Here is a 57,671-nt window from a genome sequence, read left to right as displayed (position 1 = left end):
TGACTCTTCAAATGGTTCCACCGCCAATTAGTGAGATATCTGGCGCTGAAATTGCATCCCATCTAAGAATTGCCTCTGGAGTACAAAAAAGTACGATTGTACAGAAAGACATCTTACATACCGAACCCATTGAACGGACTGCAATTGAACCGCTTTGGGTTGTCGAAAAACGCGCAATACAAGCTGCTATTGATGCGTGTGATGGTAATGTTCCTCGTGCTGCAGGTTTGCTAGAAGTTAGCCCATCAACAATTTATAGAAAATTACAAGCCTGGCAAGATGCTGTAGGTAGTAATAGGGAGATCGATTAATTATGGCTATTAATATTAACCAAGAAACAATAAAGCGCCTAGCTGATGAAGTGGGTGACGAAACCGTTTCGATCTTGTTCAATGTATTTAGTGATGAACTAGAACAATATTTACGTCAATTATCCGATCAACCAACGATAACCCAAATTGGTGATATTAGTCATGCTGTAAAGAGCAGTGCTGCTAGTTTTGGTGCAGATGATCTCGCTCTAATGGCTCAAGAATGTGAATCGAGAGTAAAGCAAGAACAAGATCATTGGATAGTCGAACGTCTGCCTGAATTTAGGACGATGGTTGAAGAGACTGCGCATACATATAAGCAGTTAGCTGGTAATAATGATCTTATCAATAGCATGCTTTAATTTTTCTCTATCATGACGCCATTCATGATTATTAGATGCTAAGTCTTCGATTAGTTGCTCATATCGAGGTGCGAGCTCAGGTACCGGCTTATCAGTAATGACAGCATCAATATACTTGCCGTTCATTGCTCGCTCACACCAATGTAACATTGTCATTAGTGACATTTGCCCTGCAGGTCCATTTTCTTGATCTAAATTCGAGATGAAAACAATTTTGGCATTAGAATCTTTTAATGCACCTGCAATTTCTTTCAATAGCAGTGGTGGCATAATGCTGGTTAAAAAGCTGCCGGGACCTAGCAAAACAATATCGGCCTCATGAATAGCCGTTACTGTTTCTTTTGTCGCTGGTACTAATGGCTCAACATACAGACGTTGTGGTACGTCTGGCAGTTCATCGATACTGGTTTCACCACAAATGATTTCACCCGCTAGCGTCAAAGCAGATAAATCGGCAGGATGCTCAGACATGGGGATAATTTGTGTTTCAACTTTGAGCATATCGCGAATAAGGTTTATTGCTTCTAGAGGGCGCACTGATAGGTTATCGAGTGCGGTAAGCATTAAATTACCTAAGTTGTGACCATTTAACTCGCCATTACCCCTAAACCTGTATTCGAAGATCATTGAACCGACAGATGGCTCTGTAATCAATTGGTTGATACAATTTCTCATATCTCCCCATGCAATTCCGCCTTGGCAAGCACGAATTCGCCCAGTAGAGCCACCATTGTCTGTGGTTGTAACGATCCCAGTAACCTGAGAGCCGTAATCAGATAACGAAGAAAGTATACGACCTAAACCATGACCACCGCCAATAGCGACGATTTTTGTTTTTATTTTATTTTGCGTGTTTGTCATGTTCAATTTGCAAGCTTTCGTGATCTGTATTTACCCATGAGTGTATACAAGGCTGCAATATGAATACAAGACTTGGATTTTAATATGCTGTTTGTATCACGCTTAGTAAGCATTATTGTGCGAAGCTTAAGCGAGTATAAAACGCCTTCAATCATAAGGCGACAATACACAGCATATGGGAATGGCATTATTTGAAATGTCAACACGCCCTAATGTGATTCCAGCATCATACTCATGAGATAATCACACGTATCGAGACAGTTTGGTGTGTTGAGTAGTAGCTGCTTTTCACTTGCAGGTACAGGCAAAATCTCTAGCCAACGTTGGCATAACCAACTCAGATTATGAAATTCTTTGGTTCTGTGTAAATTATCTAATTCAGGGTATTTATCAAACATGATTCGTAACTTATCGGCCAACAATTGTTGGTTGTTACGTGCTTTTATTTCAGACCATTGTGGCAGTGTATGATACTCACCAAAGAAAACACCATTATCGTTTTGTTCTAACGACTTGATACGAAAGCTTTCGTGTCCATAAACCGTAACGATTAATGCGCCATCTTTTTTTGAAGTATCAAAATCTTCAACCGTTACACGTGTGCCAATATGAAAAAATTGGTGATTATGCTCACTCTGGTCAAACATACAAACGCCAAATCCATCTTCAGATGTTACTGCGACTTTGAATGCTTCAGTTTGCGGTCCTGGAGCTATCCTTATTGGCATTCTACCTGTTGGTAAAACATGACGTTTTTGAAAAAGTAGCGGTAGTAAATTCGTCATTGTCGGCTCCATTTACAAAGATTGATGTCTGATAAGGTAGACACTGCAAATGTGATGCCGATATTTCAATACCGCTATTCCTTTAGCTTTATACCTTGGTAGCAAGCAATATAGGGTACATTTTTTTGTATATTGCAAATAACGAGTTTATCCAAAGTGCAAAATGCAAAGCACTTTACTTTTGATTAGCAATAATACGTAGTGCATTGTCACTGGGTAGCAGTTCTAAATGCCCTTGGTCGTTAAAATACCAGCCTTTGATAATCCCTTTGCTTGCCATGTCGTTGAAGCCATCAATAACACTTTGCGCTTGTTGATAGGATGCTTTTACATCAAGACCATCTTCTCGCTGCAGATAGAGCGCTATATCGTCAATGGTTGCAGATTCAATAATATTGGACATAATACCCCCAGAATTAGTAAGAAATATAAAGAATATTCCCTTTAGTAGTATTGTCGCGATCAGCACCAAAAGGTAGAATATGGCAATATTTTTTCAGTAACTTGTCAATAAGGCATTTTATCTGATACTTTTATAATTAGATTAGCTGTTATGTTGATTGCTTTTTAATGAATCAGTTTGCATAGCTGCCATAACTCCGAGCTTTGGTCACTACGTTTTCTGCTTTTCTTAAATCCAGAATATATGTGTTCAGAGCCAGTGACATACTGTCACCAGGGTCAATTTAGAAATGAATCGGCCTCCCGTATTTGGAAAGGTGTTCCATGGCGCAACAATTAGGTAATGATCTTCAGTTTGAAGATCGCTTTCATCGCAAGTTTTATTACTTGCGACTATCAGTCACAGATGTCTGTAATTTTAAATGTACTTACTGCCTGCCTGATGGCTATAAGCCGACAGAAAAAAAGAAACCTTCTTTTCTTACATTAGATGAGATTGAGCGCGTAACAAGGGCTTTTGCTGAATGTGGAACGTCAAAAGTACGTATCACGGGTGGTGAACCTAGTTTACGTCGTGATTATACGGATATTATCCGTACTGTTGCGGCTCAGCCCGGCATAACTAAAGTGGCTACCACCACGAATGGTTATCGTATGGAGAAGAGTGTCAAAGAGTGGCGAGAGGCAGGTCTTACTCATATTAATGTGAGTGTGGATAGCCTAGATCCTAAGATGTTCTATCAAATCACCGGTGAAAATATGTTTCATAAGGTGATGTCTGGGATCGATGCGGCATTTGACGCAGGTTTTGAACAAGTCAAAATCAATACGGTATTGCTAAAAAACCAGAATTCACAAGAGCTACCTAAGTTTCTAGCATGGATTAAAACGCGTCCAATTCAGCTACGCTTTATTGAATTGATGCAGACTGGCGAAATGGATTTGTTATTCCAGAAGCATCATGTATCTGGTGTAAGCATTCGTAATCATCTTATTGCTAACGGTTGGCTCTTAAAGATCAATGGCAAAAATGATGGCCCAGCACAAGTCTTTTGTCATCCCGATTATATGGGTGAGATTGGACTCATCATGCCTTATGAAAAAGATTTCTGCCAAAGTTGTAACCGCTTACGTGTTTCAGCTCAAGGCAAACTTCACCTGTGCTTATTTGGTGATCATGGGGTAAAACTTCGTGATTTACTGTCGGCAGATGAGCAGCGAACAGAACTCATTAGTCGTATTCAAGGTGGATTAAAGGAAAAAGCAGTTAGCCATTTCCTTGATGCCGGCAATACTGGTATGACACCTAATCTTGCTTCTATCGGCGGTTGATTCTTCAGCTCACTCTGTAAGGTGTTAGTTGTATAACACCTTACAGTGCATTTGAATCACGAAGAATGAAGCCTTACTTATGAATACATTTAGGCATGCCGGATCATTTTTTCATGCCTCTTTATGGAAAAAATATTGATGAATCAACTAACACATATCAATGCTTCTGGTGAAGCAAACATGGTCGATGTGTCAGCTAAAGCTGAAACAGTACGTGAAGCACGTGCTGAAGCATTTGTACATATGGCACCAGAAACTTTGGAACTGATTGTATCGGGTCATAATCGCAAAGGTGATGTGTTTGCTACAGCGCGTATTGCCGGTATTCAAGCGGCTAAAAAGACGTGGGATCTAATACCGCTTTGCCATCCGCTTTTGTTGTCAAAAGTAGAAGTACAGCTTGAAGCAATGCCTGCAACTAATGAAAATGAAACCAATATGGTACGCATTGAATCTTGTTGTAAACTTGCAGGTAAAACGGGCGTTGAAATGGAAGCATTAACAGCTGCCTCAGTCGCTGCATTAACCATTTATGATATGTGTAAAGCTGTTCAGAAAGATATGGTTATTAGTCAAGTTCGTTTGCTAGAGAAAACGGGTGGGAAGTCAGGCCACTTTAAGGTAGAAGCATGATTAATGTACTTTTCTTTGCCCAAGTTAAAGAGTTAGTTGGTGTTGATCGTTTAGAGGTTAATGCTGAGTATGCAACGGCAGAGATGCTGCGTGCACATTTAACTGAACGTGGTGATAAATGGCAACTAGCGCTTGAGTCGGGTAAGTTATTGGTTGCGATTAACCAAACAATTTGTCATTTAGACTCTGAAATTAAAGATGGTGATGAAGTCGCTTTCTTCCCGCCAGTAACGGGAGGCTAACAATGATTTCGGTTCAGTTTGATGATTTTTCTGTTGCTGAAGAATATGCGCTTTTATCGGCAGGAACAGATGCTGGTGCAGTGGTAACCTTTATTGGTAAAGTGCGTGACTTTAATCAAGGTGATGATGTGACAGGGCTATCGCTCGAGCATTATCCTGGTATGACAGAGAAGTCATTAGAAGAAATCGTAGTACAAGCACGCGAGCGCTGGCCATTATTAAAAACACGTGTGATTCACCGTGTTGGAGACTTGGGGTTAGGCGATCAGATTGTATTTGTCGGTGTAACAAGTGCACACCGTGGTGCTGCATTTGAAGCGTGTGAATTCATCATGGATTTTCTTAAAACCCGAGCGCCTTTTTGGAAGAAAGAGCAAACGAGCAACGAAACTCGTTGGGTCGATGCTAGAGATACCGACACTTCTGCTGCAGATCGTTGGCATAAAAAATAACCTAATAAGGATTGTTAGGTAGGTCAAAAAAAGGAGCGAATAGCTCCTTTTTTAATGGCTGAAACAATGATGTGAAAGGTTTATCACATCACTCCCAATATTACCTCTATATCCTCTTATGAAGTGTACTGATTGGATATTCCTCTTTTTTATAATTTATATTTAGCTATCGCTAGGTTGTTTTTCATACCGCTAATGGTTATTTGCGTTGTCTGCGTTTAGATAAAGTCAATTTATGGCTTGGCTTTACTTGGTTTAATTACTCACCATTACTTCAAATTAATATTAAATTCGAATGCTTTCTGTGGTTAGTATATTTATTTGTTATTGTTAATATTATTTTCAAAGGAATGTAGAGTTGATTACTAATAAATATTTGAGTGCTTTTTGACCTCTTTTTTGGCTTTTTTGTTTTTTCTTAATGTTTTTTTATCTTTTTTTCTCTGTTGTTATTCCTTTTAATTATTATAATTTATAAAATACCCAATATGATTGGTGGAATTATTATTCTTGATAAATTCAATTTTATGGGGTTTTGGTGGGTTTTATTTAAAAATATTGATTAATTACTCATATATCGTGCTTTTTTGTTATGTTGTTTTCTTTGTTGATTGTTTCTGTAATGTTAATTTTGCGGGGTTTTACCGTGTTGCGGTGTTTTTTTGTTACTGCTAAGTTCTCTGCAGCTCAGGAAGAGTTAAATAATTATAAGTTATTACAGGAACGTAGAATGAAAAAGACATTATTAGCAGTAGCAATCCCAACATTTTTATTAGCTAATTCAGCTATGGCAGCTGAAATTATTAAGACAGAAGACGGTACCGTTGATTTTTATGGTCAGCTTCGTACGGAAGTTAAAAAGTTAGAAGATAAAGACGTTACATTAAATGCGGGCTCTTCTCGTACTGGTGTTGACGCTCGATATAAATTAACAGACACAACGGATGTGTATGGTAAAGTTGAATTTGGTCTGAATTATAAAGCGGATGGTTCAGATTATTCTATGAATAACCGTCTGCATTATATTGGTATTGATTCTGAATTTGGTAAAATTTCATTTGGCCGTCAATGGGTAGTATCAGATGAAGTTTACGGTGCTGATTACTCATATTTCTTTGGTGGTTCAGCGCTTCGTTACGCCACGCTTTCTGGTGCTCGTCATGATTCATTAATTAAATATAATTTTGATGGCGAAAACTTCTGGGTTGCGGCGAACTACGGTCTATCTGAAGATGACAGTAACCAAGAACTGGCTGAACTCTATGTAGGTACAAGTGTTGGTGGCTTTAACTTGCATGCTGGTGGTGGTCAAAACCGCGATAAGTCACACAAAATTGGCACAGAAACCGTAACTCCAGAAGTTTCTCTGCCAGCTTTTACTCAAGAGAAAGAAATTACTGCTGATATCGAAAATATCTATTTTGAAGGTACAGTAGAATATACCGTTGGGGCAGCACTCATTGGCTTTACTTATTACAACGCAGAGCTGTCAGATAAAAATTCTAACCTTTCGATTGATGAAAATGGCTACAGTTTAGCGGGAACATATAGCTGGGCTGATAATGCAACTGCGTATGCTGGCTATGAATATACAGAACAGTCGGCAGATGGTGTTGAAGATCAAGATGGTACATTGGTTTATGTTGGCTCTGATTACAACGTGAATAGCTGGTTCCGTGTTTATGCTGAGTACGGTTACGGCGACGGTACAACATTGGGTTATTCGAATAAAGGATCTGATTCATTTATTGGTACAACTGAAGTAGATAGTGAAAGTTCATTTGCACTAGGTGCACGTGTTTACTGGTAATAAATGAGTACACTGATATATCCCTGCTTTTTTTACCCGGCTCTTGTAGCCGGGTTTTTTATATCTATACCCAAGCTACCTCAATTCTCGTTGAAACGAGCATCTTGAGGTAGCTTGGGTATATCACATCCAACCATCTGATCTACATCATTTAATTAAACATCTCATCAGGTGAATATAGAGAGGCTATGATGATTTGTGAGTATTAAGGAGCTAGACACCCTAACAATAAGCTAGGGAGTGGCTTAGAGGTACGGGGCATAAGTATAGAATAACGGTAATGGTGTAGCTTAGCGGGAGTGAGACATCTTTTTGAACGTGGTTTGTTGTTCAAATTTAGCGAGCTGTAAGTAACAGTTCCTTTCTGCAGCATTTAATTCCATCATTAAAGCGTCTATATCAGCCTGCTGCTGTATTAATAATTGTTGGCGGTGTTTTATTGCATTTAACATCTCTTGTTGTTGTTTCTTATTACTCTTATTTGAATCGTAAAATTCAAAGAGTTCACTAATATCAATAAGGCTAAAACCTAAACGTTTTCCTCGTAAAGTTAGCTTTAAACGAGCGCGATCTTGCTTTGAATATACGCGAGCTTTACCTTTACGTGTAGGCGTGAGTAAACCGCGGTCTTCATAAAAACGAATGCTTCTTAGCGTAATATCAAATTCGTCAGCAAGCTGAGAAATCGAGAAAGTATCCTTACTTTCCATTTTCATTATCCTTACTCTCTATCTATCGGCGTATCATTTCACAACTAGGGTCTAATACCAATACTATTCTTCGTGAAATTGGTCGCTAGTTTTATACCATCCTACATAAGTATTTGATCATTTTTGCTGGTTAAAATAACTCATAACGTCGTTATGAATTTTGTAATTAGAGCCACTAGTTATCTGCAATCCACGCCTAGTTATAAGCGATTTTTCCTGCGCAACATTATGATCAACTACTTACCTAGAATAGTATTAGAGGGGTAAGAGTGAGAAATAAAAATTATTTTCGAGTAAAAAAATAGCCCCTATATAGGAGCTATTATTTTATTGATTTCATAGCATAATTTAGCTATTAATCACTTTTTTTATTGTACTGTGGACGGTGTGCCGGTGGCACGTAGCCATGTCGAACACGGGTAGGACTAGGACGAGCGAGACAAGCTGCTGGTTTTGCTGATGCCATACTAAACTCACAAATGCTAACAGAACGGAAACGGAAGTATCGGCAAGATCAAGCTTGATTACTGAAATCTAATTAATCATCCCGATATGAAGATAGTAGCGCTATTGCGGATCGATAGGTATAGGAAGTTCATTAAAAAACAGCGTTGTGAAATCTTAATCTATCAGTGTTTTTTTTATACGTTTTTGTTATTAAAATACGTGCTTCAGCCACGCGAAAAAGGCAGATATTACGCTTTTATAATTTCTATTTTCACTGCTATCAAAGACCAGCTCAGGCGCATACTTAAATTATGTGCCATATTTATTGAGTGTTCTGGTAAAAATATGAATTTTTATCTATCTGGTCTTATTTAACAGCGGAGAGTTATATGAAACACAGACGTGTAGGCAGCAAGAAGATTAAGCAGATGATGGATGATTTGGGCATTTCAGATAATGCAAAATCAGATGATGATCAACAGCTTTTATTAGAGCAAAGACAGCAATCTGTTAGTGACGATAAGCAAATTACCCAGTTTGATAGTGAAAACAAGTAAATTCCCTTATTTCACTTGTGACCACATTTTTAATAAGCGCCTTAAAAAGGGCGCTTTTTTATGCCTTAAGGTCATAGTTTTACTTTTATGTTATTGACTCTACTGTCAGATGTTGTCTTTGTGAGCATATTATGCTGATTATTTATTCATTTTGGTGTTTTTATTATTCAAATTGGCACTTTCATTAGCTTTATTGGCGGATTTTCCTCTACGGAGTGGTTTTTTTAATAGATATATCTAACCGTTTGTTTTTGTCTGGTCATTTGTTCTGCATAAAGTACCAATATTAAGAATTATCTAACTTTTTGTAATGGTTTTGTGGCAAATTGCTTCAATTCCTGTTAATGTTTTGACCAATTCTTCGGTTTGCTATGCATTGTTTAGGACTAACAGTGCATGGGTTGCAAATTATTATGCCAGCTGAAGAAAGCCATGGATGCTAAGAATTATGTATTGGAGTTATGCATGTATAAGAACAAAATCACTCAAGCACTATTAATCAGTGCGGGCCTAACGGTTGCAGCCACTTCTTTTTCTACAATTGCTGCTGAAGTACCTGAAGGCGTAAAACTATCTGCAACACAAGAGCTTGTTCGTGGTAACGGCACTGAAGTCGCCTCTCTTGATCCCCATAAAACTGAAGGTGTTCCAGAGTCGCATGTTATCCGTGACCTACTTGAAGGTTTGGTTAACCAAGATGCAGACGGTAATACTGTTCCAGGCGTCGCTGAAAGTTGGGAAACGACCGATAATAAAACATTTATCTTCCACCTACGCAAAGATGCTAAGTGGTCAAATGGCGATCCAGTAACAGCAGAAGATTTTGCATACAGCTTTAAGCGCGCAGCTGATCCAGCAACGGCATCACCTTACTCATGGTATATCGAAATGACGACCATGAAGAATGCTGCTGAAATCATCGCGGGTAAAGCTGATAAAGAAACATTAGGTGTAACCGCTGTTGATGCGAATACACTAAAAATTGAGCTTAACGAAGCGGTTCCTTATTTTGTGAAAATGATGGGCCACACAACAGTAAAGCCTGTTAACAAAAGAGTGGTTGAAAAGTTTGGTAACGATTGGACTAAACCAGAAAACTTCGTGGGTAACGGCGCATTTGTTCTTGATAAGTGGGTTGTTAACGAACGCATCGTATTAAAGCGTAATACTCAATACTGGGATGATAAGAAAACGGTTATTAACCAAGTCACTTATTTACCAATTGAAAACCAAGTTTCTGAAATGAATCGCTTCTTAGCAGGCGAGATCGACATTACTAACGAACTACCGAATGAACACTTCCGTCGCTTACAAAAAGAGCACGCTGAAGACGTTTCTATTACTGGTAACCTTTGTTCGTACTACTACGGCTTTAATAACGATAAAGCACCATTCAATGATGTTCGTGTTCGTAAAGCGCTTTCTTACGCAATCGATCGTGACATTATTACTAAAGCGTTATTAGGCCAAGGCCAAAAGCCTGGTTACTTCTTAACACCAGAAATCACAGCTAACTTTAACCCTGTTACGCCTGAGTACGGTAAATTAAGCCAGAAAGAGCGTAATGAAGAGGCGAAAGCACTTCTTGCTGAAGCTGGTTTTGATAGCAGCAACCCACTAGAATTTACTCTGCTTTATAACACATCAGAAAACCACAAGAAGCTAGCCGTTGCTATTGCCTCTATGTGGAAGAAGAGCCTAGGTGTAACAGCTAAGCTTGAAAACCAAGAGTGGAAAACATACTTGGATAACCGCCGTCAGGGTAACTTTGACGTAACACGTGCGGGCTGGTGTGGTGACTACAATGAAGCATCAAGCTTCTTGTCATTAATGCAAAGCAACAACAGTTCTAACGATCCAAAATATAACAGCAAAGCTTATGATGGCATTATGGCTAAAGCATTGAGTTCAACGTCTGATGTTGAACGTGAGAAGCTTTACGCTGAAGCTGAAAAGCAACTTGCTGAAGATATGCCGATCGCACCTATCTACCAATACGTTAAGGCGCGTCTTGTAAGCACTAAAGTTGGTGGTTACGCGTCAAACAACGCAGAAGACAAATTGTTCACTAAAGACATGTACATCATTGCTGACAAATAAACAGCAAGATATATAACGCTATAAACGCTGCACCTAAAGGTTTGGGTGTAGCGCTTTTTCTGTCACAGCTATAAAAATAAACGGTAGAGTTTATGATTAAATTCATCGCAAAACGGATTTTTGAAGCCATCCCTACGTTATTGGTACTTATTACCATTTCGTTTTTCCTGATGCGCTTTGCACCAGGCAACCCCTTTTCAAGCGAACGTCCATTACCGCCCGAAGTAATGGCAAACATTGAAGCCAAATATGGGCTAGATAAACCAGTTTCAGAGCAATACATCACCTACCTTGGAAATATTCTTCAAGGTGATTTCGGTCCTTCATTTAAATATAAAGATTTCACGGTAAATGAACTGGTTGTTAAAGCGTTACCAGTATCAGCAAAGATTGGTTTCTTTGCATTTATCTTTGCTTTGGTGATGGGGGTAACCGTCGGAACCATTGCAGCGTTGAAACACAATACTTGGATTGATTACACTATCATGTCGACAGCCATGGCCGGGGTTGTAATGCCCTCGTTTATATTGGCTCCCATTCTTATCTATATATTCTCAATCAATCTTGGTTGGTTGCCTGCGGGTGGCTGGCAAGACGGTTCAATGAAATTTGTGTTACTGCCTATGTTTGGTATGTCACTGCTATATGTTGCTACATTTGCGCGTATTACACGTGCAAGTATGATTGAAACACTGAATAGTAACTTTATTCGTACAGCACGTGCGAAGGGCTTAAGTTACCCGTATATCATTATTAAGCATGCGCTAAAACCTGCATTATTGCCTGTTGTTTCTTATATGGGACCTGCTTTCGTCGGTATTATCACGGGTTCTGTGGTTATTGAAACGATATTCGGTCTGCCAGGAATCGGCAAACTCTTTGTAAACGCAGCCTTCAACCGTGATTACTCGTTGGTTTTAGGTATTACAATTCTTATTGGTACGCTAACGATCATCTTCAATGCTGTTGTTGATATCTTACTTGCGTATATCGATCCGAAAATTCGTTACTAGAGGCCAGACAGATGATGCTAACTAAAAAAGAAAATGTAGAAGCTGTCGAAGCGTTTTCAGAAAAACTGGAAATTGAAGGTCGCAGTTTATGGCAAGATGCTCGAACACGTTTTAAACGAAATAAAGCGGCAATGGTGAGTTTAGCGATTTTAACGCTAATCGCGATAGCTGTGATTTTTGGTCCAATGCTGAGTCACTATGCTTATGATGATACTGACTGGTATTCATTACATGCCGCACCAAGCTATGGTGCTGAAGGTCACTTCTTTGGTACTGATAGCCTAGGTCGAGACTTGTTTACCCGTACGCTTATTGGTGGGCGTATCTCACTAATGGTTGGTGTGTTAGGTGCGCTAGTTGCGGTTGTTATTGGTACACTTTACGGTGCCACTTCTGGTTTCATCGGTGGCCGTACTGACCGTGTAATGATGCGTATTCTTGAGATTCTTTATTCGATCCCATTCATGTTCTTCGTGATCGTCTTGGTGACGTTTTTCGGTCGAAATATCATGCTGATCTTTGTTGCGATTGGTGCGATTTCTTGGCTTGATATGGCACGTATTGTACGAGGACAAACCTTGTCACTTCGTGGAAAAGAGTTTATTGAAGCTGCGCATGTATCAGGTGTAAGCCGTTGGAGAATAATTACACGCCACATCGTGCCGAACGTATTAGGTATTGTTGCTGTGTATTCAACACTGCTTGTGCCATCCATGATTCTGACTGAATCTTTCCTTAGCTTCCTAGGCTTAGGTGTTCAAGAACCAATGACGAGTTGGGGCGCACTACTTCAAGAAGGTTCACAAACAATGGAAGTTGCTTTGTGGCAGTTGATGTACCCTGCGGCATTCATGGTGGTAACCCTGTTCTGCTTTAACTATGTGGGTGACGGTTTACGTGACGCACTAGATCCAAAAGACAGATAAGAATCAGTGATACTTAACTCAGTGCTGTTAATGGTGACATTCTCACGCAATGGGCTTAGTTAGGTATACAAGTATAAGGAAGTAATGATGAGCTTATTAGATGTCAAAGATCTACGCGTAGAATTTACAACACAAGACGGTATTGTCACCGCGGTAAATGATCTTAATTTTTCTCTAAATCTAGGTGAAACTCTAGGTATTGTGGGTGAGTCGGGTTCAGGCAAAAGCCAAACCGTATTTGCCATTATGGGGCTACTAGCTAAAAACGGTATTATTAGCGGTAGTGCTAAATTTGAAGGTAATGAAATTCTCAATTTGCCAGAGAAAGAACTGAATAAAGTTCGAGCTGAGCAAATTGCGATGATTTTCCAAGATCCAATGACGTCACTTAACCCGTATATGAAAGTAAGCGATCAGCTTATGGAAGTATTAATGCTGCACAAAGGCATGGGTAAGAAAGAGGCGTTTGAAGAAAGTGTTCGCATGTTAGATGCGGTTAAAATTCCAGAAGCTCGTCAGCGTATTACTATGTACCCGCACGAATTTTCGGGTGGTATGCGTCAACGAGTTATGATTGCGATGGCGTTATTATGTCGCCCTAAGTTGTTGATTGCCGACGAACCAACCACCGCGTTAGACGTAACCGTTCAAGCACAGATCATGGAAATGCTGAATGATCTGAAAAAAGACTTTAACACGTCGATCATTATGATCACCCACGATCTTGGTGTCGTGGCTGGTAGCTGTGACAAAGTACTGGTGATGTATGCAGGTCGTACGATGGAATATGGCAAAATCAATGAGATTTTCTATAAGCCAGCGCACCCATATACCGAAGGTTTGCTACGTGCAATTCCACGTTTAGATACAGAAGGTGAAGAATTACCGACGATTCCTGGTAACCCACCAAACTTATTGCGTTTGCCTGTTGGTTGTCCTTATCAAGAGCGTTGTCACCGTGTATCGAGCCGTTGTAAGCAAGAAGCGCCAGATTTGAAAGCGTTTTCTGACGGTCGTTTACGTGCTTGTTTTTCTGACTTGGGGACGTGGTAATGAATGCACAAAAAAATCTATTGTTAGATATTAAAGATTTAAAAGTTCACTTTAACATCGCCGCTAAATCAGGATGGCCTTGGACTAAACCATTAAAGCTTAAAGCAGTCGATGGGGTTGATATCCGTTTGTATGAAGGTGAAACACTCGGTGTTGTTGGTGAATCAGGTTGTGGTAAATCAACATTTGCACGTGCCGTTATTGGTTTGGTTGAAGCTACAGATGGCAATGTTGTTTGGCTTGGTCAAGATTTAACAAAATTAAACCATTCAAATATGCGTGAAAAACGTAAAGAAATTCAAATGATTTTCCAAGACCCACTGGCTTCATTGAATCCTCGAATGACCGTTGGCGAAATCATTGCGGAACCATTAAAAGCGTTCTACCCAGATTTACATGATGATGACGTGAAAGAACAAGTTAAAGTAATGATGACCAAGGTGGGTTTATTGCCTAACGTGATCAACCGTTACCCTCATGAGTTTTCTGGCGGACAGTGTCAGCGTATTGGTATTGCGCGTGCATTGGTATTAAAGCCTAAAATGATTATCTGTGATGAACCCGTTTCTGCGCTTGATGTATCGATTCAAGCACAAGTTGTGAACTTACTAAAAGCGCTGCAAAAAGAAATGGGCTTAAGCTTAATCTTTATTGCGCATGATTTGTCGGTAGTGAAACATATTTCTGACCGTGTATTGGTGATGTATTTAGGCAATGCGGTTGAAATGGGTGAAAGTGATGCACTATTTGCTAATCCAAAGCATCCATATACCAAAGCATTAATGTCTGCTGTACCTATTCCTGATCCTGAATTGGAAAAGAATAAAGTAATTCAATTGCTAGAAGGCGAGCTCCCTTCTCCTATCAATCCGCCATCAGGTTGTGTATTCCGTACGCGTTGCCCAATTGCCTCTGATGAGTGTGCGAAAACAAAGCCAGACTTACAAGGCGGTGATGTTCATGCCGTATCTTGTTTAAAAGCTTACTAGTTCAAGCCTGTGACAGGCTTTAGGCGCGGTGTCAAAACCGCGCTTTTTTTATGTCAAAAAAATGTCATATGTCATTAATATATAAATGGTTAATTAATATTTATGCATATTGATAATTAAATAAATAACAGTTACATTTTGGTATCAAATACAAACAAGGATTGTTTATATGCGTTCACTTTCTGTGCAATGGAAGATCACGCTGATGGCAGGAGTAGGGATACTACTTACAGTATTCGTATTAACTGGGCTGTCATTTTATTTCTCAAGTCAAAACCAGCAACTTGTTAGTGAGCAAACGTTCACATCCTTGCGTAATCAATCTGAAGCGCTCGTAAAAATACAATCGGAACGTCAGGCTATATATGTTCAACAGTATATGGATGAAGCCACTTATAGGGCTGAAATGTTGGCGCAAAGCGTTTTGTTTTTAAAGTTCAATGCTGAAGAGAATTATACAAATAGTGCAGAACTTCGAGGTTCAATTAATGAATTATTGCGTCGTTCGGTCAATAATTTCCCTAATATCTATAGTGCATTTGTGGTATTTGAACCTAATGCGCTAGACGGTGAAGACAATAATTATCATGATGCTAGTTATGTAGGTGCCAATAGTACGGGGCGTTTTGCACCCTACTGGTCAAAGTCATTAAACCAGCAAGCCGTTCAACGTGTATTTACTGAAGAGCAAATTGTTAATACTAGTTTGAATACAGCAGGGCGTGCAGATAATGATATTTTTTCATGCAGTGCACTTTCTCAAAATACCTGTGTGATGAACCCTACTTTTTCAAGTGAAGAATCGGGACGTCATCTTATTAGTTCAATAACCACGCCTTTGATTGTTGATGGTAAATCTATCGGTATTATGGGAATCGATATTAAATTGAATACCCTTCAGCCCGTTATTAACGAAGTCGATAACAATCTATTTAATGGTATCGGTAAAGTTAGTCTATTAAGTAACGACGGTACGGTTGTAGCGTGGGACCAAGATGAAAGTCGATTAGGGGATAGGTATACACCGCAAGATGGATTGCCCGAAACGTTACCCACTTGGTTAAGCAATGGTAATGATTTTATTGGCTGGAGTAATAACCAACAATGGTTATTAGCTTATACACCCGTCATGCTGGGTAATACCACATGGGGCATTATAGTCCAACTTCCTGCAGAGCAAGTATTAGAAGAAGCAATAGCATTAGATAGCGCGATTCAAGCCCAGCGTTCAGCATCATCAAAGATTCAAATTATCGCGAGTGTTCTGATCGGCGGTTTTGGTATTTTAGTGGTGTTATTTGCGGCATCACGATTAGTTGCACCGATTAAACAAGTTGTCGAAAGCCTAAAAGAAATAGCATCTGGTGAAGGTGATTTAACGCAACGTATCGCTGTTACTCAACAAGACGAAGTTGGGGAGTTGGCAACTTGGTTTAATCGATTCCTTGATAAGCTGCAAAATACCATTGGTCAGGTTGTTGTGACGGTTGAAGAGGTGAGTAAAACAGCAGGTGAAGCCGCTTATGTTGCCAGCAAGACTCGTGATGGAAGTGAATCACAATTTAAAGAAGTTGATATGGTTGCAACGGCATCAGAAGAAATGACCCAAACATCAGCACAAGTGGTTGATCACACAGAAACAGCAGTCGACGCTGCAAAAAAAGCAGATAGTGCTGCGCAACAAGGGCAGCAAGTCATACAGTTATCAGCAGGCTTAATGGCAAGTCTTGTTAATCGTATGGATAGTGCGGTTCCTATTGCTAAAGAGCTAGAAAGCAATAGCGAGAATATTAATGAGATATTAAAGGTGATTGAAGGTATTTCTGAGCAGACTAATTTATTAGCATTAAATGCCGCGATAGAAGCTGCGCGTGCAGGAGACCAAGGGCGAGGCTTTGCCGTTGTGGCTGATGAAGTACGTTTGCTAGCCAGCCGAACAAAAGATTCTGTTAGGCAAATTCATACAGTAATTGACGATTTGCAACAAGGCACGCGCAGTGTTGTTTGTGCAATTGAAGAAGGAAACCAACTCGCAGGTGATACGGCCGAGCAGGTAAGTAAAGCGGTTGATAGTTTAAGCCAAATTACGGAATCAGTTGGTGCCATTCAAGCCATGAATGAACAGATAATGCGGGCTGCAGAAGAGCAGCAAGCTGTTTCTGGCGAAGTGAACCGTAATGTGTCTAATATTCGCGAGCTAAGTGAGGGCATCTTAACGCATGCCGAAAGCTCTGCAGATATAGGGCAGCGTTTAACGGAGATTTCAGAGCGACAGAAAGCGCTCGCGAGTCAATTTAAAGTGTAGGTATTGTTGTTGGTATATTTACCGTCTTCACCAAAGCGTCAGCCTAGCTGGCGTTTTTTATTGCTCAATAATAAAGAGCACCAAACATTTTTGTTTGGTGCGGAAATTGAACAATTATTGAAGATTAGTCAACGGGATACCAATAACCCATATTGATAAGTTGTGTCAGCATTGCTAAAAACGCAGGATGATCAAGCTGTTTCCCAAGTAAAGGCAAACTGACTTGTTCTTCATCACATAGGCATTTAGCGGCTTCTGAACATTCTTCTGGTAGTTCAAACTTGTCACCATTAATGTAAAGAACATTGGGTTGTTCTGGATGGTAAAAAGCCCGTAAGCCACCTAAACGTTTGAACTCTTCACCATCTTCTAAAAACTGATAGGTTTCATTTTTTTGCCAAGGCGGCTCTGATGAAATGATATCAAGTTCATGACGACTGTGGCTTAGATGTTCACCCATCCATTGTTTCATTAAATCAGGGTGATCCAACAAGCTTCGCATCATTGCTTCAAGATCATTACATTCCGCTGCTAAGATTGCTCCGCTATTTTGACGCGCAGGAATTGAAGGGTTGTGGTAATGCACATCTCCAATATCGTTAGAAATAATGAAATCAGCAAAGCTACTTAATAATTCTTGCTTCTTTGGTGAGCGAAAGCCAACAGAAAAGCTCATGGATGTTTCTATCGCGTAACCGTCGTGCGGAAATCCTGGCGGAATATATAAAATATCACCAGGTTCCATTACTTCGTCAATGATTGGCTCAAATCCTTTGATTTGACGAAGCGCAGGGTGGCGTAATTCTTCTTCGTAATCATCTTTTTTAGGGCCCACTCGCCAATGTCGTTTGCCCGAACCTTGAGTAATGAATACATCATATTGGTCAATATGTGGGCCAACACCGCCGCCCGGTGTTGAATAACTGATCATCAAATCATCAAATAACCAGTTTGGTAATTGACGAAATGGTGTAACTAAGCGGGCTGCACCTTCATGCCAATGATTCGCAGCTTGAACAATGAATGACCAGTGATCTTCTGGTGTATTATCAAAGGATAAAGGACCATGACGAACATCCCATTCTTCGCCGTTTCTTGCGACATAACGGGAATCGACGTCTTCTTCCATTGCTAATCCTGCAAGTTCATCAGGGCTGATTGGGTCGACGAAATCTTTAAAACCACCTTTTATGACAACAGGTTTTTTCTGCCAAAACTCGGCAAGAAATTCTTCAAATGAGAATGTGAACTGGTACATGTTCAAACTATTAATTATTGAGCTTAGTGCCGATTATAGCGCAAAGCGCACCATGCTAGATAAAAAATCATTTAATGGCGGATATTTCTTAAGCCAAATTTCTGATGGAAGAGAACAGTGTATATTGGTTTTTTTTGATTCATTTTTGTGTCGAAACTGAATGTTTATTGTTGGATTTATTTTGAAAGTAGAGTTATTTGGATCTGAATTTTTCTGATTTTGCATGTAACATTATGTTTTTTATGTGTTTTTTATGGTGTAAGTGTTATTGCTCTTATATAGGTGGCAATGTTCGATATTTTTATTTTGGAGACTTAAGCTGTTAAACCATAGTGATCGATCAATTAGGAAAGCATGAGGGGGTAAAAGGTAAATTTATTATTTAGAAAATGAGCGAAGATAAAATACCGAAGTGATTATTTCCGAGTTTTTATTATTTAACGCCAAATTATTGACTTGTTAGGCTTTGACTAAATTTGACGGGCTCAATGCTTGATATGAAGCATAGGCATGTGTTCGTTAAAAAATATAACTAATATAACGAAGCAAGGTCAGCAGCAAGTCTATGAATAACGGTTTAGCTCAAGTCAGGTTCATACCCCTGTGTGTTTTTCTTTTGTCTGTCATTTTTTCGGGTCATGTTTTTGCTGCCAGCAGTAATGTGGCTATTTCGCTCTCAAGTACCAGTGCAAAATATGATAATGGCGATAATATTGATTATAAGTTAGTTGTCACTAACTCAGCTCGACGCGGTGTAGAAAGCATTGAAGTTAAAAGTGATTTGCTTGCTGTTTTAGCAGACATTGATAGTGGGGGAGAAGGTAATGCCTTCTCTGCAGTGTCAATTTCAGCTAATGCCTCTTCTGCTAAATCTTCCGTTGGTGATTTTTCGACCTCGGGTAATCTATATGCTCAAAATGTGACGTTAGCAGCTGGTGATACGATTACCTACTACCTTACAGCAAGGGTTGCTGATGACGTTGTTGGTCGTATTGATGCGAGCGGCTCTTTTATTAGTGCCGCCCCTCATGAGACGATTGAGTCTAATGTTGTTTCTGTTGAGCGTGTTAAATACGATTTTTCAGTCAGTAAAACTGTAACCGAAGGGGATTTTGCACCAGGCGAAGTGATTACTTACCAAATCCATATTGATAATAACGGCGCATCGCTTATCAAAGGTATGACAGTGGCTGATGCCGTTAGGGCTATTGAAGCAACCTCGATTGACGGTCTCTCAGTTCCTGCTTTTTCTTCTACTTCGATTACTGCTTCAAAATCCGGTTCGTTGTCAAATGTCGGTAGTTTTAATTCATCTGGCAATTTAAGTGCAACGAATGTAAGTATTGATACTGGTGGATGGGTTGAATACCACATTAAGGCAACCGTTGCGCTTGATATTGTTTCTTCTATTAATAATACGGCAGAAGCGACAGCCCACTCAGTAACTAACCCTTCAAATACTATTGTTATAAATCCTGCCAAGCCTAACCTTTCTATTACGAAAGCTGTTGATAAGCAAAATAATTATCAGGTGGGTGATGAGCTGACGTATACCATTACCGCATCAAACTCAGGTCGCGGCATTGCGTACCAATATCAAGTGAAAGATGCGATTAGTGATATTTCATCGTTGTTAGCTAACGATGCCTCAGCTAAGCATGATCACACAGATGTGGGTGCTAACCCATTCCAGAGCTGGACGGTAAAAGTGGCGTCGATAGGGGCCAACAGTCAGTCTGCATTAACGTTAGCGGGTGAAGCCTCGGATGTCGATTTGGATGATGTAGTCTCTATTTCGCCAAATGAATCGATTAAATACACCATTAGAGCAGTAACAAAATCAGTCTCGATTTCTTCGATAGATAATAGCGCCCAAGTCAATGATAGTACGGGTCGCCAAGTTGCGACTTCTGATGTTGCCACTTCGACTAACTTAGATGTATTAGATACCGCATCAGCAAGCAAAAAGACCACGGCAACTCAATATTCTCCTGGTCAATGGGTGCCTTACGATATCACTATTGAAAATAGTGACAGCACTAAATTTGCTAACAATGTTGCCATGATGGATAACCTCACCACCTGTGTGCAAACAGAGCAAGCTGACGGTTCAACATCGGATGCGTTTTCTGGTTGGAAAGTGAAGAGTGTTGAAGAAATTGGCGAGGGTACCGACGCTGGTTTGGTCGCGAATAAAACCAGCCGACAAAGTGGCGATTTTGAATTTGTGGCTGACTTAGCGCCCAATGGTAAAGTGGTTTACCACATTGAAGCATTGGTGAATGAAAATAGCGTGGGTCATATTCATGATACCCCAGGGTGTGATGCTATTGATGAGAGCGGCTCAGGGCTTGAAATGCCAAAAGGCAAAATTCAAGTTAAGAAAACGGTCGATAAAACCCAATTTATTCCCGGTGATAACCTTACGTACACCATCACTATCGAAAACCCAGCACAAGGATACGTTATTAACGTGCCTGTTGATGATGCTATTTCGGGTGTAATGGCGAGTAGTGTTGATGGTGGTGATATTAAGGCGTTTGATAGCTGGACGGTAGTAAGCTCTGCGACAAATACTTCAGGTGCGACAACTAACCCGACCAAGCCTGACTTAGACGGTTCTATTAGTGATAACGCTGATATTCATACCCACGCCACTATTTACCCTGGCGATACTGTCACATACACCGTTACAGCCAAAACGGATGTGAAAATAAACGGCGAAATTCGCAACAAAGTAACGGCAGGTGATGGTGGTCATTCAGAAGTCGGCTCTATACCGTATATACATGATATTACCATCAGAAAAAATGTTGATATCGGTACTTACAGCGATTCTGAAAACACTTTTACCTACACGATTGAGGTTAAGAATGGCGACCCTGCTGGTTTTGCTAAAGGTGTGCATGTTTTTGATGATATCGAAGGTATTCGTGCTGATTTATTAGAGTCTAAACCTGCTGGTGCTGCCGAAAATCCGTTTGAATCATGGAAAATTACTGCGGTTGCCGAAGGTGATGAAGCCGACTCTGGCATTAGTGGTTCAGTTAAGGATAAGAATCTTAATGTTTACGCGGATATTCCTCCCAGCGGGAAAATCATTTATACCGTAGTCGGCCAATTAAAAGAGCGTACGCAAGATCATATTATTTGGGGCCCGTTTTCAAACTCAGTTAATGCCATGCTAGTGACTGGTGATGTGACTGATAATGTGACTGGTAATGCGATTAGTCAGCCTAAAAAGCCTAATTTACGTGTTACCAAAGACGTGAGCCAGCCTTATTACGCTGTGGGTGAAAAGGTCACTTACACCATTGTGGTTGAAAATATTGGTGATGGTTATGCCAATGATACTACTGTGTTTGATGATATTGCCTCTTTGGGACTATTTAATGAATGGAAGATAAGTTCTGTTGAAACAGGCTTAGGTACACGTGTTGATAAAAAATACAGCTCAGTCAAAACCACTGATAATATTGATACACAGGTCGATATTGCCCCCCATTCTAAAATTACCTTTGAGGTAACTGGCACTGTTATTGATAGTCTTCTCGATCGCGGAAAAATTACCAATACTGTAAAAGTGCATGATAATCAAAACAATCGTGAGTTTGATGAGTCAGCAGAAATCGATGAACCAGAGAAAGATATCAGTGTCAGCATTGATAAGTACTCTGAGCTGGTTTATTACCACCCAGGTCAGGAACATGTATATGTGGTGTCGGTAACGAACCATTCTGATAAAGAAATGAATGATGTATCCGTTGTTGATGATTTATCGACTATGGGGGTTAAAACTGCGAATGATAAAGACGCTCATTATCCTGATGCTAATGAAGACACAGCGTTTGAAAGCTGGGGAATAGAGCGAACGATAGGATCTGTTAGTGAACAGATTATACCGTCAGGCAGCACCACTGATCTTAATGATCACATAACGCTGCAGTCGGGAGCTGAAGCCGTTTATCGTATAACCACCATTGTGAAAGACAATGTTATCGAAGACACCCTTGAAAATATTGCTTATTTGAATGTTGTTTCAACTGATCGCAATGGGAAAGAGCGCACGTATAAAGCGTTTGCCAAAGTGCAAAACCACCGAGCGGAATCTGGTGGGGCTGTTGTTCGGAAAGTGTCCCCCGCGATGTATAAGCCCGGTGATAAAGTTACGTATACCATTACTGCTTCATCGGCATTAGGCTACTTTAATAACGTTGCTATTCAAGATGAGATCAGCAAATTAAGCGTTACGTTATTAAACGGCGGTGAAGGTAACCCTTTTGCTACCGACGGTGATCCTACCAACCCACAGTTCACTGTTGATGTTGCGATAGAAGATGCAAATCCTAAAGATGGTGGGTCGACAGATGGAGTATTGGATGGTGTCGTAAAAGCAAATACTGATTTAGACACTATTATCGATGTCGCGCCACACGATAAGGTGATTTACACCATCACAGGTACGGTACGTGATGATGCCATTGGTGAGATTAATAATGATGGCTTAATTGTGAAGCCATATGCCGCACAGATTGAATATAAGAAAGAAACGGTTGAAGCGAACTATGCACCGGGCAAAACGCTAGAGTATTTGCTAACAGTCGAGAATACAGGCAATGCGCATGCGCAGGATGTGAATATTGAAGATGCAATTTCATCCGTGGAAGTGACAGATGTTGATAACAACCAAATTAAAGCATTTACCGCATGGACCATCGAACCAGAATATTTTGGTGATTTCAAAACGTTCGCTTCACCGGGACTTTATAGCGACAATCACGATCTTAAGACAACGGCAGATATCCCGCTCGGGGGTAAATTCGTTTATCACGTAACAGCGACAGTTGCAGAAACGGCTGCTGGTGACATTCTGAATGTCCTCAATGTGAATGGTAATACGACCAGTGTGACGACCCGCCCTGAAACCCGCCAGTACGATGTTAGCAAAGAGATTGTTGCGTATTACGATGCCGCTGGCGATAAGCTGCCAAATAATAATGGATACATGCCGGGTGGCAGCGTCGAATACCGTATTCATATCCAAAATAACAGCAGCAGTAATATTGCTAATATTCCGGTGAAAGATGCAATAGAAAGTATTGAAACGGATTATTTTGATAATACGACAGGTCAAGCATTTACTAGTTGGAAGATAACGAAAGAAAAAGATTCTGGCAGTGTGTCTAATGCTGGTTCAACCAGCGATAACCATGATATCGATACTCACGCCGACCTAGGTCACGATGGGTTTGTCGATTACATTATCAGAGCCCAAATCAGTAATAAAGCGGTGGGTGACTTTAGCAATACCGTTGATGTTTTTGGATTAAAAAAGACCTCTCCCGTTTCAACAATGCTGCCAGCGAAAGTCACTCTAAAAAAAGCAGTGTTTGACTCAGCAGGCAAGGCTATTTCTCAATATCTACCAAGCCAAGATGTTGTGTATAAGATCCGCCTTGAAAATACCAAGCAGGGTACTATCTACAATCAACACCTCTCCGATATTCTGTCGTCAATCACTACCGATATTGCTGAACTCTCTGGTAGTGGCAAAGAGAATCCAACGGCAAATCCGTTTATGCAATGGAATGTATCTGTTGATCAATCGAGCGGTATTACTAATGTAGACGGTTTTACGGGAGGGAATAATGTCGATATTGATACCGATATCGATATTGCCCCACTTGGCTACATTGAATTTACGGTTAAAGCGGCTATCCGCGATACAGCGTTGGGTCAAGTTACCAATACTGCTCATTTGAAAACATCGAAAGGGTTATCACGAGATAATAGTAATCGTAGTTTATCCGCAACGGCGGTGTTAGACCCGCAGCCTAAGCAAGTAGATCATTATAAAACGATTGTATCAGTGGGTGGGGCGACATATTCAAAGGACACCCATTATTTACCGGGGGATGAGGTTGAATACCAAATAACAGTCGATAACCAATCTGACGGTTGGGCGAATGATATCACCATGAAAGATGAAATAAGCAAAATCATGGTTGAACTTGCTGGTGATAAGACAGAAACCGCGTTCTCTTCTTGGGTCGCTACCCATGTAATTAGCCGAGGTTTAGATCTTGAGAAAGATACCTATTTACCGAATTATTCACCTACAGGTAACTTGGATCTTGAAGCTGATATTGCACCAAAAGAAGGGATCACCTTCATCATAAAAGCTCAAATAAAAGACAATGCGTTAGGCACTGTCGATGCGAATACTGCGATTATCGATAGCCAAAACGATACAACCGATCCTATTACGCCACAGGCATCGTCGCTTGAAATTCATAAAGCGGTTGATACAGAAACGTTTATTCCGGGGCAGACTGTTAATTATACCGTTACAGTCACCAATACCGGTGATACATGGCTGAATGATGTTGTAATAAAAGATCCGATTAGCGCAATTACAGCTGAAATAGCGGGTAGTTTAGCTACGCTGAATATTGGACCAGCTTTTAGCTCATCATCGTTACTTGTTAAGCAAAGTGAGAGTTACGTATCAGCTAATCCTGATGGTTCTATTTCAGCCATCGCAGATATAAAGCCGGGCGATACCATTACATTTACGATTACAGCGATTGTGTCTGACAATGTTATCGGTGAGATTTCTAACACCGCGACAGCCGATGATATTCCTTCAGAAACCGTCATTATCCAGCCTGCACCTTTTGATATCGAGATAACCAAAACAGCAGATACAAAAGAGTTTGTACCTGGTCAATTGATTACTTATACCGTGACGGTGTCTAACCCGACGAATAGCTGGGCTAATGATGTTGCGATTAGTGATGAGGTCTCAAAAATTGAAGCTGAAATCGCACATGACTCAGCGGCAGGCAGCGCAGTAACAGGGCCTGCATTTGATGCCGCGACTATCACTGTCGATATTGCGAAAGGAACGAGCTTTGTCGATGGTACTGGTGAGAATGCCACTGCCGATATAGCACCAAATAGCAATGTGGTATTCACAATCAAAGTGAATGTGGCTTCAAATGTAGTCGGCGAGATCAGTAATATTGCGAATGCCAACGATAAGTCGGCAGAAGTCGTTATTACCCCGAAAACAGCCACTTTCACCATTATGAAAAGTGTCGATGAACCCACGTTTATTCCGGGTCAAGTCATGACCTATAGCTTAGTTGTTGAGAATACGACGGATGCTTGGGCAAATGATGTGAAAATTACCGATGATATAGCTGCGATTAATGTAGAAGTTGCGGGGGGGGAAACAGGGCCTGCATTTGATATCAGTTCCTTAAAAGTGATTTCAGGTGTAGTCGACGGCGAGGGTTTTGTCTTTGCCAATCCAGATGGCAGCGTATCGGCAATGGCAGATATTGGTCCTGCAAGTAAAGTGACAGTTATCTTTGAAGCAACAGTGGCTGCCGATGTTGTTGGCGATATTCCCAATACAGCATTCGCCAATGATATTGCCTCTGAAGAGGTGGTCATTACTCCTAAAGAATCAACGCTTGAAATCACGAAAAAAGTTGATGCTGCTGAATATGTACCAGGGCAGGAACTAACGTATACGGTCACGGTTAGCAATACCTCTGGCAGCTGGGCAAATGACATTGTAATAAGGGACGAAGTATCAAAGATCCAGGCAGAAGTTGCAGGGGGATCAGCATCTGTGCCTGCAATAGGTGATGCCTTTGATGTCAGTTCGATTACTTTTGAAGCTCCAGTCGTCATCAACAGTATTGTGGCAAAAACCACTGACGAAACGGCGAAGGCAGATATTGCGCCGAATGAATCAGTCATCTTTGTGATTAAAGCCAAGGTCGCGGATAACGTTATTGGCGACATTACCAATACCGCGTCAGCTAGCGGGCAAGATGCAAGTGTAGTAACGCCTGCTGCAAAGTCAGAAGTTGAAATTACCAAGACCTCAGAAAGTAAAACCTATACTGATGGTGGCAAGGTTGTTTACCACATTGATGTACATAACAAATCTCAGTCTTTTGCCAATAATATTGCGCTAACCGATGAGGTATCCAACATATTTGTTGATACCAATTTGGGCAGATCTGAACGTGCATTTACCGACTGGAAAGTCGAGTACAAAGCGGGTGATAGTAAAACCGTCGTGATGGCAAATACCCGCAAGATTTATCATCCTGCCAACAATAGTGATATTGATGCGGTGATGGATATTGCGCCAGAAGATACGGTGACCTTCACTGTAACGGCGAAAGTTCAAGACCATGCGATTAGCACCATCACAAATACAGCGGTTATCACCGATGCTGACGGTGCTTCTCAAGAAGATGATGCAGTTGTCGAGCCTGCACCGACCTCAACGCGTGTGAGTAAAGTCAGTGTTGAAGAAAAATATACACCTAATCAGCCACTAAGCTTCGTACTGACGATTGCAAATACCTCGTCAAATTACATTGACGATATGATTGTCGTCGATGATATGTCTACGGTTCAAGTGAAGTACATTGACGGTACGACTGGACCAGCTTTCATTCCGGGTACTATCAGCTTTACGCCGAAAGTTGTACCAGCAGGCTCATTAACTGCTAAAGGTTCCGAGACCAGGTATAAAGTGGATATCGCACCTAAATCTACCGTTACGTTTGATGTAACAGGCACAGTCAATGAGCATGCAACCAGTGATATTCAAAACATTGCCCAACTTAATGGGAATGATGTGAAAAGTAACTGGGTGCCGACGGTAGCTGCAAAAGTGAAAGGCACATTAACAGCCGTTGAAGAGGAGTACGTGCCAGGCAACACCATCGAATACCACTTAACATTGGCGAATGACAGTGATGGCATTGCTAAAAACGTGTATTTGCTTACGCAGTTTAATAAGGCATCGGGTACCTATATTGATGGCCATGAGGACAATGCGTTTGATAGTTGGACCATTAAAGCCGTAACCGAAGGCGTTGATACCACGTCAGGAACGTTTACCGATGATAGTGATATAGCAACATCAATCAATATAGCGCCTCATGGTAAAGTTGAATACACCATCGTAGCCATCGTTAATCAAGACATGTTAACGCCTATTGATTTACGTACTTTCTTTTTAGATTCGACCATCAATATACCGGGTACGGGGGCAGCTAGGCAGCTCGCCAAACAGATTGAGGTGGGTACGTCAGGCAAATTAGAAGTTTTACAAATACCGCCAGTGGGTTCGCAGCTGAGTGTGGTGAAAACGGTAGAGAAGGCTTCTTATACCGATGATGACAAAACGGTACAGTATCAATTGTCGGTTAATAATACCGGTGGGGGCAATGCACCCAACGTAACATTGTTTGACGATATTGCGGGTCTTCAAAATACCAAAGGTATTGATGTATTTACAGATTGGGTGATCACTGGTCGTGAATTTGAAGAAGGGCGCTTAATTGATCACTTTACGATTAAAGGTGACCAAAATAATAAGAATAACCTCAATGTGATCAAAAACATGAAGTCGAATGGTCGTAACAATATAGAGATGATGATTGTTGCAACGATCAATAAGCATTTGGATGATGACATTACCAATATATTCAAAGCAACGGAAGAAAATGGCAAGGTTACTCAAGATGAGGCAACCACGCATATTAAAAAGATCCCAGATAATACGGGAGAGTTAGATCTTACTAAGCGGGCAACAAAGACTGACGCTCAAGTGGGTGATGTTGTTGAGTATGAAATTATCGTCGATAACAACAATGAATCTTACTTTAATAATGTCGTTGTCGATGACCGATTCCCTGCTGGTTTTCAATATGTGCCAGATTCTACCGAGATGGTGCTAAGCGGTGCTGATGGTGAATTTGAAACTTCTGATGATGTGGTTGTGTCAGCAGAACCTACGTTATCAGGCAGTTTGCAATTCCCTCAAGTGGATTTTGACCCTTACGAGAAATTACGTATTCGTTACTTGATGCGGGTAAGTATAGGGGTGACGTTTGGTAAGTATGTTAATACCGCGGTAGCTAAAGTTGATAATAGCAATGTATCGAACACTGGTTCGGCAACGGTGGAAATTGAAGCGGATAAACTATTCGATACCGCATCGATAATCGGTAAGGTGTTTGAAGATCTCAATGGTGATGGATTCCAAGCCGATGCAACGGCTGATGATATTGAGCTAACCACAACGGTTAAACTACAAGACTATATAGCGGGTTCAACCACCCTCGAGGTTAATGGTCACACCGTGGTGGTTGATGACGAAAATACGGTGCCAGCAATAGACGGTATTCATATTGATGAGTTATATGGTCAATCTAAAAACCGCACGTTGAAGCAGTCAAATAAGGCATATATCCAATTCAAGACACGCACGATGACGCCATTTTTACTGGTGATAGAAACGGATAATGGCACAACGATAACATTTGATGCGCAAGGTAAAATTCAACGCCACCTAGAAGGTGATGTAAAAGAAGAGTTATCTGCTGAAGAGCTGAATGTGACCCGTAATCTTTATAAAGCACCCGATGGTTATTTATGGGAAATCGTCATCGAAAATTTAGGTGTCTATGAAGATGGTATTCCAGGTGCTCGCTTGATTACGACAGAAGGTATCAAGATCGAAACCGATGAATACGGTCGCTACCACGTTCCCGATCAATGGGTTACAGATAAGAAAGGGCGTAACTTCCTGGTGAAGTTAGATTCTGACTCGTTGCCAACAGGGATGACGGTAATCAGTGAGAATCCTAAAGTAAAACGTATTACACCTCATGCGTTAGCGAAATTTAACTTTAGCGTTCAAGCAAAAACCAGTGCAGGTAATAGCCAAAAGAAGAAGCCGATAAGTTCCTAATAAAGAGTAATTACAAAGGAAAAGGGCTGATGAAAATTCATCAGCCCTAGGCTTTTTCGTTTTGGTTTTCTGTAACAGCATTTTTAAAAGGTCAAAGAGTGAAGAATTTTAAATTAAATCGACTGTCATTGCTGATTATTATCTGCTTACCCTTTATCGCCAAAGCTGGTGCAACAGATGGTTTGGAATTAATTAGCAGTGAATCAACAGACATAAAAAAAGAAATTCATGAGCAAACAGATAACTCTCGTATTTATTTAAAAGAAGGTGCGATTTGGGCCACCCGAGATATTACCAAAGTTGATCCCGTATTAAATATTAGCCTGAGTGATGAGGTTGAAGTTGAGAATAATACAGTTAATAGCAACCTGAATTTTAACGTTCAAACTAACTATAGCTACTATGTGAAAAAATGGCAGTTAGAGGTTTATCAAGGCAAAGATAGCCACTTATCTCAACCATTAGCGACACTTTCTGGTGATAAACTGAGCAACGACTTTGATATCGATTGGGACGGTAAAACCCAAACTGGTTATAAATTTGAATCTGGGAAGCAGTTGCTGTTTCGCCTAAAAGTTTGGGATAAAGATGGCAACATGGATATATCAACAATAGGTGTTACCGATATGGTGAAACCTACGAAAGAAGTTGATATTGATAAGTTTGATGATGAAGACGATAAGAATGGGCGTAGCTACGGTGAAGCAAAGCTCATGCGCCATAACATCCCCACATCTTCCGGTATGGCGAAGTTGATGGGTACTGGCTTAAAAGGTGTCGATAAAGTTTATATCGGCGACGATGGGTATGATATCGAAGATAATCGTCTCTATGTTGAACAATACTTGCCAACAGACGCATACATGTTTCCTGTACGTGTGGAGTACGATAACGGCGATGAACGGAAATATCAGCTATTTGTTCGTATTCCAGATACTTACTATTCTCAGGCTGGTTTAGCCGATTTATATCTAGGAAAAAATCGCGTCTCGGGCAATAAAGACGTACTTGGCGTTGATGAACAATATCAAGGTGATATTTACAACCGTGGTCGTTTAGCCTACTTCGGTGAAGGTAAATTTGGCGATAAACTCCGTGTCGTAGCCCATGTTGATACCAAAGAAGCTGCATTAAAAGACATGTTCAAAAACCCGTTTGCAGCCGATGAAACGACCGTATTCGATATCGTAGAAGATGACGATGAAATGTATTACGGCAACTATGGCGATAATGCCAATATTCAGAAGGTCGTTAATACCAAAGGTAAGGTGTATCTTGATGTGCAATATGATAAATCGCGCTATTTATGGGGTAATTACAACACAGGGGTAACAGGCACAGAAACGGGCGGATATAACCGTAGTCTGTATGGCTTCAAAGGGGATTACCGCACCCGTGAAACCACCAAATTTGGAGATGATAAACTCAATATCGTTGGTTTTGCATCGCAAGCCGATAGCCTGTACTCACATGATGAATTTTTAGGCACTGGTGGTAGTCTGTACTTTTTACGCCATGGTGAAGTCGTGCTAGGAAGCGATAAGGTATCGATAAAAGTCATTGATAAAGATACCAATATTGCGGAAAAACAGGTGTACCTCCAATCAGGGCGTGATTATGAGATCGATGAATACCAAGGCCGCTTAATTTTAACCCGTCCACTTTCTGATATCGTCGGCGATGATTTTGGCACCGTGATTGACAGTGGCCCTCGTGGCGATTTAGAAAACTACCTAACGGTTGATTACGAATATGTACCTGAAGGATCTGAAGCCATTGATAAGATGGCAACGGGCGGGCGTGTTAAAGGTTGGGTCAACGACAATGTTGGGGTCGGTGCAACGTATGTACAGGAAGAAAAAGACGACCAAGATTATGAAATGTATGCCAGCGATTTAACCTTACGTGCGACAGAAGGGACCTATTTAAAAACAGAGTTTGGTCATAGTGAAGGTACGCAAGCAGACAGTAACTTTGTGTCTTTCGATGGTGGTTTGAGTTTCGACGAGGTGAGTTCTGGCGCAAAAGTGCGAGAAGGCGACTCGATTGAAATTACTGGTGTTGCTAGCCTTTATGATCTTATGCCCGATACATTTGGCGCGGTAGGCAATGACGTTCGTGGTTGGTACAAAAATAAAGATGCTGGGTATTCATACGCCAGTCAAACCGACGACTTAGCACAAGAGGCTTACGGTACTCAGCTTCGATTACAAACCGGTGATAAATCGCAGGTACTTGCGCGCTATAAGCATATTGAGGAACAAGAAGAAGATGGGGATATCACCACAGATACCGACGAAATCGAGCTAGAAACCCAATATATGGTGACAGAGCACGTCAAGGTTGCAGTTGCTGGAAAGCATATTGAAGAGCTGAATAACAAAGATGAAAAGGGGGATGGTGATCTTGTGGGGGCACGTGTTGAGTATATTTTTGATGACGATAACAGCGTGTACGCTAAAACCCAAAAAACCATCAACCAGAGCAGCAGTTATGATCAGAATGACAGCGTTACTGTGGGGGCCGAAACCAAAATCACGGAAAACTGGATCTTATCTGGCGAGTATACCAGTGGTGATCGAGGCGATGCAGCAGAAGCAACAGTTAACTACGATGTAACGGACGATTACAGTACCTACGTAAGCTATGTAGAAGATGAATATGATGATAAAAACAATATTGTCTTTGGTCAGAAAGCGACGCTCACAGATACGATAGATGTTTATCAAGAAAACCAATTTGTTGATGAAAATAATGGCAAAGGGCGGATTGATTCGTTTGGTTTCGACTATGATATGGATGATGATATTGAAGCGGGAATCGCTTTTCAGCAAGGCACCATTGATTATCCTGATGAAGTGGGGGTTGAGCGCAAAGCAACAAGTTTGTATGTCGCCTTCGATCAAGATAACTACACTCTAAAAGATAAAGTTGAGTACCGTGTTGATGATGGTGAAGAGAAAATTCGTCAGTACGTTACCACCAACCGCTATACCCACCATTTGACCGACGAATACACACTGTTTGCTAAATTCAATTATTCCAAATCAGAGAATGCCACTTCAGATGAAGTGGTCGAGCGCTTTATCGAAAGTAATATGGGGTTAGCGTACCGTCCAATTTTTAATGATCGCCTTAACTTTTTAACTCGCTATACCTACTTGGTTGATTTCGACAATATGAATCGTGATGTCGATTATAAAGACGAGAAAAGCCACATAATAGAAGGCGAAACCATCTACTCAGTGGATGCACATATCGATGTGGGGGCCAAAGTTGCCTACAAGAAAAAAGATGAAATCTATACGCGCGAGTCTGGTGCTGATGTGCCAGTGAAGAACGATATTTTCCTGACGGGTTTAAGCGCAAGTTATAACGTGATGAAAAGCTGGGATGTCACTGGCGAATACCATTGGAAAAAAGATCAGGAAAATGACCAGCTTGAACATGGGGCATTAGTATCAGTGAATAAGCATATTAATGACAATATGAAAGTGGGCGTTGGCTATAACTTCTCGAGCTTTGAAGATGATCTCGTGCATAACGATGATTATGACGCAGAAGGTATCTTTATCAATGTTGTTGGTAAGTTCTAAATAATAGAACAGACCGTCTATACGTATTTACAGGATCTATAATGAAAGCTTTTTTCCGTACTCTTTGTATAACTTTACTACTAACTCTGATGACAGGTTGCGCCACTAATACTTATGTCAGTGATGAAAATATTGGTAAATTTGATGACCTATCGGTGAAGAAGTTTCTGATTGCAGAAATACAGCCAACAGTTGAGCCTGAAAAAAGGATCTACTTATCACTAGTGTCGCATTTCGATTTTGATAAATCTATTTTAAAGCCTGAAGATATTACGGAATTGGATGACTTTATTGCTAAAATAATTAATCTGAAAGGTCATATTGTTATTGCGGGGCATACTGATTACCAAGGTTCTGATGACTATAATGAAAAATTATCATTCCGTCGATCTATAGTAATTCAACAGTATTTATCAACACATATTTCGATAGAAAACTATACATTTGAAGTTGCGTATTTTGGCGAAAATAATCCCATAGTTAAAGCTCACAGCCTAAAAGCTAATGCCCTTAACCGACGCGGTATTGTTATTTTTACGCAAGCTTAATTAAGCGACCTAGCTAGGTGAAGCAAAAAAAGAGAGGCATTGTGATGCCTCTCAAAATGAAATCCATTTCTAGCAGTGATTATCGAAGGGCTGTGTTTTAATTATTCTATTGGTAATAATCTTAACAGTGGGAATGCTGCTTTAAGCTGATTATGACTAACAATGAAGCCTGCGAGGTCGCCAGTTGTTTGATTAAAGGCTTTAGCAACTAAACCTTCAGGTTCTTGCTTTACTTCCCACATTAAATTATCGCTGGTGGTATCACCTGATAAATGCAGTGGCAGCCAAGGTGTTTTCACTTTCACTAAACTGGCTGGTAGTTGAACTGGTGTTGGCGATCCGAGTAATGTTTTTGCTAATGCCATTGCACTTAACATGGTTGGCTGTAAGAAAGCTCTTACCTTGCCATTTAGCTCGGCACAGTCACCTAATGCATAAACATTGTTTACTGACGTTTGCATGTGCTGATTAACCAGAATCCCTTTAGCAACATCAATACCTGATTCTTGTGCTAATTGTGTATTAGGCGCTAGACCCATAGCAGCAATAATGACATCAGCGTGCTGATAAGAATCATCTTGCAGCGTCACAATCAATTCTTGATGGTGGCGGGTAATCGTTTTAACTTCTTTGCCTAGCTTTATATCGACCCCTTTTTCTTGCATGGTTTGATATAAATTTGCACTAATAAATGACGGTAATAGCGTTGGCATTAGGCTGGTAGCACGATCTAGCAATGTCACCTTTTTACCTGATGTCGCTAAATCCATCGCGATTTCAGTGCCAATTAATCCGGCACCAAGCACGAGAACAGACTTCGCTGTTGCAAGCTTATCTTGCTGCTCTTCATATTCCATTAGGCTGTTCAATGTGACGATTTCGTCTGTCCCATTACCAGAAAACGGTGGAATGAAAGAGGTCGCGCCTGTCGCCAGCACCAAATCAGAGTAGCCGATACAGTGATCATTAAAATGAACCACTTGTTTTGTACTGTCTATCGCCTTAACCCGAGTATTAGGCATTAAAGTGATGTTGTTCGCACGAGCAAAGTCGTCAGCTGTTTGCTTAATCAGATCATTAGCGGTTTGCTGCTGACTGAATACATGGCTTAAGTCCGGCTTAGAGTAATCATCGCCATTATCGGCTGTAATAACCGTAATAGGGGTTAGCTCATTTTGTTTGCGTAGTGATTTGACCAATTGATAAGCCGCGAAACCACTGCCAATTATAACAATATGCTTGTTCATAATATTGCCTTAGTTAGTGGGTTCGAATACTTGTTTGCCAATACCACATTCAGGACATAAGAATGAATCGGGTACTTCTTCCCATGCTGTCTTTGGCTCAACACCTTGATTAGGCTCGCCTAACTCTGGGTCGTATATCCACTGGCACACAGTACAAATTTGTTTCTGTGTTTGGTCTGTGCCGCTAGACGTTGTGGTGCTGGTTACTTCTTGTTGCACGACTGCCGCTTCATTTGTTGCTGGTGTTACAGTTTCTACAACTGGCTGTGATGTAACAACTGATTGGGGTGTTACAACGCTGCGAGGTGCAACATTGAGTTCGTTAATAGCGGCGCGTGTAGTCGCAACGGTAGTAAGAGGCTGTAATGCCCATTCACGAGCAATTTTACGGCCATGTTCGCGACATTCTTCCATTGCATTTGAGTCTGGTCGCCATTTGGTTTTTAACCCGACGGTAGTAAAGAATCCAGCATCGGTTAAACGAGAGTGAATACGATCGACAGCACCACCGTTCCAACCATAACTACCAAACGCACCGGCCTTTTTACCTTTAAAGCGTAAGCCCGTAATTTCTTCTAACATGCCAGCGACTTTTGGCATCATCACATTGTTCATGGTTGATGAACCGACAAGAATACCTTTAGAACCAAATACATTAGTCAGTATTTCATTCTTATCATGACGAGAAACATTGAAGATTTTAACCGCAACATTTGGGTCAGTTTCGATGATACCTTGAGCGATACCATCTGCCATCATGCGCGTGTTGTTAGACATTGAATCGTAGAAGATAGTGATTTTGTCTTCTTTATATTCATTGGCCCACTCAAGATATTGTTCAATAATCTGAGTTGGGTTATCTCGCCAGATAACACCATGAGATGTCGCAACCATATCAACAGGAAGATTAAAGCTTAACACTTCATGAATCTTGGCAGTAACAAGAGGGCTAAATGGCGTTAGGATATTGGCATAGTAGCGTAAGCACTGCTCCATCAGTTCGTTTTGCTCAACTTCATCGTTGAATAAACGTTCGTCACAGTAGTGTTGACCAAAGGCATCGTTACTGAAAAGTACCGCGTCACCTGTCATGTACGTCATCATGCTATCAGGCCAGTGCAGCATTGGTGTTTCGATAAAGACGAGTGATTTACCATTACCAATATCAATGCTATCGCCAGTTTTGACTACATTGAAATTCCATTCAGGGTGATGGTGGTGACCAGTAATAGAGTCAATGGCATTTTCAGTACAGTAAATAGGAGTGTTTGGAATTTTGCTAAGCAAAACAGATAAAGCACCAGCATGATCTTCTTCAGCGTGATTGATGACGATAAGATCAATCTCGTTTAGGTCGATTTCTTGTTCTAGTTGTTGGACGAAATCGTAGCTAAACTTATGATCAACGGTATCAATTAACACGTTTTTACCTTCACGGATCAGGTAACTGTTATAGCTCGTTCCTTTTAATGTTTTGTATTCAGTTCCATGAAAATCTCGAACTTCCCAATCGCGCTGACCAACCCAGTGAATATTGTTCTTAACGTGAATAGACATAATTCCAACCTATAATTCTGATAACCTGTATTTTGAATGCATGTTATCCCTGGGATTCAGCCATGGCAATAGTAAACATGCATAAATAATACATGTTTAAGTTATCGTTTTGATTTGTAAGATTTTAAATTTTAAAATGGTTTATTATGATTTCAGGTGGAAAGTGTTTATTGAAAGAAGACGGGTTACTTAGATAGAAGATAGATATAAAAAAGGCTGGTCGAAACCAGCCTTAAAAGAGTATGTACAGCCAGCTTATAGTTGGTCTGTTAGCTTCACTGCATCACCGATGTAGTTAGCTGGTGTCATTTCTTTAAGACGTGTTTTCTCGTGCTCAGGAAGCTCAAGGCTGTCAATAAAGTTACGCATGCCTTCGCCATCTACACGTTTGCCACGAGTTAGCTCTTTTAGCTTCTCATATGGCTTTTCGATAGCATAGCGACGCATTACTGTTTGTACTGGTTCAGCCAATACTTCCCAGTTTTTATCTAGCTCAGCTTCTAGCGCTGCTCGGTTAACTTCAAGCTTGCTAATACCTTTTAGCGTCGAAGTATAAGCAATGATTGCATAACCACAACCAACACCTAGGTTACGAAGCACTGTTGAGTCAGTAAGGTCACGCTGCCAGCGAGAAACCGGTAGTTTCTGTGATAGGTGCGAGAAGATTGCATTAGCTAAGCCTAGGTTACCTTCAGAGTTTTCGAAGTCGATAGGGTTAACTTTATGCGGCATTGTTGAAGAGCCAATTTCACCCGCAATTGTTCTTTGCTTGAAGTGACCTAGAGCAATGTAGCCCCATACGTCACGGTCAAAGTCTAAAAGAATTGTGTTGAAACGAGCAAAACCATCGAACAACTCTGCGATGTAGTCATGCGGTTCAATTTGAGTTGTGTATGGGTTCCAAGTAATACCTAGCGACGTTACAAACTCTTCGCTGTACTGGTGCCAATCAACTTCAGGGTAAGCAATAACGTGTGCGTTGTAGTTACCTACTGCGCCGTTAATTTTACCAAGAATTTCAACGTTTTCGATTTGCTTGAATTGACGTTCCATACGGTACGCAACGTTAGCCATTTCTTTACCCATCGTAGATGGAGAAGCAGGCTGACCGTGTGTACGTGAAAGCAATGGAATTTCGCGGTACTCATTTGCAAGCGTTTTAATAGAATCAATAACGTTACGTACTTCAGGTAACATTACTTTTTCACGCGCTTCAGTCAGCATAAGAGCGTGAGAAAGGTTGTTGATGTCTTCTGATGTACATGCAAAGTGAATGAATTCATTCACAGCGTGTAGTTCAGGAAGCTCGGCTACTTTCTCTTTTAAGAAGTATTCAACCGCTTTAACGTCGTGGTTAGTTGTGCGCTCAATAGCTTTAATGCGCAGTGCATCTTCTTCACTAAACTCAGCAGCAACACGATCTAAAAATTGATTTGCTTCGTCACTAAATGCAGGAACTTCTACGATAGCATCAGTTGCAGCCAGCTTTTGTAGCCAACGGATTTCAACGATAGTGCGGTATTTTAGCAGACCAAATTCGCTGAAAATGCTGCGAAGTACACTTGTTTTACTTCCGTAACGGCCGTCGACCGGGGAAACAGCAGTCAGAGCTGACAGTTCCATGTTGTATCTCTCCTGATTTATGAGGATGTGTAAACATCGCTGCTCTTATTTTGAGAATATGAGCAGCGAGAAAAAATAAAAATAATTAACAACGAGCCAATAAAATTTTGGCTTGCTCGACCATTTGCTTACGCCCGAAAATTAAATGACGACGCTTACCACCGACCTGACGCCATAGCACTGCACCACGAACAGCAGCAAGTAATAACGCTCGCACTTTATGCTGTACTTGTTGCTGTTGAAGATGTGCTGGCGCACCTGTTACCTGAATACGAGGACCAAGAGGGCTGATAATATCAAGGTAAATACTGGCGATATTGCTAACCATTTGATCGTCTAATAAATCAAAATGATCTTTCTGACGTATGATGACATCAATGCGGTCACCAAGTTGACCCATGCTATCGCGTCGACCTGATAGTTTACGTTCAAGCGCCATCACGCTCACTAAGTAGCGAGTGATTTCACTGCCTGTTGGTGAGCTATCAATTTCTTGCGATAAGGTTTCAAGACCAAGTCGAAGATTGCTCTCGTTACCATAAATCTCAAGGGTATTAGAAGGGTTTGTTACAGTAATACTGTTCAAACAAGCTTCTAGAATTTCGCGATCACAGTTGCCATTTTGTGCAACTAATTGAACCAGCTTTACTGCTTGGCAGATGCTGGCAAACGCGATTGTACGGTCATATAAAGTGTGTGCCACTGGTGACGACTCCTTTAGATTCGCTGCTCAATAATACCGCCGCCTAAACAGATCTCATCACTGTAGAACACAGCTGATTGACCTGGCGTAACCGCGATTTGAGGTTCATCAAAAATAACTTTGATATTTTCATCATCGATAGGGATGATGGTACAAGGGATATCTTCTTGACGGTAACGGGTTTTCACTGTGCATGTCATTGTTTCACGAATTGGTTGACGATCTACCCAATCTAATTGAGATGCGACTAAACCATTCGATTTTAGGCGAGGGTGATCTTTACCCTGACCTACAATCAACACATTACGCTTAAGATCTTTATCGACTACATACCATGCATCTTCAAGACCGTTTCCGCCTTTTTGGCCACCAATATGTAGACCTTTACGTTGGCCTAAGGTGTGATACATCAAACCTTGATGCTCACCGATAACCTTTCCTTCATCAGCGGTTTCAATTTTCCCCGGCTGTGCTGGAAGGTATTTGCCTAAGAATTCAGTGAATTTACGCTCACCAATAAAGCAAATACCCGTTGAATCTTTTTTCTTCGCAGTGATCAAGTCTTGCTCTTCAGCGATACGGCGTACTTCAGGTTTTTCTAATTCACCCACAGGGAATAGGCTACGAGCAATTTGTTCATGGCTCAGTGTGTACAAGAAGTAGCTTTGATCTTTATTGCCATCAACACCGCGTAGCATTTTAGGCTTTTCGCCTTCAGCGGTAGGGAAACTACGACGTGTGTAGTGGCCCATTGCAATGTAATCCGCTTCTAGAACTTCATCGGCAAATTCTAGGAACGCTTTAAATTTGATCTCTTTATTACAAAGAATATCTGGGTTTGGAGTACGACCTGCTTTGTATTCAGCTAAGAAATACTCGAATACGTTATCCCAGTACTCAGCTGCAAAGTTAATGGTATGAAGGTGGATACCCAATTTGTCACATACAGCTTGTGCATCAGCGAGATCTTCTGCGGCAGAGCAGTATTCTTCGTTATCGTCTTCTTCCCAGTTCTTCATGAACAAACCTTCAACTTGGTAACCCTGTTGAAGTAGTAAGTAAGCTGATACCGATGAATCAACGCCGCCGGACATGCCGACAATGACTTTTTTCTGGCTGTTATCTGACATATTTCTCTTCAGTCGCAATTTAGTGTTAAGAGCGTAATTCTAACAGAAAGCTATCTGCCGAAACAGACCGAGAACAGAATCACACTTTAATAATTTAATCGTTTCTTTTCATGGAAAAGACAAATTTGTTTCATTGTGTAAAAAGAGCAGAGAAATTGACAATATGCTGTATATAAATGATTTTATTTTGTTAAACGTAATACTATATTTTTCAATGGCGCAAACGTTTGCTATTTGCGGGCGATAATAGTGTAAGTCTGGGGGAATGTGTAGCTTTTTATTATGGGTTTGATGACAAATTGTGTCAGTTATAAATTGGTCGTTGGAGCGACCAATTTATAAGATTGCGGCTTAAAATATAGAATTTAGCGCATTTGTGTATTAGGTAATGTCACTTCACGCCACTCTCCAGGCGCTAAATCATCGACCGTCCAATCTGCCATTTTATAACGAATTAGGCGTAATGTAGGAAAGCCAATATGAGCCGTCATACGACGCACTTGTCGGTTTCGTCCTTCGCGCAGGGTAAGTGCAAGCCATGTGGTTGGAATGTTTTTCCGTTCACGAATTGGTGGAGTACGATCCCAAATCACGGGCTGCTCCATGCGTTCGATATCTGCAGGTAACGTTAGCCCATCTTTTAATGTGACGCCTTTACGAAGCTGCTCCAAATCGTCATCACTTGGTGAACCTTCAACTTGAACCCAGTAGGTTTTAGGCTGCTTAGATTGCGGTTGTGTTAAACGCGCTTGCAGAATGCCATCGTTAGTTAAAACCAATAAGCCTTCGCTGTCTTTATCCAGTCGCCCTGCAGGGTAAATATCTTTGATAGATATATAATCTGCCAGCGTTTTATCGCCTGGTTCACCCGAAAATTGAGTCAACACATTGAAGGGTTTGTTAAATAAAATGATCTTTTGCGGTCCGCGAGGTCGCTTCGGGTTTGATATCTTTCTTGATGCTCGACGCTCATTATTGGCACGTTGAGGTTGACGAAAAGGGGTATTTGGCTTCATAAATAGCTGCTGTACTGGGGATTAGTAAATCGACATGCTTATTATACGCGAAAATAACAGTATTGGCGTGTCGATAAATTTTCGAGTATGATTTGCGCGCATCTTACAAAAAGATAACAAATGGACGCTAGGAGATTTAAATGGATAGTAAAGTAGTTGTACCAGTAGAAGGTCAGAAAATCACATTGGATTCTGAAGGTAAACTGGTCGTTCCTAACAACCCGGTAATCCCATACATTGAAGGTGATGGTATCGGTGTTGATGTAAGCCCTGCAATGATCAAAGTTGTCGATGCGGCAGTAAATAAAGCTTATGCAGGTGATCGCAAGATTGAGTGGATGGAAATCTACACAGGTGAGAAATCAACTCAAGTTTACGGCGAAGATGCATGGCTACCGCAAGAAACTTTAGAATTCATTCGTGAATACAAAGTCGCAATCAAAGGTCCACTAACAACTCCAGTTGGTGGCGGCATTCGTTCTCTAAACGTTGCTTTACGTCAAGAACTTGATTTATACATCTGTGTACGTCCTGTTCGTTATTTTGATGGCGTACCTAGCCCAGTTAAACGTCCTGATTTGACAGACATGGTAATTTACCGTGAGAACTCTGAAGATATCTATGCTGGCGTTGAATACCAAGCTGGCACTGCAGAAGCAGATAAAGTCATTAAATTTCTACAAGATGAAATGGGCGCAACTAAAATCCGTTTCACACAGCAATGTGGTATCGGTATTAAGCCGATTTCAGAGGAAGGCACTAAGCGTCTAATTCGCGCTGCACTTCAGTACACCATTGATAACGACCGTGACTCGCTAACGCTGGTACACAAAGGCAATATCATGAAGTTTACTGAAGGCGCCTTTAAAGATTGGGGTTACGAAGTCGCTCTACAAGAGTTTGGCGCTGAGTTATTGGACGGTGGTCCATGGATGACGCTTAAAAATCCAAACACTGGCAAAGAGATCGTTATCAAAGACTGTATCGCTGATGCATTTTTACAACAGATCCTACTTCGCCCTGCTGAGTACGATGTAATTGCAACCATGAACCTTAACGGTGACTACGTTTCTGATGCACTAGCTGCACAGGTTGGTGGTATCGGTATTGCACCCGGTGCAAACATCGGTGATGGTGTTGCATTATTTGAAGCAACTCACGGTACTGCACCTAAGTATGCTGGACAAGATAAAGTAAACCCTGGCTCACTCATTCTTTCTGCTGAAATGATGCTTCGTCATATGGGCTGGCTTGAAGCTGCTGATTTGATCATCAGTTCAATGGAAGCTGCAATCAGTAACAAGACTGTGACTTATGACTTCGAACGCCAAATGGAAGGTGCTACCTTACGTAAGTGTTCAGAGTTTGCAGATGACATGATTGAACACATGTAATTGTAAATCTCTTACTCTGTAAGATATTTGAGGCTCAGCTTAGGCTGGGCCTTTATTCTATCCTATCTCAGGTAAAATAACGTTTGCTACACTCTTTTCTTCTTTTCTTCTTTTCTTCCTTTCTTTCTCTCTCTCTCTCTCTTTCAAATCTCGATGTTTTCCTAACCATAGTACTGCTGCATATTAAAGCAGTTCACTTGCAAGTTATGAAGATATAAAGGCAATCAGTGCGTTTACTCTCAATTCTTCTTTTATCTGCTTTGTCTCGATTTGCTCTTGTTCTTTTTTCGCCTATGATAGACGTATATGATGATTCTCTTAGAGGAACATTAACCAACACTTGTTAATAGTATTGTTAATAAAACATGTTCGAGGCTATTCAGTTTTTATTCATTCAAATTTATATTTATTTGAATCGGTAATAAGGATTGCTGATGTAGGTATGATTAATCAGGTGAGTGGGTAGATAAGCGGTATTTTCAATAAAAAGGCGAGCCAGTGCTCACCTTCGAAATTGATGCGATAACTTTCAGTGACTATTTGGTTAGTTCACCTTCGACTGGGACGATCTCGCTAGCATGGTGACCTTTAGGCCCTGTTTGAATCTCATAGTTGACCTGCTGGCCGGCTTTGAGAGTTCGATATCCATCCATTTGAATGGTTGAATAGTGCGCAAAAATATCGCCTTCACCCTCTTCTGGGCAGATAAAACCAAAACCTTTGGCGTTATTAAACCATTTAACTGTACCTGTTGCCATGCTTTACATCCCTCTTGCATTCAAGATCCATTTAACTACTAGTGTACAAGGTATTCCTTTTATTCTTGCATACTAATGCTGTTTTGATGCAGTTTATATCTACTACAGGTTACACTTTAGTAAAAAGAGCTAGACAGTCAAGTGCATATTGTAACATTTTGATAAAATCTTTTTTTTCTGGGCCTAGATATAGCAAGCGCTTGAACTAATGACTAAGATGAGATTATGAGTAAGTTATACGAATGGATTATTCCTGAGTCAGATGTATTAGATAAGGAAGAAGTTCAGGTTAAACCACCAGCGATGTACAAAGTTGTTTTAAACAATGATGATTACACTCCGATGGATTTTGTGATAGAAGTGTTACAGAAGTTCTTCTCAATGGACATGGAGAAAGCCACACAGTTGATGCTCAACGTGCATTACGAAGGTAAAGCGATTTGTGGAACCTTCACTGCTGAAGTCGCCGAAACAAAAGTGGCACAAGTGATGATGCACGCAAGAGAGAATGAACATCCGCTACTGTGTACGATGGAAAAAGCTTAATTTTTCCGGCACGCCACTTTGAGTGGTATTTAGGGGAGGTGCCTTATGCTAAATAAAGAACTAGAAGCTAGCTTGAATGGTGCATTTGCACGAGCAAGAGAAAAACGTCATGAGTTTATGACTGTTGAGCATTTGCTTTTGGCTTTACTTGAGAATGCAGCTGCTCAGGAAGCTCTGCTTGCGTGTCGCGCAAATCTCGATGTATTGCGTAAAGAGCTCGACTCATTTATCGAGCAAACAACTCCTCTCATTCCTGCTGATGATGAGAGCCGCGAAACACAACCTACACTGAGCTTTCAGCGTGTACTTCAACGTGCCGTCTTTCATGTGCAATCTTCAGGTCGTAGTGAAGTTACGGGTGCTAACGTTCTTGTCGCTATTTTTAGTGAACAAGAATCCCATGCGGCATACCTTCTCAAGAAGAGTGATATTAGTCGTCTTGATGTGGTTAACTTTATTTCTCATGGCACTGTGAAAGACAGTGACAATGATGATTTAAATGGCCCTGAAGTTGGCAGTGAAGAACCAAGAGCTGAACAATCGTCTGAAGACAAGCTAGAGAATTTTGCAACGAACCTTAATCAGTTAGCCCGTGCTGGTGGTATTGATCCGCTTATCGGTCGCGACAGTGAGCTTGAGCGTACCGTTCAGGTGCTTTGTCGCCGAAGAAAGAATAACCCTTTACTGGTGGGTGAAGCTGGTGTGGGTAAAACCGCGATTGCTGAAGGGTTGGCATGGCGTATTGTTGAAGGTCAAGTGCCTGATATTATTCAAAACTGTGTGATTTATTCTTTAGATATCGGTTCTTTGCTTGCAGGCACTAAATATCGTGGTGATTTCGAAAAGCGTTTCAAAGGTATTTTGAAGCAGCTTGAGAAAGAAGATCACGCTGTATTGTTCATTGATGAAATTCACACCATTATTGGTGCGGGTGCCGCATCTGGTGGACAAGTCGATGCTGCGAACCTTATCAAGCCATTACTGAGCAACGGTAAGTTACGCTGTATGGGGTCAACGACGTATCAGGAATACAGCAATATTTTTGAGAAGGAACGTGCATTATCACGTCGTTTCCAAAAAATTGATGTCATTGAGCCTTCGCTTGATGATACGACGAAGATTTTGATGGGGCTAAAGCCTAAGTATGAAGCGCACCACGAAGTTCGTTTTACCAATAAAGCGATTCGTGCCGCTGTAGAGCTATCAGCGAAATACATTAATGAGCGTCATCTGCCTGATAAAGCGATTGATGTTATTGATGAAGCAGGTGCGCGTTGTCGTTTAGCACCAGCAAGCCGTCGTAAAAAAACCGTTAATGTTAGCGATATTGAATCGATGATTGCCAAAATGGCACGTATTCCAGAGAAATCTGTGTCTTCAAGTGATCGTGATGTACTTCAGAAGCTAGACGGCAAACTGAAGATGCTAGTATTCGGTCAAGATGATGCCATTGATGTACTAACCGAAGCGATTAAACTGAGCCGAGCTGGGCTGGGTGCAGAGAATAAGCCTGTTGGTTCTTTCTTGTTTGCAGGTCCTACTGGTGTGGGTAAAACAGAGGTCACTGTTCAGTTGGCACGTACCATGGGTATCGAACTTTTGCGTTTTGATATGTCAGAGTACATGGAACGCCATACTGTGAGCCGTTTGATCGGTGCGCCTCCTGGTTATGTGGGTTATGACCAAGGTGGTCTGTTAACCGATGCGGTAATCAAACAGCCACACTCAGTAGTACTGTTAGATGAAATTGAAAAAGCGCACCCAGATGTCTTTAATTTGCTTCTGCAGATTATGGACAACGGTACGCTAACAGATAACAATGGTCGTAAGGCTGATTTCCGTAATGTCATTTTTGTTATGACAACCAATGCCGGCGTAACGGAAACGGTACGTAAGTCGATTGGTTTGATTCAGCAAGATCATAGTCATGATGCAATGTCGGAAATTAAGCGTGTATTTACACCTGAATTCCGTAATCGTTTAGACAGTATCATTTGGTTTAATCATCTTGAAAAAGATGTTATTCATCAAGTGGTTGATAAGTTCATCGTTGAGTTGCAAGCACAGCTTGATGCGAAGGGCGTATCAATGGAAGTGTCTGATAACGCACGTGTTTGGTTAGCTGAGAAAGGCTACGATAAGGCGATGGGTGCACGTCCGATGGCGCGTTTGATTCAAGACCGCTTGAAAAAACCATTAGCGAATGAATTGTTATTCGGCTGTTTAGTTAACGGTGGCTCGGTACGTGTTGATTACATTAACAATGAATTGGATTTCCAATACAACAGCAACAATGAATTGGAAGCTGCACACTAATCCATTACTGAGTTAGCATTAAATAAAAACCGCCCTTGAGGCGGTTTTTTTATCTGAATGATATGCTGTCACCATGTTGAAAGAGCAACTGGCCTTTATCTTCAGATAAAATAAAACCTAGCACTTGGCTAGGTTTTATTTGCAGTCTAATCTTGGTGAAAGATTAACGTGCGCGGAAGACGATGCGGCCTTTAGAAAGGTCGTATGGAGTCAGTTCCACGGTAACTTTATCACCAGTTAGAATACGGATGTAGTTCTTACGCATTTTACCAGAGATATGAGCGGTAACAACGTGACCGTTTTCTAGTTCAACGCGGAACATCGTGTTAGGTAGTGTATCTTGTACAGTACCTTGCATTTCAATTACGTCTTCTTTTGCCATTGAATCCTCTTAGGCTACCTGCCATTCATCTGATCGGGCAAGATAATGCCTTGAAACTGTTTGAGTGTAAAGTTTAGGACGCAATTCTACCCTTGCCAGTACACTTTGTCAGCTTTTGTTGCTGTCTAAAGTCGCTTTTATCTGTTTTTTGCCAAAATACATTCATTTGTCAGTGATGAATTGTTTTAATTTTCTTCACGCTGTTTGTATGGTGAACAATTATTGCCAGTCGCCCAGTATTAACTTCTGGTGTGGCTGAAATCTGACTTTGTAATTCATCGCTTTACAGTCATCAATTTGATAACCAGGATAAAGCCATTTTCGACCCGTCTGCTGACTATATTGAATTTGATAAAGCACGCACAGAGTACCTAAAGATAGCGAGGAATCGGGTTCAAAAAAGCTATATACAGCACTGAGGGCATTCTCAAATACGTCGGTCACCGCGATGGCAATAAGCTTATCATCATCGTAGACATGCAAAAACAAAGTATCCATCCACTCTGCGGTGCAAAATTCAAAGAATTGCTCTTTATTCGCAGGATACATTGAGCCTGTAGAGTGGCGTAAACGAATATATCTTTCATACAGTGGAAACCACTCTTCATCGAGTTTAGCTTTAAACTCCCAGCGGAATTTTTCCATTTGATTTAGCTGGCGCTTTTGGCTCTTAGAGGCGACAAAGTTAGGGCAATCGACACGTAGAGGGGTGCATGCACTACAAAGTTCACACATTGGCTTATAGATAGCTCTGCCACTGCGACGATAGCCTGATGAGAGTAATATGTTATAGCCTACAGGTGATAGCCAATGTTCATCCATGACCACCCCGAGCTGCTCTTGCTCGTTAGGTAGGTAGTTACAGTCGGAGTTTGGTGTGAGGCCGATGCGTAAAGAAAGGTTATTCATAAATCTCTTTATTCAATAGGTATTTTGAGCGTTTGAGGAACAAAACTATTTGGTTTAATTATGGCAGCTCTTTGCTGGAGCAGCTGTTGCATAAACGGTGCTCGTGGAATTTCTAGTGCGCCAAGTGACTCCAAATGATTGTTCATCACTTGGCAATCAATGAGGGTGCCACCTTGATCTGAAAAATGGCGGCAAAAAAACCATAGTGCAATTTTTGATGCGTTATCGGCTAATGAAAACATTGATTCACCACAAAACACTGAACCGATTTGTAAACCATAAAATCCGCCAACGAGTTTATCTTGGTGCCAAACTTCTACCGAATGGCAGTGTCCAAGGTTGTGCATCGTTTGATAAGCTTGGATCATATCTTCGGTGATCCATGTTTCTTCAGGACTTCGACAGTCGGCACATTGGCGAATAACGTCATGACAGGCATTATTCAGTGTGATTTGGTATCCTGATTTTCGATAGAACTTTCGTAAGCTCTTGCTGGGCTTAAATTCGTTAGGCAGAAAGATGGCACGCGGGGCAGGGCTCCACCATAAAATAGGCTCACCATTAGAGTACCAAGGAAAAATACCTTGGCGGTAAGCCGCAAGCAAACGTGCAGGCTGAAGATCGCCTCCAAAAGCAAGTAAGCCATTGGGTTCATCAAGTGCGGTTTCAGGTTCCGGGAAAAGAGTATTTTCCGGGTCAAGTTCCGGTAGGTAAATTGCCATAAAACTCAGTTGTTCTCGTTAAATAGTCTTTAAAAGAATACTTTTTAGTTAAAAATTAGCGTCAATGGAGAAATTATATATGAGAAAATTTTTATTGTTACTGCTAATGCTTCCTTTGATCGTAACAGCGGCACCGTATAATCGAAATGAAGCGCGACCAGTAAATGACGTTGTTTTTGGCCAGATTGAATCTGTTCGTTATATCACCCAACAAGAAGTGATTAATTCACAGCGAAACGGCTGGGAAACATTGTTAGGCGGTGTGGTGGGTGGCTTGATTGGTAATCAATTTGGTGGTGGTACTGGTCGAGAAGTCGCTACCGCGGTAGGTGCGGTTGCGGGGGCCGGTATTGCTCATAATCGCCAGCAAGGACAAACCGTTATTGAATATCGTTTAGTTGAAGTGTTGATTAAAACCGATCAAGGTAAGCTCATTGATGTTATTCAAGATGTTGATCAAACCTCAGTGTTTAATCGAGGTGACAATGTGCGGATTCTTTACTTCAATGATGGCGTAAGGGTTGATAAAGAATTTTAATCAAGAAAATGTGATTTATTCTTGAAAGATAGAAACAAACAAGGCGAGGAATATCCTCGCCTTTTGTTTATCTCGGTATCGAAACCTACTGTCTAAGGTAAACTAGATACGGTTACACAATTCAGTGTATCGACCACCAGTTGCGATCAGATCTTGGTGTTTACCGCGTTCGATGATTTCACCTTCATCCATTAAGCAAATATGATCCATTTGCTCTAGACCGACTAAGCGGTGGGTAATGAATAAGACGGTTTTATCTTTCGCATGCTCTAGTAACAGGCTTAAAATCTGTTGTTCGGTACGGCGATCAAGACCTTCTGTAGGTTCATCCAGTAGAAGAATAGGGGCGTTATGAAGCAGTGCCCGTGCAATACCTAAGCGACGGCGCTCACCACCAGATATCTGGCGACCACCTTCACCTAACCAAGTATCTAATCCTTTATCTTCAAGCAAGGTTTCTAGCCCAACATGCACGAGTGATGCTTTGAACTCTTCATCTGTGCCCTCAGGTTTAGCCAACACAAGGTTTTCACGTAATGAGCCATTAAACACATCAACACGTTGGCTAACGACGGTAATCGCTTTACGAAGCGATGTTTCATGCCATAAGGGTAAAGCAACACCATCAATGCTGATTTGCCCTTGCTGTGGATCCCAATTACGGGTGATTAGCTGAAGCAAGGTTGATTTACCGCAACCAGTACGCCCGAGCAATGCCAGTTTTTCACCTTTTTTAAGCTTGATAGAGACATTACTGACAACAGGCTGTTCACTATCGTGATAGGTGTAACTGATATTATCAATACTGATATCACCGTGGACGACAGCTTGATGTCCATTAGGATCAAACTGTGTGTCAGGCGTTGCTTCAATAATTTCATTTAAACGGCGTGCTGAGGTTAGTGTCTGCCCCAAATATTGGAAGGCACCCGCAACAGGCATCATCATTTCAAAGCTTGCCATTGTCGCAAAAGCTACCATGGCAATGAAGGGATCAGGCATTGCTCCACCAACACCATCAGCGGCAATCCACAGAATCAGTACTAGCGTCCAACCTGTTGCAGCCATCAGTATCGCATTAGCAAATCCTGTTAAGCTCGCCATTTTCCGTTGTGCTGCGAGTAACTTTTCTTGCTCGTTTTCTGCTTCTTTACGGTAACGGTCTTCTGCGTTGAACAGAAGTAACTCGGCATGGCCTTGCAACCAGTCAAGCAGCTTCACTCGGTAATTGGCTTTAGCATAAGTCAGTTCTTCACCGTTAGATTTACCTAGGCGGTAAAAAATAACGGGTAGCGCTAACATGAGCGACAAAAGAACGGCACCCAACGTTAAACCAATGGTTAAGTCAAACCAAGCAAGAAAGCCGGTTACGGCTAGTAACCCTATAACACCAATAACAAGAGGGCTAACAAGGCGCAGATAGACATGATCCATTGCGTCAACATCAGCCACAAGGCGGTTGAGTAAATCAGCATCACGCAGATTTGTCTGGCGACCAGGAATTAATGGCGTAAGTTTTTTAAAAAAGAATAAACGTAGGTCGGCAAGCAGTTTGAAAGTTGCATCATGGCTAACAACCCTTTCCCCCCAGCGACCAGCGGTTCTTGCCATCGAGAAGCCACGAACACCGGCCCCGGGTAACATATAATTAAATGTTTGTCGGGCAATGGTTAAGCCAGCAACCGCAGATGCAGAGATAAACCAACCCGATAAGGTGAGAAGGCTAAGCCCTGCAAGTAAAGTCAGTAAGCCAAGTATCATACCTACAGTTAAGCCAAACCAGTGCTTACGGTAAAGCTTTAGGTAAGGGACTAAATCACGCATCGAGATCCCTCTTATCAGTATGTGCCAACATGTCAGCGAGAAGGCCTTCATGACTAATTTGATCGAAATGACCATTTTGAACCAGCTTGCCATTGTCTAAGACAAGTACACGGTCGATAGCTGATAGTTGATCTAAGCGGTGACTAACCATCAATGTTGTTTGACCCTTAACGGCTTGCGCCAAGCTATCAAGTACCAACTTTTCACTGTTTGCATCAAGGCTTGCAGTGGGCTCATCCAGTAACCAAAAAGAACCGTTTTGTAGCATGGCACGTGCAACAGCTAATCGCTGAGCCTGACCAACAGATAATCCGCCAGAACGATCTCCCACACGATGCTGGTAGCCTTTTTCTAGTCGGTCAATAAACTCACTCGCATAAGCTTGTTTCGCCACTTGAGCAATATGTTGTTCAGTTGCCAATGGGTTACCTAGCGTAATGTTGTCGTGAATTGTGCCGTGAACCAATAAAGGATTCTGCCCAACCCAGCTAATTGCCTGACGCCATTGGCTGTGATCAAGTTCATTCAGTTCAATGCCATTAATTTTTAAACTACCACGATAAGGTAGGAAACCGAGTAGGGCATTCAATAGGCTAGTTTTGCCAGCACCACTAGGGCCAACAAGCGCAACTTGTTCTTGTGAATGAATAGAAAAACTGAGCGGGCCCGCTAGAATTTTCCCTTCCGGGCTAAGCACTTCTAAGTCGATAGCATGGAGCTCTATCGTTTCAGGTGACGGTAAGTTTGTATCACCAGCCTTCATCTCATCAGCTTCTGCATTTAGAAATTCAACAATCGATTCTGCTGCGCCAATCGCTTGTGCTTTGGCATGATAGAACGTACCTAAATCACGCAGAGGTTGATAAAATTCAGGAGCAAGTACCAAGATAAATAAGCCAGTGAATAAGCTAATTGGAATACCGTAATGCCCGAAGTTTAATTCGCCAATGAAAGCAAAACCAAAATACACCGCAACAATAGCCACTGAAATAGCAGAGAAGAACTCTAAGACTGCTGAGGATAAGAAGGCAAGGCGCAATACTTCCATTGTGCGTTTGCGTAACACGGTTGATGCAGCATGCAGGTTTTCCGCTTCCGCTTCTGCACGATTAAACAAACGTAAGGTTGATAAGCCTTGCAAACGGTCGTAAAAGTGCCCAGAAAGACGCTGGAGCGCTTTAAAGTTACGACGGTTAGCATCAGCTGCACCTAAGCCAACAAGCGCCATGAAGATAGGTACAAGCGGTGCTGTAATTAAAAAAATTAACCCTGCAGCCCAATTGAGAGGGAAAACCGTGACTAAAATAATAACGGGGACTAAAACCGCAATCGACATCTGAGGCAGGTAGCGAGCAAAGAAATCTTGCATCTCTTCTACTTGCTCAAGCACAAGGCTTGCCCAGACACCCGCAGGTTTCCCTTTGATATAGGCCGGGCCTAAATTATGGAGGCGATCCAGTATAAGTTGACGAATGTGCAAGCGAATTTGTTCGCCACAGCGGTATCCTGTTATTTCACGCCCCCAACTACATGCAGCACGAAGGGCAACCACAACGATCAAACCAATAAACTGATTAATAAGCTCAGATTTGTCGGTATGTTCCATGATCAGTTCATGAAGAATATTCGCAAGAAGTGCTGCTTGTCCGACGAGCAGTAATCCAGAAAGGAAACCCAGCCCAATAGTGAGCATTAACCAGCGTTTTGCTAGTTTGCTTTGTTCTTTTAACCATTTGGTTAAATTTTTCTGTATTTGTTTATCCATATAAAAGATATCGTTTTTAAATGGTGTACAGCGAATGCTGATGTTGAGCAGGCTGAAAGAATCTGGCCGCCGTTGAGTATAGCGGCCAGGGTAAGATTATTATTTTTGTTGTTCTAGCGCGTCTAAGTAACGTTCGGCATCTAGTGCGGCCATACAACCTGTACCCGCAGAGGTAATTGCTTGGCGGTATGTGTGGTCCATAACATCACCAGCGGCAAAAATACCTTCTACGCTGGTTTGAGTGGCATTGCCTTGTGTGCCAGATTGCACACTGATATAGCCATTTGCCATCTTTAACTGACCTTCAAAAATGGCAGTGTTTGGCTGATGACCAATCGCAATGAAAGCACCCATTACGTCTAAATCTTCTGTCGTATTAGATTGAGTATCTTTAATACGTACACCAGTAACACCCATTTCATCACCCAGTACTTCTTCTAGAGTACGATCGGTGTGAAGAACGATGTTACCGTTTTCAACTTTATCCATAAGACGCTTAATCAGAATTTTTTCTGAACGGAACGTATCACGACGGTGGATTATGTGAACTTCAGAGGCGATATTCGATAAGTAAAGCGCTTCTTCAACAGCAGTATTACCACCACCAACTACAGCCACTTTTTGGTTACGGTAGAAGAATCCATCACATGTTGCACATGCAGAGACGCCACGACCTTTGAACGCTTCTTCAGATTCTAAACCTAAATATTTCGCAGATGCACCCGTAGAGATGATTAACGCATCACATGTGTATTCGGCATTATCACCTTTTAAACGAAAAGGACGCTGGCTGAAATCAGTTTCATTGATGTGATCAAAGATAATTTCTGTTTCAAATTTTTCAGCATGCTCTTTCATGCGATCCATTAATACCGGACCTGTTAAGCCTTCCGCATCACCCGGCCAGTTTTCAACTTCTGTGGTAGTCGTTAGCTGACCACCTTGCTGCATGCCTGTGATCATAACTGGATTGAGGTTTGCACGTGCTGCATAAACCGCCGCTGTATAACCAGCAGGGCCAGAACCAAGGATGAGTAGATTACAATGTCTTACGTTACTCATTACTTCTCCAGGCTGAATGAGATGATTTCTTATTGAAGGCTGATTGTAGGTAAAATGATGACGTAAAGAAAGAGCCCAATCAATAATACCAAAAGTTACTGATTTAACTGATCCAAAAGCCTTAATCGCTGTAGGTGCTTTTCTACTTATTCACTCTGAAATAGAGTTTAACAACTTGTTTATTTATCAGTTGAACGAAATAAATATCAGTTAAAGACAAAGTAGCGTGAAATGCGGAGGGAAGGTAGTGGGTAAAAACGGAAAATCAGTTAGCAAATTTTCCATTTCACAGCAGAAAGCTTAGACAACTTTCTTCTCTATTATATCTGTTGCTTATATGACTATTTGTTTGAAAAATCAGTGCATACTAATGGCTGTTACGGGATCGGTATAATGGAGATTGAACGTGTCTGCAATTTCTTTATTCGTGACTTTGCCATGCATAATATTCATACCTTTCAAGAAACCTTCATCATCTTGAAGTGCTTTCTTGTATCCTTTGTTGGCAAGGTTGATGATATAAGGCAAGGTGGCATTGTTTAAAGCAAAAGTCGATGTTCGAGCTACAGCGCCCGGCATATTAGCAACACAGTAATGGACAATGTCATCGATTATAAAGGTTGGATCAGCGTGTGTTGTAGGATGAGAGGTTTCAAAGCACCCCCCTTGATCAATCGCGACATCAACCAGCGCAGACCCTGATTTCATCATTTTAAGGTGAGCGGCAGTAATTAATTTTGGCGCTGCTGCACCAGGGATCAAAATAGCACCAATAATCAGATCGGCTTGTACAACTAACCTATCAATGGCTTCTTTTGTAGAATAAATGACTTTTGCTTTCCCTTGAAATTCAGCATCTAATGCGCGTAACGTATCAATATTCTTATCGAGTATTGTCACGTCAGCTCTCATACCTACAGCCATTCGTGCTGCATTTGACCCTACAACACCGCCACCTAAAATAACGACGTTTGCAGGCTCGACCCCCGGAACACCACTTAATAGTAACCCACGTCCACCGCGTGAGTTCTCTAATGTTTGGGCTCCAGCTTGAATAGACATGCGTCCAGCGACCTCCGACATTGGTGCTAGTAGTGGTAATGTACCCTTATTATCTGTTACGGTCTCATAAGCTATGCAGATAGCTTTACTTTTTATCAGGTCTTCTGTTTGTGGGAAATCTGGTGCGAGATGAAGGTAGGTGAATAAAATTTGTCCTTCGTGTAACATAGTTCTTTCTACTGCTTGAGGCTCTTTTACTTTAATAATCATCTCTGATCTGGTAAAAACTTCTTTAGCGTTAGAAATAATGGAAGCTCCTGCAGCTTGATAGTCAGCATCTGTGAGACCAATACCAGCTCCAGCATTGGTTTCTATGACAACTTGGTGGCCGAACGAGATAAGTTCGCGAACGCTAGCTGGAATCAGACCAACACGGTACTCGTGATTTTTGATTTCTTTTGGTACACCAATGATCATACTGTTACCTCCGTGGTCTACTAGTTTTTTTTGCTAGTGACCAGGTTAAAAATACGGATCTAAAGGCAGTATAGTTTGACTATCAGAGTATTTGATTCTAAATATTAGAAAGTTGTAGTATATTTTTTTGCAAGGAAGTAAGAAGGTGGAATGAACAATGGTAGATACCAAAAAGAAACCATCCAAGGAATTGGATCGCATTGACCGCAACATATTGAACGAACTACAAAAAGATGGCCGCATTTCAAATGTTGAGTTGTCTAAGCGTGTAGGGCTTTCTCCAACACCATGTCTTGAGCGTGTGCGTCGACTAGAACGACAAGGTTACATCAGCGGTTATACAGCGTTGCTGAATCCTCAATTTCTAGATGCATCTCTACTTGTATTTGTTGAAATTACACTAAATCGTGGCGCACCTGACGTTTTTGAACAATTTAATAAATCAGTTCAAGAACTTGAAGACATTCAAGAGTGTCATCTAGTTTCAGGAGATTTCGATTACCTGTTGAAGACACGTGTATGCGATATGTCTGCTTACCGTAAACTGTTGGGCGAAACCTTACTTCGTCTGCCAGGTGTAAACGACACGCGTACTTATGTTGTGATGGAAGAAGTTAAGCAAACCAATAATTTGGTTATCAAAACTCGCTAATGGCTTTGTGATCCATTGTAAAATGGTTATTTAGTTACATTGTGGCTGAGTAAAGAATTGAATCGAGCGGCCTAGTGCCGCTCGATTTGTATCTGTTGCTTTTGGGGCTAAATGTGACGAATCGCGTGATTATTATTCAATTTATTAAACATTAATGTGAATTGACAAAAGGATGAATTTTTTTGAGGGATAAACGTCTACAATAGAGTGTTTTTTATGATTAATGATATTAAGCCATTTATCATGATAATACGGGTTTTCCCCTTATTATGGTTAATCGCTTAGTGTGATTGCAGTCTGTATTGGTAATAAAAATTGGTTAATTGGTAATAAAATTTTAATAAGTCATCAAGATATGACGATTTCCTTTACAATAAGCATATTAAGATTATTGAGCTATTCACAACTAAGAGTATGAATTCTGAGTGAAAAGTCAGATTCTTGTTTTGGCAATTAAATAGTTACACCGGAGTTTTTTTTGAGGAAGGTTAAAAGCAAACAGCCCAAATTACGTCTTTCGGGTGGTCAACGCATTCTTGAAAGCTTTTTGATCATTGGCATTTTGGCTGCCATTTTTATTATGGTTGCCTTGGTCAGTTTTGACCCCGCCGATCCATCATGGTCTCAAACTGCTTGGGAAGGTCAGGTTCAGAATAAGGCTGGGGCACTTGGTGCGTTTGTCGCAGACACATTCTTTTTCACATTAGGCTCATTAGCTTACCCTTTACCCGCTGCCATTGTTTTAGCTGCGTGGGTGCTATTCCGTCATCGTAGTGAGCCAGCCTCTATTGATTATATGATTTATGGCACACGTTTATTAGGTATGCTTCTGCTGTTTCTTACAAGCTGTGGTTTAGCTGATTTAAACTTTGATGATATTTGGTATTTCTCGTCTGGTGGTGTAATTGGCGATGTTGTGTCTAATATGGCGTTACCCTTGCTAAATATACTCGGAACGACATTGGTCTTGATGTTTTTCTGGGCGGTTGGTTTTACATTGTTTACGGGGATTTCGTGGTTAACCATTGTTGATACTATTGGTGATAGAACTCTTAGAGGAATATCGCGGTTATTAAATACTGTCCGTTCAGATAAATCAGAAACACTGACCCCATTTGCAACCGACATTCCTGATGAACAGCAAACGGCATATGCCAAACAACTTCAGCTTGAACAACCAGCAGAGGTTGATGCGGACGATGTGTTACTTGCTTCATATGGTCGAAGAGTAACACCAGAGATTGATTTTTCTAAGAGTGCTTCTCCTGAACCTATATTAGCAGATGCGCCTTCTCAGACTTGGAATTCAGAATCCACGCCACAGATTGTGATGCCAAATCGCACACAAACAGCCACACAACAACCTGCTTCTGATAATGCATTCCGTCAACCTGCCGTTGCAGCAACTGCCGTGGCAGGAAGTGCTGTTGCTAGCAGTGCTGTTGCAAACAGTGTTATTGAAAACCGTGCCGTTGCAAATCATGTTGTTGCAAACCATGCTGTTGAAAATCATGTTGTTGCAAACAAGGTAGCAGCTCAAGAAGTGGCGATGGCACAAGGCGAACAATTAGCCGATCCATTGATGGATGTGACTACTTCTGTTCGTGTCCCTGAATCTAATCTGGCTATTAAGCCTGATGCGCAAGAAAGTACTCTTGTAAATAACGGCGCTGCAAATAACGGTGCAGTAAGTAGCACTGGTATTGAAACGGTCAGCCTTGAAAGCAAGAACCTTGAAAGTAGTCACCTTAAGAGCACGAATCTTGAACAAACAGATCCGATTGAACTTACATCAACGACTCAAGCAAAAGGGCTAACTATTGCAGAGTTAGAGCGAGAGCTAGAAAAAGATGAAGATTTCACCATGTATGTTGAAGAGCAACATGAAGGGCTTGTGGCTTCAGCCTCTCATTCTGTAGCGCCTACAATTACAAGTGTTTCGACGCCTACTGCTGATATTACACTGCCACCTGAAGGAGTTGCAGAGGTTGTTACGCAGGTTGTTCAGAATATTGCACCTGTTGTTGCACCTGCGGTTGCTGCAAGCGTTGTAATGCCAGCTATGTCGACTATAAGTGATGAGTCACCGGTACATATACCTCAAGCACACACCGCTCAAACGCCAGTTCACCCCCCAGTTCAAACAGCAGCACCAATGTCGCCAGCTCCTGTAGAGCCGGTGGTAGTTGAAGCCTGTAGTATTGAAATTGGGGTTCAAGATGGGCTGTCAGAATTAGATCGTTCGCAACAAGACAATGTTGAAGAATTAACCGATGAAGAAATCTTTTTGCAAAAAATTCGTCAGGCGCAAAAAGAACAAGTACATGCCGCAGGTTTAGATAATCCGTTTTTGATGAAGTCAGCGCCAGATCTTCCAGTGCCAACATCGCCAATGCCGACCATTGATTTGCTGGCTCCAGCGAGACAAAACGTAGAACCAGCATCAGAAGAAGAGTTAATGGAAACAGCTCGTTTGGTAGAATCTAAGTTGGAAGATTACAAAATCAAAGCACGAGTGGCGGGGGTTTACCCTGGCCCTGTTATTACGCGTTATGAGTTGGATC

General features: G+C 41.3%; 42 protein-coding genes and 1 riboswitch (2 of these 43 cut by a window edge). Of the genes, 23 read left to right on the top strand and 19 right to left on the bottom strand.

Annotated features, from left to right (window positions below):
- Both luxO and C9J12_RS00710 read left to right on the top strand, forming a co-directional pair.
- Nucleotides 1-311 carry the final stretch of a quorum-sensing sigma-54 dependent transcriptional regulator LuxO gene (luxO, locus tag C9J12_RS00715; protein ID WP_193944630.1) on the top strand. 1,141 nt of this gene lie to the left of the window's left edge, so 311 of the gene's 1,452 nt are visible here — the last part of the coding sequence; its start codon lies off the left edge, out of view; it ends in the stop codon at nucleotides 309-311.
- A gap of 2 nt (nucleotides 312-313) precedes the next feature.
- Nucleotides 314-673, top strand: a complete 360-nt coding sequence (locus tag C9J12_RS00710; RefSeq protein ID WP_107240960.1) for an Hpt domain-containing protein — start codon at nucleotides 314-316, stop codon at nucleotides 671-673.
- Here C9J12_RS00710 and yvcK read toward each other — a convergent pair.
- The 3 genes from yvcK to C9J12_RS00695 all read right to left on the bottom strand — a co-directional run bounded on the left by yvcK (nucleotide 635) and on the right by C9J12_RS00695 (nucleotide 2,722).
- A complete protein-coding gene (yvcK, locus tag C9J12_RS00705) occupies nucleotides 635-1,534 on the bottom strand; it encodes a uridine diphosphate-N-acetylglucosamine-binding protein YvcK (RefSeq protein WP_107240959.1) in 900 nt (299 codons plus the stop codon). The two genes, C9J12_RS00710 and yvcK, sit on opposite strands and share 39 nt — an antisense overlap.
- A gap of 209 nt (nucleotides 1,535-1,743) precedes the next feature.
- A complete protein-coding gene (locus C9J12_RS00700; RefSeq protein ID WP_107240958.1) occupies nucleotides 1,744-2,319 on the bottom strand; it encodes an LON peptidase substrate-binding domain-containing protein in 576 nt (191 codons plus the stop codon).
- A gap of 175 nt (nucleotides 2,320-2,494) precedes the next feature.
- A complete protein-coding gene (locus C9J12_RS00695; protein WP_107240957.1) occupies nucleotides 2,495-2,722 on the bottom strand; it encodes a hypothetical protein in 228 nt (75 codons plus the stop codon).
- 182 nt (nucleotides 2,723-2,904) lie between these two features.
- Nucleotides 2,905-3,058, top strand: a riboswitch (molybdenum cofactor riboswitch).
- Between C9J12_RS00695 and moaA the strand changes: the two genes are divergently transcribed.
- The 5 genes from moaA (at nucleotide 3,046) to C9J12_RS00670 (ending at nucleotide 7,190) form a co-directional block, all read left to right on the top strand.
- Nucleotides 3,046-4,053 carry a GTP 3',8-cyclase MoaA gene (gene moaA, locus C9J12_RS00690; protein ID WP_107240956.1) on the top strand — a complete coding sequence of 336 codons (1,008 nt, stop codon included), beginning with the start codon at nucleotides 3,046-3,048 and terminating at the stop codon, nucleotides 4,051-4,053. Its footprint overlaps the riboswitch before it by 13 nt.
- A gap of 138 nt (nucleotides 4,054-4,191) precedes the next feature.
- Complete coding sequence (moaC, locus tag C9J12_RS00685; protein ID WP_006231192.1) at nucleotides 4,192-4,686, top strand: cyclic pyranopterin monophosphate synthase MoaC; 495 nt, start codon at nucleotides 4,192-4,194, stop codon at nucleotides 4,684-4,686.
- Complete coding sequence (gene moaD / locus C9J12_RS00680) at nucleotides 4,683-4,928, top strand: molybdopterin synthase sulfur carrier subunit (RefSeq protein WP_107240955.1); 246 nt, start codon at nucleotides 4,683-4,685, stop codon at nucleotides 4,926-4,928. The genes moaC and moaD overlap by 4 nt, the downstream gene beginning before the upstream one ends.
- Nucleotides 4,929-4,930: 2 nt before the next feature.
- Nucleotides 4,931-5,380: a molybdopterin synthase catalytic subunit MoaE gene (gene moaE / locus C9J12_RS00675; protein WP_107240954.1), complete on the top strand. Its 450-nt coding sequence runs from the start codon at nucleotides 4,931-4,933 to the stop codon at nucleotides 5,378-5,380.
- A gap of 730 nt (nucleotides 5,381-6,110) precedes the next feature.
- Nucleotides 6,111-7,190, top strand: coding sequence for a porin (locus C9J12_RS00670; protein ID WP_107240953.1), 1,080 nt, complete (start codon nucleotides 6,111-6,113; stop codon nucleotides 7,188-7,190).
- A gap of 290 nt (nucleotides 7,191-7,480) precedes the next feature.
- On the opposite strand, the gene C9J12_RS00665 is transcribed toward C9J12_RS00670, so the two are convergent.
- A complete protein-coding gene (locus tag C9J12_RS00665; protein ID WP_193944629.1) occupies nucleotides 7,481-7,900 on the bottom strand; it encodes a MerR family transcriptional regulator in 420 nt (139 codons plus the stop codon).
- Between the two features lie 836 nt (nucleotides 7,901-8,736).
- Between C9J12_RS00665 and C9J12_RS30575 the strand changes: the two genes are divergently transcribed.
- From C9J12_RS30575 to C9J12_RS00630, 7 genes are all read left to right on the top strand, one after another.
- Nucleotides 8,737-8,904 (top strand): hypothetical protein, encoded by a 168-nt coding sequence (locus tag C9J12_RS30575; protein WP_170111692.1) that lies wholly within the window; start codon nucleotides 8,737-8,739, stop codon nucleotides 8,902-8,904.
- Between the two features lie 465 nt (nucleotides 8,905-9,369).
- Complete coding sequence (locus C9J12_RS00655; RefSeq protein WP_107240950.1) at nucleotides 9,370-11,004, top strand: ABC transporter substrate-binding protein; 1,635 nt, start codon at nucleotides 9,370-9,372, stop codon at nucleotides 11,002-11,004.
- 92 nt (nucleotides 11,005-11,096) lie between these two features.
- Nucleotides 11,097-12,017: an oligopeptide ABC transporter permease OppB gene (gene oppB, locus C9J12_RS00650; protein ID WP_011217875.1), complete on the top strand. Its 921-nt coding sequence runs from the start codon at nucleotides 11,097-11,099 to the stop codon at nucleotides 12,015-12,017.
- Between the two features lie 14 nt (nucleotides 12,018-12,031).
- Nucleotides 12,032-12,943, top strand: coding sequence for an oligopeptide ABC transporter permease OppC (gene oppC, locus C9J12_RS00645; RefSeq protein ID WP_107241208.1), 912 nt, complete (start codon nucleotides 12,032-12,034; stop codon nucleotides 12,941-12,943).
- Between the two features lie 87 nt (nucleotides 12,944-13,030).
- Nucleotides 13,031-13,996: an ABC transporter ATP-binding protein gene (gene oppD / locus C9J12_RS00640; RefSeq protein WP_006231262.1), complete on the top strand. Its 966-nt coding sequence runs from the start codon at nucleotides 13,031-13,033 to the stop codon at nucleotides 13,994-13,996.
- The gene (gene oppF, locus C9J12_RS00635; protein ID WP_107240949.1) at nucleotides 13,996-14,985 is read left to right on the top strand and encodes a murein tripeptide/oligopeptide ABC transporter ATP binding protein OppF; all 990 of its coding nucleotides are present in this window, start codon (nucleotides 13,996-13,998) and stop codon (nucleotides 14,983-14,985) included. Before oppD ends, oppF begins: the two co-directional genes overlap by 1 nt.
- Before the next feature lie 169 nt (nucleotides 14,986-15,154).
- Nucleotides 15,155-17,290, top strand: a complete 2,136-nt coding sequence (locus C9J12_RS00630; RefSeq protein ID WP_107240948.1) for a methyl-accepting chemotaxis protein — start codon at nucleotides 15,155-15,157, stop codon at nucleotides 17,288-17,290.
- A 124-nt stretch (nucleotides 17,291-17,414) separates the two neighbouring features.
- Here C9J12_RS00630 and C9J12_RS00625 read toward each other — a convergent pair whose 3' ends face one another.
- Entirely contained in the window at nucleotides 17,415-18,548 is a 1,134-nt protein-coding gene (locus tag C9J12_RS00625) for a ribosomal protein uL16 3-hydroxylase (protein WP_107240947.1), read from the bottom strand.
- Between the two features lie 565 nt (nucleotides 18,549-19,113).
- Between C9J12_RS00625 and C9J12_RS00620 the strand changes: the two genes are divergently transcribed.
- From C9J12_RS00620 to C9J12_RS00610, 3 genes are all read left to right on the top strand, one after another.
- Nucleotides 19,114-29,340: a DUF7507 domain-containing protein gene (locus C9J12_RS00620; protein ID WP_107240946.1), complete on the top strand. Its 10,227-nt coding sequence runs from the start codon at nucleotides 19,114-19,116 to the stop codon at nucleotides 29,338-29,340.
- 98 nt (nucleotides 29,341-29,438) lie between these two features.
- Nucleotides 29,439-32,936: a TonB-dependent receptor gene (locus C9J12_RS00615; protein WP_107240945.1), complete on the top strand. Its 3,498-nt coding sequence runs from the start codon at nucleotides 29,439-29,441 to the stop codon at nucleotides 32,934-32,936.
- Nucleotides 32,937-32,977: 41 nt separating this feature from the next.
- Nucleotides 32,978-33,484: an OmpA family protein gene (locus C9J12_RS00610; protein WP_107240944.1), complete on the top strand. Its 507-nt coding sequence runs from the start codon at nucleotides 32,978-32,980 to the stop codon at nucleotides 33,482-33,484.
- 101 nt (nucleotides 33,485-33,585) lie between these two features.
- On the opposite strand, the gene norW is transcribed toward C9J12_RS00610, so the two are convergent.
- From norW to C9J12_RS00580, 6 genes are all read right to left on the bottom strand, one after another.
- Nucleotides 33,586-34,731: an NADH:flavorubredoxin reductase NorW gene (gene norW / locus C9J12_RS00605; RefSeq protein ID WP_107240943.1), complete on the bottom strand. Its 1,146-nt coding sequence runs from the start codon at nucleotides 34,729-34,731 to the stop codon at nucleotides 33,586-33,588.
- 9 nt (nucleotides 34,732-34,740) lie between these two features.
- Entirely contained in the window at nucleotides 34,741-36,288 is a 1,548-nt protein-coding gene (gene norV / locus C9J12_RS00600) for an anaerobic nitric oxide reductase flavorubredoxin (protein ID WP_107240942.1), read from the bottom strand.
- A gap of 255 nt (nucleotides 36,289-36,543) precedes the next feature.
- Nucleotides 36,544-37,911 carry an adenylosuccinate lyase gene (gene purB / locus C9J12_RS00595; protein WP_011217888.1) on the bottom strand — a complete coding sequence of 456 codons (1,368 nt, stop codon included), beginning with the start codon at nucleotides 37,909-37,911 and terminating at the stop codon, nucleotides 36,544-36,546.
- Between the two features lie 85 nt (nucleotides 37,912-37,996).
- Nucleotides 37,997-38,614: a high frequency lysogenization protein HflD gene (hflD, locus tag C9J12_RS00590; RefSeq protein WP_107240941.1), complete on the bottom strand. Its 618-nt coding sequence runs from the start codon at nucleotides 38,612-38,614 to the stop codon at nucleotides 37,997-37,999.
- Between the two features lie 14 nt (nucleotides 38,615-38,628).
- Entirely contained in the window at nucleotides 38,629-39,756 is a 1,128-nt protein-coding gene (gene mnmA / locus C9J12_RS00585) for a tRNA 2-thiouridine(34) synthase MnmA (protein ID WP_107241207.1), read from the bottom strand.
- A gap of 353 nt (nucleotides 39,757-40,109) precedes the next feature.
- Nucleotides 40,110-40,760, bottom strand: coding sequence for a pseudouridine synthase (locus C9J12_RS00580; protein ID WP_107240940.1), 651 nt, complete (start codon nucleotides 40,758-40,760; stop codon nucleotides 40,110-40,112).
- A 140-nt stretch (nucleotides 40,761-40,900) separates the two neighbouring features.
- Here C9J12_RS00580 and icd point away from each other — a divergent pair, with 140 nt between their 5' ends.
- A complete protein-coding gene (icd, locus tag C9J12_RS00575; RefSeq protein WP_107240939.1) occupies nucleotides 40,901-42,154 on the top strand; it encodes an NADP-dependent isocitrate dehydrogenase in 1,254 nt (417 codons plus the stop codon).
- A gap of 536 nt (nucleotides 42,155-42,690) precedes the next feature.
- Here the strand turns inward: icd and cspD are convergent.
- The gene (gene cspD, locus C9J12_RS00570) at nucleotides 42,691-42,912 is read right to left on the bottom strand and encodes a cold shock domain-containing protein CspD (RefSeq protein WP_011217893.1); all 222 of its coding nucleotides are present in this window, start codon (nucleotides 42,910-42,912) and stop codon (nucleotides 42,691-42,693) included.
- 225 nt (nucleotides 42,913-43,137) lie between these two features.
- Between cspD and clpS the strand changes: the two genes are divergently transcribed.
- Both clpS and clpA read left to right on the top strand, forming a co-directional pair.
- Nucleotides 43,138-43,458: an ATP-dependent Clp protease adapter ClpS gene (gene clpS / locus C9J12_RS00565; RefSeq protein ID WP_011217894.1), complete on the top strand. Its 321-nt coding sequence runs from the start codon at nucleotides 43,138-43,140 to the stop codon at nucleotides 43,456-43,458.
- 45 nt (nucleotides 43,459-43,503) lie between these two features.
- Nucleotides 43,504-45,774: an ATP-dependent Clp protease ATP-binding subunit ClpA gene (clpA, locus tag C9J12_RS00560; protein WP_107240938.1), complete on the top strand. Its 2,271-nt coding sequence runs from the start codon at nucleotides 43,504-43,506 to the stop codon at nucleotides 45,772-45,774.
- A 163-nt stretch (nucleotides 45,775-45,937) separates the two neighbouring features.
- Here clpA and infA read toward each other — a convergent pair whose 3' ends face one another.
- The 3 genes from infA to aat all read right to left on the bottom strand — a co-directional run bounded on the left by infA (nucleotide 45,938) and on the right by aat (nucleotide 47,787).
- Nucleotides 45,938-46,156, bottom strand: coding sequence for a translation initiation factor IF-1 (gene infA, locus C9J12_RS00555; RefSeq protein WP_011217896.1), 219 nt, complete (start codon nucleotides 46,154-46,156; stop codon nucleotides 45,938-45,940).
- 219 nt (nucleotides 46,157-46,375) lie between these two features.
- The gene (locus C9J12_RS00550; protein ID WP_107240937.1) at nucleotides 46,376-47,065 is read right to left on the bottom strand and encodes an arginyltransferase; all 690 of its coding nucleotides are present in this window, start codon (nucleotides 47,063-47,065) and stop codon (nucleotides 46,376-46,378) included.
- 8 nt (nucleotides 47,066-47,073) lie between these two features.
- Nucleotides 47,074-47,787 carry a leucyl/phenylalanyl-tRNA--protein transferase gene (gene aat / locus C9J12_RS00545; RefSeq protein ID WP_107240936.1) on the bottom strand — a complete coding sequence of 238 codons (714 nt, stop codon included), beginning with the start codon at nucleotides 47,785-47,787 and terminating at the stop codon, nucleotides 47,074-47,076.
- Nucleotides 47,788-47,866: 79 nt separating this feature from the next.
- On the opposite strand from aat, the gene C9J12_RS00540 reads away from it, so the two are divergent.
- The gene (locus C9J12_RS00540; RefSeq protein ID WP_107240935.1) at nucleotides 47,867-48,325 is read left to right on the top strand and encodes a glycine zipper 2TM domain-containing protein; all 459 of its coding nucleotides are present in this window, start codon (nucleotides 47,867-47,869) and stop codon (nucleotides 48,323-48,325) included.
- Nucleotides 48,326-48,427: 102 nt separating this feature from the next.
- Here the strand turns inward: C9J12_RS00540 and cydC are convergent, their stop codons facing one another.
- The 4 genes from cydC to ald form a co-directional block, all read right to left on the bottom strand.
- Entirely contained in the window at nucleotides 48,428-50,149 is a 1,722-nt protein-coding gene (gene cydC, locus C9J12_RS00535) for a heme ABC transporter ATP-binding protein/permease CydC (RefSeq protein WP_107240934.1), read from the bottom strand.
- Nucleotides 50,142-51,914 (bottom strand): heme ABC transporter permease/ATP-binding protein CydD, encoded by a 1,773-nt coding sequence (gene cydD, locus C9J12_RS00530; protein WP_107240933.1) that lies wholly within the window; start codon nucleotides 51,912-51,914, stop codon nucleotides 50,142-50,144. The genes cydC and cydD overlap by 8 nt, the downstream gene beginning before the upstream one ends.
- Nucleotides 51,915-52,013: 99 nt before the next feature.
- Nucleotides 52,014-52,976: a thioredoxin-disulfide reductase gene (gene trxB, locus C9J12_RS00525; RefSeq protein ID WP_107240932.1), complete on the bottom strand. Its 963-nt coding sequence runs from the start codon at nucleotides 52,974-52,976 to the stop codon at nucleotides 52,014-52,016.
- A gap of 357 nt (nucleotides 52,977-53,333) precedes the next feature.
- Complete coding sequence (gene ald / locus C9J12_RS00520; protein WP_107240931.1) at nucleotides 53,334-54,455, bottom strand: alanine dehydrogenase; 1,122 nt, start codon at nucleotides 54,453-54,455, stop codon at nucleotides 53,334-53,336.
- Nucleotides 54,456-54,612: 157 nt separating this feature from the next.
- Here ald and lrp point away from each other — a divergent pair, with 157 nt between their 5' ends.
- Entirely contained in the window at nucleotides 54,613-55,107 is a 495-nt protein-coding gene (gene lrp, locus C9J12_RS00515) for a leucine-responsive transcriptional regulator Lrp (protein ID WP_006231236.1), read from the top strand.
- A gap of 478 nt (nucleotides 55,108-55,585) precedes the next feature.
- On the top strand, nucleotides 55,586-57,671 hold the 5' portion of the coding sequence (locus tag C9J12_RS00510; RefSeq protein WP_107240930.1) for a DNA translocase FtsK 4TM domain-containing protein. The gene runs 1,316 nt beyond the window's last position; 2,086 of the gene's 3,402 nt are visible here — the first part of the coding sequence; the start codon lies at nucleotides 55,586-55,588; its stop codon lies beyond the right edge, outside the window.

Origin of the sequence: Photobacterium frigidiphilum (assembly GCF_003025615.1) — a bacterium.
Lineage (GTDB): Bacteria > Pseudomonadota > Gammaproteobacteria > Enterobacterales > Vibrionaceae > Photobacterium > Photobacterium frigidiphilum.
Note: the sequence above shows the minus strand (reverse complement) of the source record. Positions and strands in the feature narration are given on the sequence as shown.

What these genes read in the sequence shown, in the direction of transcription:
- C9J12_RS00625 (WP_107240947.1), bottom strand. Translation starts at nt 18,548, where the DNA reads ATGTACCAGTTCACATTCTCATTTGAAGAATTTCTTGCCGAGTTTTGG.
- C9J12_RS00630 (WP_107240948.1), top strand. Translation starts at nt 15,155, where the DNA reads ATGCGTTCACTTTCTGTGCAATGGAAGATCACGCTGATGGCAGGAGTA.
- C9J12_RS00700 (WP_107240958.1), bottom strand. Translation starts at nt 2,319, where the DNA reads ATGACGAATTTACTACCGCTACTTTTTCAAAAACGTCATGTTTTACCA.
- oppF (WP_107240949.1), top strand. Translation starts at nt 13,996, where the DNA reads ATGAATGCACAAAAAAATCTATTGTTAGATATTAAAGATTTAAAAGTT.
- aat (WP_107240936.1), bottom strand. Translation starts at nt 47,787, where the DNA reads ATGGCAATTTACCTACCGGAACTTGACCCGGAAAATACTCTTTTCCCG.
- cspD (WP_011217893.1), bottom strand. Translation starts at nt 42,912, where the DNA reads ATGGCAACAGGTACAGTTAAATGGTTTAATAACGCCAAAGGTTTTGGT.
- moaE (WP_107240954.1), top strand. Translation starts at nt 4,931, where the DNA reads ATGATTTCGGTTCAGTTTGATGATTTTTCTGTTGCTGAAGAATATGCG.
- norW (WP_107240943.1), bottom strand. Translation starts at nt 34,731, where the DNA reads ATGAACAAGCATATTGTTATAATTGGCAGTGGTTTCGCGGCTTATCAA.
- lrp (WP_006231236.1), top strand. Translation starts at nt 54,613, where the DNA reads ATGGTAGATACCAAAAAGAAACCATCCAAGGAATTGGATCGCATTGAC.
- ald (WP_107240931.1), bottom strand. Translation starts at nt 54,455, where the DNA reads ATGATCATTGGTGTACCAAAAGAAATCAAAAATCACGAGTACCGTGTT.
- C9J12_RS00540 (WP_107240935.1), top strand. Translation starts at nt 47,867, where the DNA reads ATGAGAAAATTTTTATTGTTACTGCTAATGCTTCCTTTGATCGTAACA.
- moaC (WP_006231192.1), top strand. Translation starts at nt 4,192, where the DNA reads ATGAATCAACTAACACATATCAATGCTTCTGGTGAAGCAAACATGGTC.
- C9J12_RS00550 (WP_107240937.1), bottom strand. Translation starts at nt 47,065, where the DNA reads ATGAATAACCTTTCTTTACGCATCGGCCTCACACCAAACTCCGACTGT.
- C9J12_RS00670 (WP_107240953.1), top strand. Translation starts at nt 6,111, where the DNA reads ATGAAAAAGACATTATTAGCAGTAGCAATCCCAACATTTTTATTAGCT.
- C9J12_RS00620 (WP_107240946.1), top strand. Translation starts at nt 19,114, where the DNA reads ATGAATAACGGTTTAGCTCAAGTCAGGTTCATACCCCTGTGTGTTTTT.
- clpS (WP_011217894.1), top strand. Translation starts at nt 43,138, where the DNA reads ATGAGTAAGTTATACGAATGGATTATTCCTGAGTCAGATGTATTAGAT.
- moaD (WP_107240955.1), top strand. Translation starts at nt 4,683, where the DNA reads ATGATTAATGTACTTTTCTTTGCCCAAGTTAAAGAGTTAGTTGGTGTT.
- oppD (WP_006231262.1), top strand. Translation starts at nt 13,031, where the DNA reads ATGAGCTTATTAGATGTCAAAGATCTACGCGTAGAATTTACAACACAA.
- yvcK (WP_107240959.1), bottom strand. Translation starts at nt 1,534, where the DNA reads ATGACAAACACGCAAAATAAAATAAAAACAAAAATCGTCGCTATTGGC.
- C9J12_RS00665 (WP_193944629.1), bottom strand. Translation starts at nt 7,900, where the DNA reads ATGGAAAGTAAGGATACTTTCTCGATTTCTCAGCTTGCTGACGAATTT.
- icd (WP_107240939.1), top strand. Translation starts at nt 40,901, where the DNA reads ATGGATAGTAAAGTAGTTGTACCAGTAGAAGGTCAGAAAATCACATTG.
- oppC (WP_107241208.1), top strand. Translation starts at nt 12,032, where the DNA reads ATGCTAACTAAAAAAGAAAATGTAGAAGCTGTCGAAGCGTTTTCAGAA.
- C9J12_RS00655 (WP_107240950.1), top strand. Translation starts at nt 9,370, where the DNA reads ATGTATAAGAACAAAATCACTCAAGCACTATTAATCAGTGCGGGCCTA.
- purB (WP_011217888.1), bottom strand. Translation starts at nt 37,911, where the DNA reads ATGGAACTGTCAGCTCTGACTGCTGTTTCCCCGGTCGACGGCCGTTAC.
- norV (WP_107240942.1), bottom strand. Translation starts at nt 36,288, where the DNA reads ATGTCTATTCACGTTAAGAACAATATTCACTGGGTTGGTCAGCGCGAT.
- C9J12_RS00695 (WP_107240957.1), bottom strand. Translation starts at nt 2,722, where the DNA reads ATGTCCAATATTATTGAATCTGCAACCATTGACGATATAGCGCTCTAT.
- clpA (WP_107240938.1), top strand. Translation starts at nt 43,504, where the DNA reads ATGCTAAATAAAGAACTAGAAGCTAGCTTGAATGGTGCATTTGCACGA.
- oppB (WP_011217875.1), top strand. Translation starts at nt 11,097, where the DNA reads ATGATTAAATTCATCGCAAAACGGATTTTTGAAGCCATCCCTACGTTA.
- trxB (WP_107240932.1), bottom strand. Translation starts at nt 52,976, where the DNA reads ATGAGTAACGTAAGACATTGTAATCTACTCATCCTTGGTTCTGGCCCT.
- cydD (WP_107240933.1), bottom strand. Translation starts at nt 51,914, where the DNA reads ATGGATAAACAAATACAGAAAAATTTAACCAAATGGTTAAAAGAACAA.
- C9J12_RS30575 (WP_170111692.1), top strand. Translation starts at nt 8,737, where the DNA reads ATGAAACACAGACGTGTAGGCAGCAAGAAGATTAAGCAGATGATGGAT.
- cydC (WP_107240934.1), bottom strand. Translation starts at nt 50,149, where the DNA reads ATGCGTGATTTAGTCCCTTACCTAAAGCTTTACCGTAAGCACTGGTTT.
- C9J12_RS00610 (WP_107240944.1), top strand. Translation starts at nt 32,978, where the DNA reads ATGAAAGCTTTTTTCCGTACTCTTTGTATAACTTTACTACTAACTCTG.
- moaA (WP_107240956.1), top strand. Translation starts at nt 3,046, where the DNA reads ATGGCGCAACAATTAGGTAATGATCTTCAGTTTGAAGATCGCTTTCAT.
- infA (WP_011217896.1), bottom strand. Translation starts at nt 46,156, where the DNA reads ATGGCAAAAGAAGACGTAATTGAAATGCAAGGTACTGTACAAGATACA.
- C9J12_RS00580 (WP_107240940.1), bottom strand. Translation starts at nt 40,760, where the DNA reads ATGAAGCCAAATACCCCTTTTCGTCAACCTCAACGTGCCAATAATGAG.
- C9J12_RS00710 (WP_107240960.1), top strand. Translation starts at nt 314, where the DNA reads ATGGCTATTAATATTAACCAAGAAACAATAAAGCGCCTAGCTGATGAA.